Source organism: Streptomyces lancefieldiae (genome assembly GCF_031845825.1).
Lineage (GTDB): Bacteria > Actinomycetota > Actinomycetes > Streptomycetales > Streptomycetaceae > Streptomyces > Streptomyces lancefieldiae.
This window is the reverse complement of the sequence record NZ_JAVRFH010000011.1, coordinates 171,936-227,494: the sequence shown is the minus strand read 5'-3', so window position 1 is coordinate 227,494 and position 55,559 is coordinate 171,936. Positions and strand designations below refer to the sequence as shown.

At 72.8% G+C, this 55,559-nt stretch carries 55 protein-coding genes and 5 pseudogenes (2 of these 60 cut by a window edge); 36 read left to right on the top strand and 24 right to left on the bottom strand.

All coding sequences use genetic code 11. The annotated features are described in order from the left end of the window. The 6 genes and pseudogenes from RM812_RS14470 to RM812_RS14445 form a co-directional block, all read left to right on the top strand. Window positions 1-110 carry the end of a segregation and condensation protein A gene (locus RM812_RS14470; RefSeq protein WP_311572919.1) on the top strand. It extends 1,243 nt beyond the left edge of the window, so only the last 110 of its 1,353 coding nucleotides appear in the window; its start codon lies beyond the left edge, outside the window; its stop codon occupies window positions 108-110. After that, window positions 107-760: an SMC-Scp complex subunit ScpB gene (gene scpB / locus RM812_RS14465; RefSeq protein ID WP_311572918.1), complete on the top strand. Its 654-nt coding sequence runs from the start codon at window positions 107-109 to the stop codon at window positions 758-760. The genes RM812_RS14470 and scpB overlap by 4 nt, the downstream gene beginning before the upstream one ends. Further along, entirely contained in the window at window positions 760-1,875 is a 1,116-nt protein-coding gene (locus RM812_RS14460) for a pseudouridine synthase (RefSeq protein WP_311572917.1), read from the top strand. The genes scpB and RM812_RS14460 overlap by 1 nt, the downstream gene beginning before the upstream one ends. 71 nt (window positions 1,876-1,946) lie before the next feature. Continuing rightward, the gene (locus RM812_RS14455) at window positions 1,947-2,666 is read left to right on the top strand and encodes an NUDIX hydrolase (RefSeq protein WP_311572916.1); all 720 of its coding nucleotides are present in this window, start codon (window positions 1,947-1,949) and stop codon (window positions 2,664-2,666) included. Then, window positions 2,663-3,685, top strand: a complete 1,023-nt coding sequence (locus tag RM812_RS14450; protein WP_311572915.1) for an ADP-ribosylglycohydrolase family protein — start codon at window positions 2,663-2,665, stop codon at window positions 3,683-3,685. The genes RM812_RS14455 and RM812_RS14450 overlap by 4 nt, the downstream gene beginning before the upstream one ends. Before the next feature lie 147 nt (window positions 3,686-3,832). Then, window positions 3,833-4,012 (top strand): annotated as a pseudogene (locus RM812_RS14445) (nucleotidyltransferase domain-containing protein); the annotation flags it as partial. On the opposite strand, the gene RM812_RS14440 reads toward RM812_RS14445, so the two are convergent. Both RM812_RS14440 and RM812_RS14435 read right to left on the bottom strand, forming a co-directional pair. Further along, window positions 3,938-4,681: a nucleotidyltransferase domain-containing protein gene (locus tag RM812_RS14440; protein ID WP_311572914.1), complete on the bottom strand. Its 744-nt coding sequence runs from the start codon at window positions 4,679-4,681 to the stop codon at window positions 3,938-3,940. The pseudogene RM812_RS14445 and the gene RM812_RS14440 overlap by 75 nt on opposite strands. A 21-nt stretch (window positions 4,682-4,702) precedes the next feature. After that, window positions 4,703-5,131, bottom strand: coding sequence for a Rieske (2Fe-2S) protein (locus RM812_RS14435; protein WP_311572913.1), 429 nt, complete (start codon window positions 5,129-5,131; stop codon window positions 4,703-4,705). A gap of 153 nt (window positions 5,132-5,284) precedes the next feature. On the opposite strand from RM812_RS14435, the gene aroH reads away from it, so the two are divergent. The 5 genes from aroH to der all read left to right on the top strand — a co-directional run bounded on the left by aroH (window position 5,285) and on the right by der (window position 9,759). After that, window positions 5,285-5,647 carry a chorismate mutase gene (gene aroH / locus RM812_RS14430; protein ID WP_311572912.1) on the top strand — a complete coding sequence of 121 codons (363 nt, stop codon included), beginning with the start codon at window positions 5,285-5,287 and terminating at the stop codon, window positions 5,645-5,647. Then, window positions 5,644-6,729 (top strand): prephenate dehydrogenase, encoded by a 1,086-nt coding sequence (locus tag RM812_RS14425; RefSeq protein WP_311572911.1) that lies wholly within the window; start codon window positions 5,644-5,646, stop codon window positions 6,727-6,729. The genes aroH and RM812_RS14425 overlap by 4 nt, the downstream gene beginning before the upstream one ends. Window positions 6,730-6,851: 122 nt before the next feature. After that, window positions 6,852-7,547 (top strand): (d)CMP kinase, encoded by a 696-nt coding sequence (cmk, locus tag RM812_RS14420; RefSeq protein ID WP_311572910.1) that lies wholly within the window; start codon window positions 6,852-6,854, stop codon window positions 7,545-7,547. A gap of 71 nt (window positions 7,548-7,618) precedes the next feature. Then, entirely contained in the window at window positions 7,619-8,221 is a 603-nt protein-coding gene (locus RM812_RS14415) for a lysophospholipid acyltransferase family protein (RefSeq protein ID WP_311572934.1), read from the top strand. Window positions 8,222-8,280: 59 nt separating this feature from the next. Further along, window positions 8,281-9,759 carry a ribosome biogenesis GTPase Der gene (gene der / locus RM812_RS14410; RefSeq protein ID WP_311572909.1) on the top strand — a complete coding sequence of 493 codons (1,479 nt, stop codon included), beginning with the start codon at window positions 8,281-8,283 and terminating at the stop codon, window positions 9,757-9,759. Between the two features lie 83 nt (window positions 9,760-9,842). Here der and RM812_RS14405 read toward each other — a convergent pair whose 3' ends face one another. Together RM812_RS14405 and RM812_RS14400 are read right to left on the bottom strand one after the other, a co-directional pair. Next, window positions 9,843-10,124, bottom strand: a complete 282-nt coding sequence (locus tag RM812_RS14405; protein WP_311572908.1) for a hypothetical protein — start codon at window positions 10,122-10,124, stop codon at window positions 9,843-9,845. 74 nt (window positions 10,125-10,198) lie between these two features. Beyond that, window positions 10,199-10,987: a hypothetical protein gene (locus tag RM812_RS14400; RefSeq protein ID WP_311572907.1), complete on the bottom strand. Its 789-nt coding sequence runs from the start codon at window positions 10,985-10,987 to the stop codon at window positions 10,199-10,201. 76 nt (window positions 10,988-11,063) lie between these two features. Here RM812_RS14400 and RM812_RS14395 point away from each other — a divergent pair, with 76 nt between their 5' ends. The 3 genes and pseudogenes from RM812_RS14395 (at window position 11,064) to RM812_RS14385 (ending at window position 13,302) form a co-directional block, all read left to right on the top strand. Beyond that, window positions 11,064-11,264, top strand: a complete 201-nt coding sequence (locus RM812_RS14395) for a hypothetical protein (RefSeq protein WP_311572906.1) — start codon at window positions 11,064-11,066, stop codon at window positions 11,262-11,264. Between the two features lie 458 nt (window positions 11,265-11,722). Continuing rightward, window positions 11,723-12,685, top strand: a pseudogene (locus RM812_RS14390) (helix-turn-helix transcriptional regulator); the annotation flags it as partial. Between the two features lie 401 nt (window positions 12,686-13,086). Then, window positions 13,087-13,302: an I78 family peptidase inhibitor gene (locus RM812_RS14385; RefSeq protein WP_311572904.1), complete on the top strand. Its 216-nt coding sequence runs from the start codon at window positions 13,087-13,089 to the stop codon at window positions 13,300-13,302. Window positions 13,303-13,354: 52 nt separating this feature from the next. On the opposite strand, the gene RM812_RS14380 is transcribed toward RM812_RS14385, so the two are convergent. Further along, window positions 13,355-14,371, bottom strand: a complete 1,017-nt coding sequence (locus RM812_RS14380) for a phosphatase PAP2 family protein (RefSeq protein ID WP_311572903.1) — start codon at window positions 14,369-14,371, stop codon at window positions 13,355-13,357. Window positions 14,372-14,608: 237 nt separating this feature from the next. Then, window positions 14,609-15,796, bottom strand: coding sequence for a mannosyltransferase family protein (locus RM812_RS14375; RefSeq protein WP_311572902.1), 1,188 nt, complete (start codon window positions 15,794-15,796; stop codon window positions 14,609-14,611). Between the two features lie 259 nt (window positions 15,797-16,055). Here RM812_RS14375 and RM812_RS14370 point away from each other — a divergent pair, with 259 nt between their 5' ends. Together RM812_RS14370 and RM812_RS14365 are read left to right on the top strand one after the other, a co-directional pair. Further along, on the top strand, window positions 16,056-17,654 hold the full coding sequence (locus tag RM812_RS14370) for an MFS transporter (RefSeq protein ID WP_311572901.1): 1,599 nt from the start codon (window positions 16,056-16,058) through the stop codon (window positions 17,652-17,654). A gap of 187 nt (window positions 17,655-17,841) precedes the next feature. Further along, window positions 17,842-19,035, top strand: a complete 1,194-nt coding sequence (locus RM812_RS14365) for an acyl-CoA dehydrogenase family protein (protein ID WP_311572900.1) — start codon at window positions 17,842-17,844, stop codon at window positions 19,033-19,035. Between the two features lie 39 nt (window positions 19,036-19,074). On the opposite strand, the gene RM812_RS14360 is transcribed toward RM812_RS14365, so the two are convergent. Then, complete coding sequence (locus tag RM812_RS14360) at window positions 19,075-19,512, bottom strand: cell division protein SepF (RefSeq protein WP_311572899.1); 438 nt, start codon at window positions 19,510-19,512, stop codon at window positions 19,075-19,077. Window positions 19,513-19,800: 288 nt separating this feature from the next. Between RM812_RS14360 and RM812_RS14355 the strand changes: the two genes are divergently transcribed. After that, on the top strand, window positions 19,801-20,991 hold the full coding sequence (locus tag RM812_RS14355; protein ID WP_311572898.1) for a DUF5685 family protein: 1,191 nt from the start codon (window positions 19,801-19,803) through the stop codon (window positions 20,989-20,991). 7 nt (window positions 20,992-20,998) lie between these two features. Here RM812_RS14355 and RM812_RS14350 read toward each other — a convergent pair whose 3' ends face one another. Beyond that, window positions 20,999-21,946: an ABC transporter substrate-binding protein gene (locus RM812_RS14350; RefSeq protein WP_311572897.1), complete on the bottom strand. Its 948-nt coding sequence runs from the start codon at window positions 21,944-21,946 to the stop codon at window positions 20,999-21,001. Between the two features lie 410 nt (window positions 21,947-22,356). Here RM812_RS14350 and RM812_RS14345 point away from each other — a divergent pair, with 410 nt between their 5' ends. From RM812_RS14345 to RM812_RS14310, 8 genes are all read left to right on the top strand, one after another. Continuing rightward, a complete protein-coding gene (locus tag RM812_RS14345) occupies window positions 22,357-23,214 on the top strand; it encodes an amino acid ABC transporter permease (protein ID WP_311572896.1) in 858 nt (285 codons plus the stop codon). Continuing rightward, the gene (locus RM812_RS14340; protein ID WP_311572895.1) at window positions 23,211-24,998 is read left to right on the top strand and encodes an FAD/NAD(P)-binding protein; all 1,788 of its coding nucleotides are present in this window, start codon (window positions 23,211-23,213) and stop codon (window positions 24,996-24,998) included. The genes RM812_RS14345 and RM812_RS14340 overlap by 4 nt, the downstream gene beginning before the upstream one ends. After that, entirely contained in the window at window positions 24,995-25,756 is a 762-nt protein-coding gene (locus RM812_RS14335) for an amino acid ABC transporter ATP-binding protein (protein WP_311572894.1), read from the top strand. Before RM812_RS14340 ends, RM812_RS14335 begins: the two co-directional genes overlap by 4 nt. 39 nt (window positions 25,757-25,795) lie before the next feature. Further along, complete coding sequence (locus RM812_RS14330; protein ID WP_311572893.1) at window positions 25,796-26,875, top strand: LLM class flavin-dependent oxidoreductase; 1,080 nt, start codon at window positions 25,796-25,798, stop codon at window positions 26,873-26,875. Further along, a complete protein-coding gene (locus tag RM812_RS14325; RefSeq protein WP_311572892.1) occupies window positions 26,872-28,206 on the top strand; it encodes an NtaA/DmoA family FMN-dependent monooxygenase in 1,335 nt (444 codons plus the stop codon). Before RM812_RS14330 ends, RM812_RS14325 begins: the two co-directional genes overlap by 4 nt. A 4-nt stretch (window positions 28,207-28,210) precedes the next feature. Beyond that, window positions 28,211-28,996, top strand: coding sequence for a DUF1684 domain-containing protein (locus RM812_RS14320; protein WP_311572891.1), 786 nt, complete (start codon window positions 28,211-28,213; stop codon window positions 28,994-28,996). Between the two features lie 205 nt (window positions 28,997-29,201). Further along, the gene (locus RM812_RS14315) at window positions 29,202-30,107 is read left to right on the top strand and encodes a S1 family peptidase (RefSeq protein WP_311572890.1); all 906 of its coding nucleotides are present in this window, start codon (window positions 29,202-29,204) and stop codon (window positions 30,105-30,107) included. Between the two features lie 282 nt (window positions 30,108-30,389). Next, entirely contained in the window at window positions 30,390-31,472 is a 1,083-nt protein-coding gene (locus RM812_RS14310) for a S1 family peptidase (RefSeq protein WP_311572889.1), read from the top strand. 116 nt (window positions 31,473-31,588) lie between these two features. On the opposite strand, the gene RM812_RS14305 is transcribed toward RM812_RS14310, so the two are convergent. Further along, window positions 31,589-32,647 (bottom strand): ABC-2 transporter permease, encoded by a 1,059-nt coding sequence (locus RM812_RS14305; protein ID WP_311572888.1) that lies wholly within the window; start codon window positions 32,645-32,647, stop codon window positions 31,589-31,591. Window positions 32,648-32,799: 152 nt separating this feature from the next. On the opposite strand from RM812_RS14305, the gene RM812_RS14300 reads away from it, so the two are divergent. Together RM812_RS14300 and RM812_RS14295 are read left to right on the top strand one after the other, a co-directional pair. Continuing rightward, window positions 32,800-36,309, top strand: coding sequence for a DNA polymerase III subunit alpha (locus RM812_RS14300; protein ID WP_311572887.1), 3,510 nt, complete (start codon window positions 32,800-32,802; stop codon window positions 36,307-36,309). Beyond that, the gene (locus tag RM812_RS14295; RefSeq protein WP_311572886.1) at window positions 36,306-37,274 is read left to right on the top strand and encodes a DNA polymerase Y family protein; all 969 of its coding nucleotides are present in this window, start codon (window positions 36,306-36,308) and stop codon (window positions 37,272-37,274) included. Before RM812_RS14300 ends, RM812_RS14295 begins: the two co-directional genes overlap by 4 nt. 3 nt (window positions 37,275-37,277) lie before the next feature. On the opposite strand, the gene RM812_RS14290 is transcribed toward RM812_RS14295, so the two are convergent. Next, entirely contained in the window at window positions 37,278-37,652 is a 375-nt protein-coding gene (locus tag RM812_RS14290) for a cupin domain-containing protein (RefSeq protein ID WP_311572885.1), read from the bottom strand. Between the two features lie 129 nt (window positions 37,653-37,781). Between RM812_RS14290 and RM812_RS14285 the strand changes: the two genes are divergently transcribed. Further along, window positions 37,782-38,228: a MarR family winged helix-turn-helix transcriptional regulator gene (locus RM812_RS14285; protein WP_311572884.1), complete on the top strand. Its 447-nt coding sequence runs from the start codon at window positions 37,782-37,784 to the stop codon at window positions 38,226-38,228. A 122-nt stretch (window positions 38,229-38,350) separates the two neighbouring features. On the opposite strand, the gene RM812_RS14280 is transcribed toward RM812_RS14285, so the two are convergent. Further along, window positions 38,351-39,430, bottom strand: a complete 1,080-nt coding sequence (locus RM812_RS14280) for a lytic polysaccharide monooxygenase auxiliary activity family 9 protein (RefSeq protein WP_311572883.1) — start codon at window positions 39,428-39,430, stop codon at window positions 38,351-38,353. 169 nt (window positions 39,431-39,599) lie between these two features. Here RM812_RS14280 and RM812_RS14275 point away from each other — a divergent pair, with 169 nt between their 5' ends. After that, window positions 39,600-40,049, top strand: coding sequence for a GNAT family N-acetyltransferase (locus RM812_RS14275; RefSeq protein ID WP_311572882.1), 450 nt, complete (start codon window positions 39,600-39,602; stop codon window positions 40,047-40,049). Between the two features lie 23 nt (window positions 40,050-40,072). Here the strand turns inward: RM812_RS14275 and RM812_RS14270 are convergent, their stop codons facing one another. Then, window positions 40,073-40,207: a hypothetical protein gene (locus RM812_RS14270; protein ID WP_100047231.1), complete on the bottom strand. Its 135-nt coding sequence runs from the start codon at window positions 40,205-40,207 to the stop codon at window positions 40,073-40,075. Between the two features lie 151 nt (window positions 40,208-40,358). Between RM812_RS14270 and RM812_RS14265 the strand changes: the two are divergent. Continuing rightward, a pseudogene (locus RM812_RS14265) lies at window positions 40,359-40,981 on the top strand (class I SAM-dependent methyltransferase). Here RM812_RS14265 and RM812_RS14260 read toward each other — a convergent pair. Next, window positions 40,978-41,478, bottom strand: coding sequence for a DUF402 domain-containing protein (locus tag RM812_RS14260; protein ID WP_311572881.1), 501 nt, complete (start codon window positions 41,476-41,478; stop codon window positions 40,978-40,980). The pseudogene RM812_RS14265 and the gene RM812_RS14260 sit on opposite strands and share 4 nt — an antisense overlap. Continuing rightward, entirely contained in the window at window positions 41,459-42,388 is a 930-nt protein-coding gene (locus RM812_RS14255; RefSeq protein WP_311572880.1) for a GNAT family N-acetyltransferase, read from the bottom strand. Before RM812_RS14255 ends, RM812_RS14260 begins: the two co-directional genes overlap by 20 nt. A gap of 71 nt (window positions 42,389-42,459) precedes the next feature. Between RM812_RS14255 and RM812_RS14250 the strand changes: the two genes are divergently transcribed. Next, window positions 42,460-42,828, top strand: a complete 369-nt coding sequence (locus RM812_RS14250; protein WP_311572879.1) for a GntR family transcriptional regulator — start codon at window positions 42,460-42,462, stop codon at window positions 42,826-42,828. 65 nt (window positions 42,829-42,893) lie between these two features. On the opposite strand, the gene RM812_RS14245 is transcribed toward RM812_RS14250, so the two are convergent. From RM812_RS14245 to RM812_RS14225, 5 genes are all read right to left on the bottom strand, one after another. Continuing rightward, complete coding sequence (locus RM812_RS14245; protein WP_311572878.1) at window positions 42,894-43,673, bottom strand: DUF72 domain-containing protein; 780 nt, start codon at window positions 43,671-43,673, stop codon at window positions 42,894-42,896. A gap of 16 nt (window positions 43,674-43,689) precedes the next feature. Next, window positions 43,690-44,784: a DUF5925 domain-containing protein gene (locus RM812_RS14240; RefSeq protein ID WP_311572877.1), complete on the bottom strand. Its 1,095-nt coding sequence runs from the start codon at window positions 44,782-44,784 to the stop codon at window positions 43,690-43,692. Between the two features lie 91 nt (window positions 44,785-44,875). Beyond that, window positions 44,876-45,691 (bottom strand): polysaccharide deacetylase family protein, encoded by an 816-nt coding sequence (locus tag RM812_RS14235; protein WP_311572876.1) that lies wholly within the window; start codon window positions 45,689-45,691, stop codon window positions 44,876-44,878. Continuing rightward, a complete protein-coding gene (locus RM812_RS14230; protein WP_311572875.1) occupies window positions 45,684-46,682 on the bottom strand; it encodes a glycosyltransferase family 2 protein in 999 nt (332 codons plus the stop codon). Before RM812_RS14230 ends, RM812_RS14235 begins: the two co-directional genes overlap by 8 nt. Then, window positions 46,679-47,569, bottom strand: a complete 891-nt coding sequence (locus RM812_RS14225) for a glycosyltransferase family 2 protein (protein ID WP_311572874.1) — start codon at window positions 47,567-47,569, stop codon at window positions 46,679-46,681. The genes RM812_RS14230 and RM812_RS14225 overlap by 4 nt, the downstream gene beginning before the upstream one ends. A gap of 619 nt (window positions 47,570-48,188) precedes the next feature. On the opposite strand from RM812_RS14225, the gene RM812_RS14220 reads away from it, so the two are divergent. Further along, entirely contained in the window at window positions 48,189-48,995 is an 807-nt protein-coding gene (locus RM812_RS14220; protein WP_311572873.1) for an SGNH/GDSL hydrolase family protein, read from the top strand. A gap of 260 nt (window positions 48,996-49,255) precedes the next feature. Next, a complete protein-coding gene (locus tag RM812_RS14215) occupies window positions 49,256-49,525 on the top strand; it encodes a hypothetical protein (RefSeq protein ID WP_311572872.1) in 270 nt (89 codons plus the stop codon). A 222-nt stretch (window positions 49,526-49,747) separates the two neighbouring features. Here the strand turns inward: RM812_RS14215 and RM812_RS14210 are convergent, their stop codons facing one another. Both RM812_RS14210 and RM812_RS14205 read right to left on the bottom strand, forming a co-directional pair. Beyond that, window positions 49,748-49,909 (bottom strand): hypothetical protein, encoded by a 162-nt coding sequence (locus tag RM812_RS14210; RefSeq protein WP_311572936.1) that lies wholly within the window; start codon window positions 49,907-49,909, stop codon window positions 49,748-49,750. A 143-nt stretch (window positions 49,910-50,052) separates the two neighbouring features. Beyond that, a pseudogene (locus tag RM812_RS14205) lies at window positions 50,053-50,382 on the bottom strand (ABC transporter permease); the annotation flags it as partial. Between RM812_RS14205 and RM812_RS14200 the strand changes: the two are divergent. Beyond that, window positions 50,299-50,751: pseudogene (locus RM812_RS14200) on the top strand (TetR/AcrR family transcriptional regulator C-terminal domain-containing protein); the annotation flags it as partial. The pseudogenes RM812_RS14205 and RM812_RS14200 sit on opposite strands and share 84 nt — an antisense overlap. 190 nt (window positions 50,752-50,941) lie before the next feature. Here the strand turns inward: RM812_RS14200 and RM812_RS14195 are convergent. Genes RM812_RS14195 through hmgA form a run of 3 tightly spaced genes read right to left on the bottom strand, consistent with a single transcriptional unit; the run spans window position 50,942 to window position 54,229 of the window. Then, window positions 50,942-52,105 carry a type ISP restriction/modification enzyme gene (locus RM812_RS14195; RefSeq protein ID WP_311572871.1) on the bottom strand — a complete coding sequence of 388 codons (1,164 nt, stop codon included), beginning with the start codon at window positions 52,103-52,105 and terminating at the stop codon, window positions 50,942-50,944. Between the two features lie 22 nt (window positions 52,106-52,127). Next, the gene (locus tag RM812_RS14190) at window positions 52,128-52,877 is read right to left on the bottom strand and encodes a GntR family transcriptional regulator (protein WP_311572870.1); all 750 of its coding nucleotides are present in this window, start codon (window positions 52,875-52,877) and stop codon (window positions 52,128-52,130) included. Next, entirely contained in the window at window positions 52,874-54,229 is a 1,356-nt protein-coding gene (gene hmgA, locus RM812_RS14185; protein WP_311572869.1) for a homogentisate 1,2-dioxygenase, read from the bottom strand. The genes RM812_RS14190 and hmgA overlap by 4 nt, the downstream gene beginning before the upstream one ends. A gap of 249 nt (window positions 54,230-54,478) precedes the next feature. Between hmgA and RM812_RS14180 the strand changes: the two genes are divergently transcribed. Beyond that, a complete protein-coding gene (locus RM812_RS14180; protein WP_311572868.1) occupies window positions 54,479-55,171 on the top strand; it encodes a hypothetical protein in 693 nt (230 codons plus the stop codon). 82 nt (window positions 55,172-55,253) lie between these two features. After that, on the top strand, window positions 55,254-55,559 hold the 5' portion of the coding sequence (locus RM812_RS14175) for a TetR/AcrR family transcriptional regulator (protein ID WP_311572867.1). It continues 312 nt past the right edge of the window; the window shows 306 of its 618 coding nt (coding positions 1-306); its start codon is at window positions 55,254-55,256; the stop codon falls past the right edge of the window.

Sequence of the window (55,559 nt, the reverse complement as noted above, 5' to 3'; positions counted from 1 at the left end):
TCGGCGATCTGCTGGTCCGCTGGACCGGCGGGGACGCGGACGCCGAGCCCGTGGTGACCGACGAGTTCGACCGGCCGCCCGAGGAACCCGAGGAGGAGCAGAAGGCGTGAGTGACGAGACCACACAGGCACCGGGCGGGCCGGGTGCCGTCGCCGGCCTCGACCTCAAGCCCGCCCTCGAAGCCGTGCTCATGGTCGTGGACGAACCAGCGACCGAGGAGCACCTCGCCCGGATACTCCAGCGACCCCGGCGGCAGATCGCGGACGCGCTGCGTGAGCTGGCCGACGAGTACACCGTCCAGGGCCGCGGCTTCGAGCTGCGCCTGATCGCGGGCGGCTGGCGCTTCTACACCCGCCCCGAGTACGCCGCGGCCGTCGAGGGCTTCGTCCTGGACGGCCAGCACGCCCGCCTCACCCAGGCCGCGCTGGAGACCCTGGCGGTGGTCGCCTACCGCCAGCCGGTCAGCCGCAGCCGCGTCTCGGCGGTCCGGGGCGTGAACTGCGACGGCGTGATGCGCACCCTCCTGCAGCGGGGTCTGGTGGAGGAGGCGGGCACGGAACCCGAAACAGGTGCGATCCTGTACGTGACGACGAACTACTTCCTGGAGCGGATGGGCCTGCGCGGTCTGGACGAGCTCCCGGAGCTCGCGCCCTTCCTCCCGGAGGCGGCGGCGATCGAGGCCGAGACGCTGGAAGGGGTCCCGTCGTTCGATCCGGACGCCCCGGATTCCGAGGACGCAGACGACAAGACGGAACTTTGATGCGAAGCAGCAGCGGCAGGAACAGCAGCGGAAACAACGGCGGGAGCCGTGGTGGCAACAGCGGCGGCCGCGGCGGGAGCAGCGGTGGTCGCGGTAACTACCGCGGCGCCGGCAACACCCGCGACGACAAGCAGGGCGGCCGTCCCAAGAGGCCGCGCCCCGAGGAGCGGCGCTACGACGTGGGTCCCGGCGCCACCCAGGAGGGTCCCAAGTCGGGCCGCGGCCCCTCGGCCCGCGGAGGGGCCAAGGGCGGGCCGAAGAAGCCCCTGCAGCGGGGGCGTTCGGTCCCGGCCACGTCCCGCGAGTACGAGGCACGGGCAGAGGAGCGCAACCGGGAGCGGTACGCGGGCAAGAAGGACGTCAAGCTGCCCAAGACCTTCCCGGGCGCCGAGCAGGAGGGCGAGCGGCTGCAGAAGGTCCTCGCGCGCGCGGGCTACGGCTCCCGGCGCTCCTGCGAGGAGCTGATCGAGCAGGCGCGCGTCGAGGTCAACGGCGAGATCGTGCTGGAGCAGGGCAAGCGGGTCGACCCGGAGAAGGACGAGGTCAAGGTCGACGGCCTGACCGTCGCGACACAGTCGTACCAGTTCTTCTCGCTCAACAAGCCCGCCGGTGTGGTCTCCACCATGGAGGACCCCGAGGGGCGCCAGTGCCTCGGTGACTACGTCACCAACCGTGAGACGCGTCTCTTCCACGTCGGCCGGCTCGACACCGAGACCGAGGGCGTCATCCTCCTCACCAACCACGGCGAGCTGGCGCACCGCCTGACCCACCCCCGCTACGGCGTGAAGAAGACCTACCTCGCGCACATCGTGGGTCCGATCCCGCGCGACCTCGGCAAGCGCCTGAAGGACGGCATCCAGCTGGAGGACGGCTACGCGCGCGCGGACCACTTCCGGGTCGTGGAGCAGACCGGCAAGAACTACCTCGTCGAGGTCACCCTCCACGAGGGCCGCAAGCACATCGTCCGCCGGATGCTGGCGGAGGCGGGCTTCCCCGTCGACAAGCTGGTGCGCACCGCCTTCGGTCCGATCACGCTGGGCGACCAGAAGTCGGGCTGGCTGCGCCGGCTGTCCAACACGGAGGTCGGGATGCTGATGCAGGAGGTCGAGCTCTAGGACTCCGGAGGGTTGTGACCGGCGGCCACCCCCTTTTATAGTCTGAGTGACTATTAAGGGGGTGGCCGCCCGTGCTCGGCTACGACAAGCACGCCTTCGAGCCCTTCGCCGTCACCGTCGATCTCGCCGTCCTCACGCTCCGCGCGGGCGCGCTGCACGTGCTGCTCGTCGAGCGGGGGCAGGAGCCGTACGCCGGCCGCTGGGCGCTGCCCGGCGGCTTTCTGCTGCCCGAGGAGTCGGCGGAGCGGGCGGCCCGCCGGGAGCTGGCCGAGGAGACCGGCCTGGCGGATGTCACCGGGCTGCACCTGGAGCAGCTGCGGACCTACAGCGAGCCCGGCCGGGACCCCCGGATGCGGGTCGTGTCCGTCGCGTTCACGGCGCTGCTGCCCGACCCTCCCGAGCCGCACGCGGGCACCGACGCGGCCGAGGCCCGCTGGGTCCCGTACGACAAGGCCCAGGGCCTCGCCTTCGACCACGACCGGATCCTGGCCGACGCCCGGGAACGCGTCGGCGCCAAGCTCGAGTACAGCTGCCTGGCCACCGCCTTCTGCCCGGCCGAGTTCACGCTCGGTGAGCTCCAGCAGGTCTACGAGACGGTGTGGGGGACCGCGCTGGACCGGCCCAACTTCCGCCGCAAGGTCCTCGCCACCCCGGGCTTCGTCGAAGCGGTCCCCGGCGCCGCCCGTCTGACCGGGGGCCGCGGCAAACCGGCCGCGCTCTACCGCGCCGGCCCGGCCACCGCCCTGCACCCGCCCCTGCTCCGCACCCCTCGGGAAGGACGCCCCGCATGACCACGACCACCGTCACCAAACGCGCCGCCACCGGGGCGCTCACCGGACTCGCCCTCGGGGACGCGCTCGGCTTCCCCACCGAGTTCAACGACGTCCCGTCGATCCTCGCCAAGTGCGGCCCCTGGCGGGAGATGGCGCTGCCCCGGCCCGCGATCGTCACCGACGACACCCAGATGACGCTGGCGCTGGGGAAGGGGCTGCGGACGGCCATGGGGCGCGGAGTACTCGCGCCGGAGGCGATGGCCGGGCCCGTGCGGCAGGAGTTCATCGCCTGGAACCGGTCGCCGGAGAACAACCGGGCCCCGGGCAACACCTGCCTCACGGCCTGCGGCCTCCTGGAGCGACCGGACCGCCCCTGGCAGGACGCCAGTCAGGTCCACTCCAAGGGCTGTGGCGCCAACATGCGCGTCGCGCCGATAGGACTCGTCCCCGGCCTCAGCGACGAACAGCGCGCGGGCGCAGCCCAGTTGCAGTCCGCGCTCACCCACGGGCACCCGACCGCGCTCGCCGCCTCCGACCTCACCGCGCACGCCGTCCGCCTGCTCGCCCGGGGCGCCGAGCCGACCGGGCTGGTCGGACTGCTGCGGTCGTACGCCTACGACAACCGCACCCGCTACCACGAGCGCTGGCTCGGCGACCTGTGGACCCGCGCCCAGGACCCCACGCCCGAGCAGTTCATCGCGCGCGGCTGGGACGAGTGCCTGGCGGTCCTCGACCGCCTCCAGCGGGCGGTGCGCACCGTCTCGCCGGAGACCGACCCGTGCCTGGCCGTGGGCCAGGGCTGGATCGCCGAGGAGGCCATGGCGGCCGGCCTGCTCTGCTTCCTGCTCTTCGTCGACGAGCCGCTGACGGCCCTGCGCCGCGGTGCCTGCACCTCGGGCGACTCCGACTCCATCGCCTGCCTCGCGGGCGCCTTCGCGGGCGCGTACCTGGGCGCCGACGCCTGGCCGGCCGAGTGGGCCGACCGCATCGAGTACCGGGCCGACCTGCTGGCCCTGGGAGCGCTCTGGGACGCTTGATCCCGCGATCCACCATGCCCTGGACGACCCGCGCAGGTTCGTACGGCTTTCGTGCGGCCGGTGCTCCGGTGCGACGGCTGTGTCCTGGAGCAGTTGCTGTCACCCGGGGGTGGGAGCCGCTCACCGGCATCCGCCTGATGCGTGCCGTCCGCCAAGGCCGAGCGCGAGCACGGCGGCGCCGGTGTCGACCACGGGCGCGTGCGCGCCGACGTGGAGCGGCTGCACGGGGCGCTGGACGAGGCGCGGGCCGCGTCAGTCCTGCCCGACGCGCCCACCGCCCACGACGCCCTGCACGACCTCGTCGTACGGATCCGGCTGGAGGGCTGAGGCGCGGCGGGCGCGGACCAGGAAGTCCTCGACGCGGCGCCGGTCCGGCTCCGCGGGCAGCGGACTGCGCCGGGCGGCCTCCTCGCCCTCCCGGGCCAGGCGGGACATCCGGGACTCCACCTCCGGCCAGGGCACCTCGCCGCGCTTCACGGCGAGCAGCGACTCGCGCCGGTCGCCCACGTCGATGGTGAGCGTGCCCGTGCGCAGCAGGTCACGGGCGCTGGTCAGCAGCCGCAGCAGGTGCATCGCGTGCTTCCAGCGCGGGGCGCCGTGGGTGCGCACGTCGGCGTCCAGCTTGCGGCGCTGACCGAGGGCGTAGCGGGTGAACGTCTCGTGGGCGCGGCGGGAGAGGAACGCCCCGCGCAGGGCGAGCAGTTCACGGCCCGTGTCGTCGGCGTACTCCACGAGCGGGGAGTGCAGGCACTCCAGGATGTTCGGGTTGGCCCGCAGGGCCAGCTCGCAGAAGCGCTCGAGCTCCCAGCTGAACTGCTCCTCGGCCGGCCCCTCCAGGTGCGTCGGCGGCTTCTCGAAGCGCCAGAACAGGGGGGTGGGCGCGAGGAACACACCCCGGCGGTCGGTGTCGCTGCCCTCCGTGGCCAGACCGAAGGCGCGCGAGCCCATGACACAGGCGTAGATCGTGTGGTCACGTACCAGGGTCTCGGGGCGCATGCCGGGAGCGTACGTCGGCCGTCAGGCCAGGTGGACCGAGTTTCCCCGCACCGTGATCCGCTTCGCGGGCAGCGGCTCGGTCGCCGGTCCCTGCTCCACCGACCCGTCGGCGACGCTGAACCGGCTGTTGTGGCAGGCGCAGTCGATGGTGCCGTCGCGCACGTCCGACACGATGCAGCCCTGGTGGGGGCAGACCGCCGAGAAGGCCTTGAAGTCGCCCTGCTCCGGCTGGGTCACCACGATCTTCTGGTCCGTGAAGATCTTTCCGCCGCCCACCGGGATGTCGTGCGTCGACGCCAGCTCCGGCCCGGGGGCGGTCCCGGCCACGGCCCGGGAGGAGCCGCCGTCGGCACTGCCGTCGCCGTCACCGTCGCCGCTGCCACAGCCGACCGCGAGCGCGACCGCGCCCGTCGAGAGGAGGGCCGTACGGCGCGTGGGGCTGTGGTTCATGTGGTCACTCCGAGAGGGGCACGGGAGGAGATGCCGACAGCGGTCAGTGTCTCAGGAGGCGGGCGCCGCGCACCGGTCCCACGCGGGCTGACTACGCTGGACGGACCAAGCGCCGATACGCAGGTCGGTACAACGTCAGCAAGGAGCATCGCCGTGGCGGTACGAGCGGTCCGGGGCGCCGTCCAACTGGAGCGGGACGAGGCCGGACACATGGACGAGCAGGTCGCGGCGCTGCTGACCGCCGTCCTGGAGCGCAACGGCCTCACCCATGACGACCTCATCAGCATCTGGTTCACGGCCACGCCCGACCTGCACAGCGACTTCCCGGCCGCCGCGGCCCGGAGGATCGGTATCACCGACGTACCGCTGATCTGCGCCCAGGAGCTGGACATAGAGGGCGCCATGCCGCGCGTCGTCCGGGTCCTCGCCCACGTCGAGTCCGACCGGCCCCGCGCCGAGATCGCCCACGTCTACCTCGGCGCCGCCGCGGCCCTGCGCAAGGACATCGCCCAGTGAGAACCGCACTCGTCATCGGCACCGGCCTCATCGGCACCTCGGCCGCCCTCGCCCTGACCCGGCGGGGCGTCACCGTCCATCTCGCCGACCACGACCCCGAGCAGGCCCGTACGGCCGCCGCGCTGGGCGCCGGCACCGCCGAAGTGCCGGACGGGCCGGTCGACCTCGCGATCGTCGCCGCCCCGCCCGCCCTGGTGGCCGACGTGCTCGCCGAGGCCATGGGGCGCGGCGCCGCCCGCGGGTACATCGACGTCGCCAGCGTCAAGGGCGGTCCCCGGCGCGAGCTGGAGGCGCGGGGGCTCGACCTCTCGGCGTACATCGGCACGCACCCCATGTCCGGCCGGGAGAAGTCCGGCCCGCTGGCCGCCACCGGCGACCTCTTCGAGGGCCGCCCCTGGGTGCTGACCCCGACCCGGGACACCGACACCGAGGTGCTGAACCTCGCCCTGGAGCTGGTCTCGCACTGCCGCGCGGTGCCGGTGGTGATGGACGCGGACGCCCACGACCGCGCCGTGGCCCTCGTCTCCCACATGCCCCACCTGGTCTCGAGCATGGTCGCCGCGCGCCTGGAGCACGCCGAGGAGGCCGCCGTACGGCTGTGCGGGCAGGGCATCCGCGACGTGACCCGCATCGCCGCCTCCGACCCCCGGATGTGGATCGACATCCTCTCCGCGAACCCGGGACCGGTCGCCGACCTGCTCACCGACGTCGCCGCCGACCTGGAGGAGACGGTGCGGGCCCTGCGCGCGCTGCAGTCCTCCGACGAGGACAAGCGCCGCGAGGGCGGCACCGGCATCGCCGAGGTGCTGCGGCGGGGCAACGCGGGGCAGGTGCGGGTCCCGGGCAAGCACGGCAGCGCACCCCGGGTCTACGAGACCGTGGCCGTCCTCATCGACGACCAGCCCGGACAGCTGGCCCGCATCTTCGCGGACGCGGGACGGGCCGGCGTCAACGTCGAGGACGTGCGGATCGAGCACGCCACCGGGCAGCAGGCCGGTCTGGTGCAGCTGATGGTGGAGCCGAAGGCCGCCGCCGTGCTGACGGCGGCCCTGAAGGAACGGGGCTGGGCGATCCGGCAGTGAGGCGCCGGGCCGCGCGGGGTCATGCGCCTGTCGGAGGGGCCTCGCGGACCCAGTAACCTTGTGCGGGACGCGCTCGCGTCCCGCACACCACTCACCGCACCGCACCAGGAAGGTGTCCCCTCGTGGAAAACGGCGCCGCCCCGACCGCCCCGGCCGTGATTGTCGCCATCGACGGCCCCTCCGGCACGGGCAAGTCGAGCACGTCGAAGGCCGTCGCCGCGCAGCTCGGCCTGAGCTACCTGGACACCGGCGCCCAGTACCGGGCGATCACGTGGTGGATGGTGAACAACGGCATCGACATAGCCGACCCGCACGCCGTCGCCGCCGCGGCCGGCAAGCCCGAGATCGTCTCCGGCACCGACCCGGCGGGCCCGACCATCACGGTCGACGGCGTGGACGTGGCCGGCCCGATCCGCACCCAGGAGGTCACCTCCAAGGTCAGCGCGGTCAGCGCCGTCCCCGAGGTGCGGGCCCGGATCACCGAGCTGCAGCGCACCATCGCCGCCGCCGCTCCGCTCGGCATCGTCGTCGAGGGCCGCGACATCGGTACGACCGTGCTGCCGGACGCAGACCTGAAGATCTTCCTCACCGCCTCGGCGGAGGCCCGCGCCGCCCGCCGCAGCGGCGAGCTCAAGGGCGCCGACGTCAACGTCACGCGCGAGGCCCTGATCAAGCGGGACGCGGCCGACTCCAGCCGCAAGACCTCGCCGCTGGCCAAGGCGGACGACGCGGTCGAGGTGGACACCACCGACCTCACCCTTGCGCAGGTCATCGAGTGCGTCGTCACCCTCGTCGAGGAGAAGCGGGCGGGGAAGTGACCGCGGCCTCCACACCGCCCGTCGCCTCCGAGAGGGGCGCCGAGGTCGGGCGGCGCATCGGCGTCGGACTCATGTACGGGCTGTGGAAGCCGCGCGTGCTGGGTGCCTGGCGGGTGCCCGCGAGCGGCCCGGTGATCTACGCCGTCAACCACTCGCACAACATCGACGGCCCGATGGTCATGGGCGTGGCGCCCCGGCCGACCCACTTCCTGATCAAGAAGGAGGCGTTCGTCGGCCCGCTCGGACGGTTCCTGACCGGCATCGGCCAGCTGGAGGTGGACCGCCACTCCACCGACCGCACGGCCATCGCCCGGGCCCTGGGCGTCCTGGAGAACGGCGGCGTGCTGGGCATCTTCCCGGAGGGCACGCGGGGCGAGGGCGACTTCGCCTCGCTGCGCGCCGGGCTCGCCTACTTCGCGGTGCGCGCCGGCGCCCCGATCGTCCCGGTGGCGGTGCTGGGAAGTTCCGACCGGCCCGGACGGTTGATAAAGGGGCTGCCTCCGCTGCGCTCCCGCGTCGACGTCGTCTTCGGCGACCCCTTCGACGCGGGCGACGGCAGCGGACGGCGGACCCGCAGGGCGCTGGACGAGGCGACCGAACGCATCCAGAAGCAGCTCACCGCGCACCTGGAAAACGCCAGGCGGCTCACCGGCCGCCGGGCGACACCCGAGTAGTGGATCACCCGGTACAGGGGTGCACCACCGATCACCACGATGAACGAGGTACGGACTTCATGAACGACCACATCCACTCCGAGGGCGCGGGCGAGGAGCACGACCACGGGGCGCTTGGCGACGCCGAATACGCGGCGTTCATGGAGCTCGCCGCGGACGAGGGCTTCGACGTCGAGGAGGTCGAGGGCGCGATCGAGGAGGCCGGGCACGGCCCCCTGCCCGTCCTCGCCGTCGTCGGCCGCCCCAATGTCGGCAAGTCGACCCTGGTGAACCGGATCATCGGCCGCCGTGAGGCCGTCGTCGAGGACAAGCCCGGCGTCACCCGCGACCGCGTCACCTACGAGGCCGAGTGGGCGGGTCGCCGCTTCAAGGTCGTCGACACCGGCGGCTGGGAGCAGGACGTCCTCGGCATCGACGCCTCCGTGGCCGCGCAGGCCGAGTACGCGATCGAGGCCGCCGACGCGGTCGTCTTCGTCGTGGACGCCAAGGTCGGCGCCACCGACACCGACGAGGCGGTCGTACGGCTGCTGCGCAAGGCCGGCAAGCCCGTCGTGCTGTGCGCCAACAAGGTGGACGGCCCGAGCGGGGAGGCCGACGCGGCCTACCTGTGGTCCCTGGGGCTGGGCGAGCCGCACCCGGTCTCCGCGCTGCACGGCCGCGGCACCGGCGACATGCTGGACCGGGTCCTGGAGGCCCTGCCCGAGGCCCCCGCGCAGACCTTCGGCACCGCCGTCGGCGGCCCGCGCCGCATCGCCCTGATCGGCCGGCCCAACGTCGGCAAGTCCTCGCTGCTGAACAAGGTGGCGGGCGAGGAGCGCGTCGTCGTCAACGAACTGGCCGGCACCACCCGCGACCCGGTCGACGAGCTGATCGAACTGGGCGGCGTGACCTGGAAGTTCGTCGACACGGCGGGCATCCGCAAGCGCGTCCACCTCCAGCAGGGCGCCGACTACTACGCCTCGCTGCGCACCGCCGCGGCCGTCGAGAAGGCCGAGGTCGCCGTCGTCCTCATCGACGCCTCCGAGTCGATCTCGGTGCAGGACCAGCGGATCGTCACCATGGCCGTCGAGGCGGGACGCGCGATCGTCGTCGCCTACAACAAGTGGGACACCCTCGACGAGGAGCGCCGCTACTACCTGGAGCGGGAGATCGAGACCGAGCTCGGCCAGGTGGCGTGGGCTCCGCGGGTCAACGTCTCGGCGACGACCGGCCGGCACATGGAGAAGCTGGTCCCGGCCATCGAGACGGCCCTGGCCGGCTGGGAGACCCGCGTCCCGACGGGCCGGCTGAACGCCTTCCTCGGCGAGCTGGTCGCCGCCCACCCGCACCCGGTGCGGGGCGGCAAGCAGCCGCGCATCCTGTTCGGCACGCAGGCGGGCACCAAGCCCCCGCGGTTCGTGCTCTTCGCCTCCGGTTTCATCGAGGCGGGCTACCGGCGCTTCATCGAGCGCCGACTGCGCGAGGAGTTCGGCTTCGAGGGGACGCCGATCCACATCTCGGTGCGGGTGCGCGAGAAGCGCGGAGCGAAGAAGAAGTAGCGGTCACAGCGACGAGAGCGGTCACAGCGACGAGAGAGGGCGACCCCGGCCGGGGTCGCCCTCTCTCGTCGCTCGGACGGCGGTCAGGCACCCGAGCGCGGGGCCGGTGGCAGCGCCGCCGGGACGTGCTGCGTGTTGACGCGCTGCCACACCGACTGCTGGCCGTGGCGGGCGCCCGCGCTGTAGGCGCTGTACGAGCCTCTACTGCGCGGGATGCTCCGGAAGGCGGTGAACCCCAGCTCCTCCTCGCCGCTGCGATCGCCCGGCAGCGATCGGAAGGACCTGACGTACTCGGCGCAGAGCGCGTCGTAGATCGGCGTGGCCGAGGGGCCGCCGTAGCGGTGGAAGGCGTCGTATGCGTGCACGTATGTCCAAACGACCTCGCGCGGGAAGGGATGCGGCCAGGGCAGCGGCCGTTGCGGCCTCGCACCGAGGGCGCTCACGTCCCCGCCAGCGGGAGTGCCGCCGCGACCAGCTGCCCGTTCGCCGCCGCCCGGTCCAGCGCGTCCCGCAGGAGGTCCTCGCGCGGCTGCCGCCCGATCGTCCCGACGGGCGCCGCGTACAGCAGCACCTGCTGGTACTTGTTGGCCGCCGCACGCCAGCCCTCGGTGACCTGGAGGGGCTGGTGCGCCTGCCACCAGGCCACCGGCCGGCCGCCTTCCCCACCCGGCTGGAGCACCGCGTGCAGCTGCCCCATCGCGAGCAGTACCGACCAGCCGTGCAGTACGGTCGGCGCGGTGGACAGCTCGGTGACCGGCAGGAAGCCCTGTTCGATGAGCAGCGGCAGGAAGTCGTCGCCGGCGCCGGCCGCGCCCGGCCGCGCGATGGGGGCGGTCGGTTCCACCACGAGGGCCGGGCGCAGCTCCCCGGCGATCAGGACCAGGCCGCTGGTGACGCCGAGCACGGCCTGCTCGGGCGCGGCGGCCCTCTCGGGCTCCGGGGAGCGGGCGTTGTCGGCGCTGATGGACCTCACGGCGCCCTGGAGCTGTTCCTCGGTGACCTTGACCACCTGCGAGGGCAGACAGCCGGCGTGGGCGAAGGCGAGGACGGCGGTCTCTTCGCCGATGAAGAGAACGGTGCTGGTGCGCTCCTGCTCGCAGTCGCCCGGGGTGCGGCAGGACGTGCAGTCGTAGGTGCCCGGGGCGGACTCCCCGGCGAGCAGGCGGTCGGCTTCTTCGTCGCCGATCTCGGCGCGTACGTCGTCGCTGACGTCGAGCATGCGCGGCACGGGTGGCTCCCTCGGGATGCGGTGCGCGGCCGGACCGGGTGGCTCCCGGCCCGTGGTCCGGGTGGGTCCCCGGCTCATGCAGAAGACAACGGGCGATCTGAGGCGGGAGTCACGCCCCACGGCCGACCGAATCGAACCATCCGGCGCGTACGCCCCGCTGTCGGCCGTGATCGCCCGGGAGTCGTCAAATGCCGTGCGGGGCAAGGGCGTTGTCTGGGTGAAGCGGGTCATGAACCGCCACGCCGGTTGGTCGACAAATCAGGAAATCAGCGAATGAAGTGGGTGGCCGGAAATGGCCGATGCCGAGGTCGAACCGGCCCGGCCCGGCCCGGAAGGGTGGGCCGGTGCCGCCGCGCCCTGACGGCCGTGATCGCATCGCAATCGGACACGGGCAACCAGAAGGCGCAGTTCCGGGTCTGACCGGACGAGGAGATACCCAGGGAGGAACCGCACCGCATGACGCCGCCGACCACACCGGCCGCCCCGCTGCGCGCCGACTGCATCGGTGACTCCGCGGGCGGTCTGACCTTCGACGTCGCCGCGCCCGGGGACATCGCGGCGGCCCTCCCGTCCTCACCTGGCCACGCGCGCGCGTGCGGACGTCGCACGGGCCCGTGGAGGCCGGCCCGTACTACATCCGGGACAACGACCTGTCGGTGTCCGTCACCGCGCTGACCGCCTGACCCCCTGTCCCGCGGACAGTACCTGTCCGCAACCACTGGCAGACTCGGCGCCATGCTCGAGACCTCGGCACGACTGCTGCGCCTGCTCTCCCTCCTCCAGGCCCACCGCGAGTGGTCCGGCACCGATCTGGCCGACCGCCTCGGCGTCTCCCCGCGCACCGTGCGCCGGGACGTGGAGCGCCTGCGCGAGCTGGGCTACCCCGTCAACGCCAGCCCCGGCACCGGTGGCGGTTACCAGCTCGGCGCCGGCGCCGAACTGCCCCCGCTGCTGCTGGACGACGACGAGGCCGTCGCCGTCGCCGTCGGGCTGCGCACGTCCGCCGGACAGGGCATCGAGGGCATCGGTGAGACCTCCGTACGCGCCCTCGCCAAGCTGGAGCAGGTGCTGCCGAACCGGCTCCGCCGCCGCGTGGGCGCCCTCAACGCCTTCACCGTGCCGATGCTGCGCGGGCCCCAGCCGTCCGCCGTCGACCCGGGCGTCCTGACCGAGCTGGCCCACCTGTGCCGGGACGGCGAGCGGCTGCGCTTCGCGTACCGGGGCCATGACGGCTGCGAGTCGCGCCGCACCGTCGAGCCGTACCGTCTGGTGTGCTCCGAGCGCCGCTGGTACCTGGTCGCCTTCGACCTCGACCGCGCGGACTGGCGCACGTTCCGGGTGGACCGCGTCACGCCGACGCCGCCGCACGGCCCCCGCTTCGCCCCGCGCGAGCCGCCCGCCGAGGACCTGGCGGCCTACGTCTCCGAGGGTGTCTCCACCCGCGCGTACGCCGCGCACGCGCGGGTGCGGCTGCTGGTGCCCCTGGAGGAGGCCGCCGAGCAGATCACGCCCACCGCCGGGGTCCTGGAGGCGGAGGGCCCGCAGAGCTGTGTCCTGCGCACCGGCGCCGGGAGCCTGGACGTCATGGTGGTGCACGTGATGATGCTGGGCTTCGACTTCGAGGTGCTGGAGCCGGCCGCGCTGACGGAGACGATCAGGGCGGCCCGCGACCGGCTCACCCGCGCGCTGTCCCGGGCCGAGGAGCGGGTGACGGGCGCGGGGAACCTGTGAGCGAACGATGTGTTCCCTGTACCGCCCGACTGGTTTCCGCAAGTCCGTTCGGAGTCCGTTCGGAGTCCGTTTGTGGTCGTTTCGGATTCGTTTCGGAGTCGATTCCGGGGCGGCCGAGAGTGGAATGAAGCGGGTCCGCGAGCCGCACTGAAGGCCTTTCTCGTCCGTTTATTCGAGGGGGTGGCGCGACACGCGGCAATTCACCTCGAATGCCTGCGGAAGGAGTACGGAACCGTCCGTCCGGGTGACGGGATTCAATCAAAACGCGGGTGGTGATCCTGTGACAGAAATGTGACCGGAGGGGCGTCTGTCACACGCGATACCGGCCTGGGCTTCCACGGCCGTGGGGCAGGGCATAGCGTGGCGGCATGGCACCGATTCCGACACCCCCAGCCGAACCCCAGGACAGTCCGGACACGTACGTCGGCCTCGAATCCGACGCGGCCGAACGGCTCGCGCGCGCACGGGGCTGGGCCACGGTGCGGTCGCTGGCGCCGGGAACGATCATCACGATGGAGTACCGGGTGGGCCGGCTCAACTTCGAGGTGAAGGACGGCCGGGTGTCCCGGGCCTGGAAGGGCTGACGCCCGAGGGAGCCGCGAGGTGCCGTCCCGCGGCGTCGTCGGGTGAACGGAGTCAGCCGCCCGACGGATGGCGTGCGGCCGAGGCCGTGTTCCGCGGGTGGCGGTCGGCGTGCGGCGGCCGACGGCTGCCCGCCGGGGTGACCGGCGTGCGGTCCGAGCGGGTCGTGTGCGGCCCCGGGGCCAGATACGCCGGCGCCCGGGTGCGGGACGTGGCGACCGGCTCGCGGGCCGGGACGTCCTCCCGGCCGGAGGTGGTGGGCGTGAGGACCACCGGGGTGCCGGCCGGCTGCTTCGCCGGCTCCGTACGGCCGCCGCGGGCGTACAGGCGGTCGCGCAGGCTGAGGATCCAGGCCTCGGCACGAGTGATCAGCGGCTCCGTCCACGGCAGCGCCAGCAGGATCAGCAGACCCGCCGCCCAGCCGAGGAGCACGTCGCTGAGCCAGTGCGTACCGAGGTAGACGGTGGACATGCCCACCCCGAGCGAGGTGACCGCCGACAGGGCCGACAGCCAGCGCCGCGCCCTGGGCGTCGAGGCCAGATAGGCCAGGATGCCCCAGGTCACGACGGCGTTCGCGGTGTGACCGCTCGGAAATATATCGCCGCCGAGCCACATCTCGTTCGAGCCGATCGTGGTCGCGTAGTGCGGCCCCAGCCGGCCCATGCCGTACTTGGCGGCACCGACCGTGATGTTCAGCAGGAGCAGCGAGACGCCCAGCGCGAGCAGGGGGCGCAACGTGTGCTGCCGCCAGGAGCGCCAGCCCAGCCAGGCCGCGACCATCACCGCGGTGGGGCCGCGCTGGCCGAGCACCACGTAGTAGTCGACGAACGCGTGGATCTCCGGCCACTGCTGGTAGGGCCGGAAGAACATGACCTGCCAGTCGAGCCGCACCAGCCACGAGGTGATCAGCACGGCCCACACGATCGCGATGTAGAACGCGAGGGTTCCGGCGAACAGCGCGAACCTGTGCCGGCTCATCTCCGGCACGTCCAGGAGGGCCGGCCGTTCCGGCTCCCGGTCCAGTCTCGCGAACACCCGATCCAGACGGGTGAGCTTCCGTTCGGTACGCACCCGATCGACGTTACAGCGAGTGAGGAGTGATCCCGGCCGAATCAACGGCTTTGTGATGACGATGTGATGTGGGATTCCTCTCAGGCGGCAGTTTATTCACCGGGAATCCTCATCCGCTGCCAACTCTGGACTTCAATTCCTTTGATCGGCCCGGACGGCGGTCTTATCGTGCTTACCGAATTCGTTCACCGAATGCTGGTGCGGAATTCCCCGGACAGTCATCGGGAGGCCGGGCCGTCAGGGGGGCCCGGAGCCGTTCAGCCAGAACGCCCCGTAGACCGCCGACGCCACCGCGACCGCGCCCACGACCAGCGCCGACCTGGACGTTCGCAGCCGGGCGAGGGCCACGGCGAGGGGCAGCAGCAGCGGGAAGGCGGGCAGCAGCAGCCGCGGCTTCGAACCGAAGTAGCTCGACGCGCACAGGGCGAGGACGGCGACGGTCCCCGCGTACACCAGCAGCGCGAGCGGCTGGCGCTGCCGTACGCACGCGACGTACAGCCGGACGAGGAGGGCCACGCCGACGACCAGCCCGACGCCCGCCAGGGCCGACGGGAACGACGTGAACTTCTCGGCGGTGAAGCGGGCGAAGGCCAGGCCACCGTCGAAGCCGTTGCGCCAGCCCGCCTGGACGTCGAGGTAGCCGAGCGGTCCCTTGCCGGTGCGGTGGCCGACCCACAGGACGTAGCCGGCGGCGCCCAGCGGCGCGAGGAGCACCCCGAGTGCGCGCCGTGCGCCCTCGCCCGGGGCGCGTTCCGTGCCGTGGGCGCCGTCCGCGGCGACCTCGCTCCGACTTCGCACGAACGGCGCGATCGCGGCCACCCACACCGCCGCCGTCACCGCGAGCCCCACGGGGCGGGTCAGCCCGGCCAGCGCGGCCAGCGTCCCCGCCGTCACCCAGCGCCCGGTCAGCACCGCGTACAGCGACCAGGCGGCGAGCGCCGTGAACAGGGACTCGCTGTACGCCATCGACTGCACGATCCCGACCGGCAGCACGGCCCACAGCAGCACCGCGCACACCGCGGCACGGCGGCCGTACACGTGCTCCGCCACCGCGAAGATCCCCCACGCCGCGGCGAGCGAGGCGAGCAGCGAGACGACGAACCCGGCGTCGGCGTACGACAGCGGCCCCGCCGCCGCGCCGAGCCGCTCCAGCCAGGGCAGCAGCGGGAAGAAGGCCAGGTTGGAGTGCACGTCGCCGTTCGGCAGGCGCACCTCGTAGCCGTAGCCCAGCTCGGCGACCCTGGTGTACCAGAGGGAGTCCCAGCGGGCGGTCAGCAGCGTGTACGCGCTCTTGTCGCGCGCGGCGCTCCACAGGGCCAGGGCGAGCAGGCCCAGGGCGCGTACGGCCGCGTAGCCGAGGAGCGCCGGGGCGGCCCGGCGCAGGGCTCCGGCGCGGCCCGGCGCGCGCGTTTCAAGATCGGTCACGGGCTCGATTATCTGCCGGACGCCGGGGTGGCCGGCCGGCCGGGGCGGGCGGGGCCGGGGAGGCGGTGGCGCATGCCACACAGGTCACGCCGGATGTGTGAGGCCCGCCACGTGGGCGATGCACGGTCTCGCGTACTCTGCGAGTCACTCGCGTTCCGTTGCCCGGCCCGGAGCCCCCTGCTTCTCTCCGGCCGAACCGCAGGGAATCCCCACCCCGCGCAGCCCGCCGGACGCGAGGGAACATCTGGGAGGTACGTACATGTCCGGGACGACCACGGCTGCCGCCGCGCCGCGCCGTCGGGCGGCCGGGGCCGGTGCCAACCGCTGGGTCGTCCTGGTCGTCCTCTGCGTCAGCCTGCTGCTCGTCGCCGTCGACGCCACCGTGCTGCACGTGGCGGTCCCCGCCGTCACCGAGGACCTCAGGCCCGGCGCCATCGAACTGCTCTGGATCGTCGACGTCTACCCGCTCGTCTGCGCCTCGCTGCTGATCCTGTTCGGCACGCTGGGCGACCGGGTGGGCCGCAGACGGATCCTGCTGCTCGGCTACGCGCTCTTCGGCGTCGCCTCCGCGCTCGCGGCCCTCGCCGACGACGCCCAGGTGCTGATCCTGGCCCGTGCGCTGCTCGGCGTCGGCGGCGCGATGATCATGCCGGCGACGCTGTCGATCCTGCGCCAGGTCTTCCCCGACCGGCGGGAGCGGGCGCTCGCCATCGGCGTCTGGAGCGCCGTGGCCGCCGTCGGCGCGGCGGTCGGACCGCTGCTCGGAGGCTTCCTGCTCGAGCACTTCTGGTGGGGCTCGGTCTTCCTCGTCAACATTCCGCTGATGCTGGTCAGCCTGCCGGTGGGGCTGCTGCTGCTGCCCGAGTCGAAGGGCGACGGAAGCGGACCCTGGGACGTGGTCGGCGCGCTGATGGCGGCGGCCGGACTGTTCGGGGTCGTCCTGGGCGTGAAGCGGCTGGGTGGCGGGGAGCCGGTGGCGAGCGTGCTCACCCTTGTGCCGCTGGTGGTGGGTGCCGTCCTGCTGGCCGCGTTCGTACGACGGCAGCGGCGGCGTACGTATCCGCTGGTGGACCTGCGGATGTTCCGGCGGCCGGCGTTCAGTACGTCGGTCGGGTGCATCGTGCTCGCGATGCTGGCGCTGGTGGGGCTGGAGCTGATCGCGGCGCAGTATCTGCAGCTGGTGCTCGGGCTGTCCCCACTGGAGACCGGGCTGCGGCTGCTGCCGCTGACGTTCGCCGCGATGGCGGCCGGCCTGGCGGGCGCGCGGATGCTGCGGCGGTTCGGGCCGCGCCGGATGGTGTGCGCCGGGTTCTGTCTGACGGCAGTGGCGGTGGTGCTGCTGACGGCGATGGGCCGGACCGACAACTGCGCGCTGCTGCTGTCGGGGTTCGTGCTGCTCGGCTTCGGGCTGGAGACCACGCTGTTCGGGGCGTACGAGTCGATGCTGAGCGAGGCGCCCCAGACGCACTCCGGCGGGGCGGCGGCGATCGGGGAGACGTCGTACCAACTGGGCGCCGGGATCGGGATCGCGCTGCTGGGCAGCGTGATGAACGCGGCGTACACGCCCGGGCTGGCGGGGGGCGTGCCCGGGGTGCCGGCGTCGGCGTCGGTGGCCGCGGGGCATTCACTGGGTGAGGCGTACGAGGTCGCCGCGCAGCTCGGGGGGCCTGCGGGGGATGCGTTGCGGCGGGCGTCCGCGGACGCGTTCGTGCATGGGCTGCATGTGACGTTGGTGGTGAGCGCGGGGTTGTTGCTGCTGGGGGCGGTGATGGCGTTGCGGTTGCCGCGGCTGATGCAGTGCGAGCCGGTTTCGGTGCCCGCGCCCCGGGACGCGGTGGAGTCACGCGTCTCGGTGTGAGCGTACGGGTCTCCCGCTCGCGCACCACCCGTTCACCGTCCGTCGGCAGACGGACGTCGCCCGCGGGGGTGCGCCGCCGTCGGCGGCTCACGGGGGGAGAGCATGGTGGACGTGCGGCACGGTGCATCGTAACGTCGACACGAAGCCGTGACTAGCAGCGCTAGTTTTGACGTCCCGGAGGGTATCCATGGCCGCGTCCCCCAAGTTGCCCGCGTTCGACCCCGCCGACCCCCTCGGCCTCGACGACCTCCTGGAACCGGAGGACCTGGCGATCCGGGACACCGTGCGGGACTGGGCCGCGGACCGCGTCCTGCCGTACGTCGCCGAGTGGTACGAGAAGGGCGAGCTGCCCGGCATCCGCGAGCTGGCCCGTGAGCTCGGCGGCATCGGCGCGCTCGGCATGTCGCTCGAGGGCCACGGCTGCGCCGGCGCGAGTGCCGTGCAGTACGGGCTCGCCTGTCTGGAACTGGAGGCCGCCGACTCCGGCATCCGCTCCCTGGTCTCCGTGCAGGGCTCCCTCGCCATGTACGCCATCCACCGCTTCGGCAGCGAGGAGCAGAAGCAGGCGTGGCTGCCGCGCATGGCCGCCGGCGAGGTCATCGGCTGCTTCGGGCTGACCGAGCCCGACCACGGCTCCGACCCCGCCAACATGCGCACCCGCGCCAAGCGCGACGGCGGGGGGGACTGGGTGCTCGACGGACGCAAGATGTGGATCACCAACGGGTCCGTGGCCGGTGTCGCCGTCGTCTGGGCGCAGACCGAGGACGGCGTCCGCGGCTTCGTCGTGCCCACCGACAGCCCCGGCTTCTCCGCGCCCGAGATCAAGCACAAGTGGTCCCTGCGGGCCAGCGTCACCAGCGAGCTCGTGCTCGACGGGGTACGGCTGCCCGCCGACGCCGTGCTGCCGGAGGTCACCGGGCTGCGCGGACCGCTCAGCTGTCTGTCCCACGCCCGTTACGGCATCGTCTGGGGCGCGATGGGCGCGGCCCGCAGTTCCTTCGAGGCGGCCCTGGAGTACGCGAAGTCGCGGGAGCAGTTCGGGCGGCCCATCGGCGGTTTCCAGCTGACCCAGGCCAAGCTCGCCGACATGGCGGTCGAACTGCACAAGGGGATTCTGCTCGCCCACCACCTCGGGCGGCGCATGGACGCCGGCCGCCTGCGCCCCGAGCAGGTCAGCTTCGGCAAGCTCAACAACGTACGCGAGGCCATCGACATCTGCCGTACGGCCCGCACGATCCTCGGTGCCAACGGGATCTCCCTCGAATACCCCGTGATGCGGCACGCGACGAACCTGGAATCGGTGCTCACCTACGAGGGCACCGTCGAGATGCACCAGCTCGTACTGGGCAAGGCGCTCACCGGACTCGACGCCTTCCGGTGAGACTTGGGCGGGGGCGGGGCCGTGGTGCGCGGCCCCGCCTCAGCTCTGGTTGAAGAAACCGTCGGAACGGTGCGCGGCGGACTCGCCACTGATGACCTGGGTGTCGGCCGGGCTCAGCAGGAACACCCGGGTGGACACCCGCTCGATCGAACCGCGCAGACCGAAGATCAGCCCGGCCGCGAAGTCGACCACGCGCTTGGCGTCGGTGGCCTCCATGGCCGTCAGGTTCATGATGACCGGGACGCCCTCCCGGAACAGCTCGCCGATGGCGCGCGCGTCCCGGAAGCTGTCCGGCGTGACCGTACCGATACGGCGGCCCTTCTCCTCGGCCACGTCCGTGGCCACCTTCACCCGAGGGTCCGTGACCCAGGCGTCGCCGGACTCGGTCCCCTCGGAGTAGTCGTCGTCGTAGTAACGCTCGTCATCGTTGTCGTCGACGAGGCCGAGCCACGCACTCGCCTTGCGTACCGATCCCATGGACGCCTCCTCTCACAGCGGTCTTTCGTGCTTCCGCATCCCTATGGTCATCCATGATGCGGACGTCGCGCCAAGTGGATAGACGCCGCGCGGGGGGTTTGTGACGGTACTGGTGCACAGCGAATCCGTCGAGAGTCCTTGTGTCCCAAGGGTCGTTTCCCAAACGGATGCTGACTGTGAGTGAAATATGATTCTTCCCGGCGGACGGGTGAGCGAGGGGGCGTCCGGGTGAACGGGGCAGCGGTACGATGCCGCAGCTCAGCGTCGTACGAACCACGGGGGAGCGTTGTGTTCGGAATCGTCAGGCCGTGCAGGCACCGGCTCGGGGAGAGCCTCACGAGCCAGTGGATGGCGCATTTGTGCGGATTGTGTCTCGCACTGCGCAAGGACCACGGACAGTTCGCGCGGATCGTGACGAACTATGACGGGCTGCTCATATCGGTTTTGACGGAGGCTCAGGCCGGTGACCGCAGCGGCAGGGCTGCCGGGCGGCGTACGGCGGGGCCGTGCGCGCTGCGCGGGATGCGCACCGCGTCCGTCGCGCACGGCGAGGGAGCGCGGCTCGCGGCCGCCGTCTCCCTGGTGCTGGCCTCGGCGAAGGTGCGCGACCACGTCGCCGACGGGGACGGACTGCTGGCCCGCCGGCCGGTGGCGTTCGCCGCCCGCCGGGTCGCCGCGGGCTGGGACGCGGCCGGCGCCCGCAGTGGCGGTGCCGTCGGCTTCGACACCGCCGTACTGGTCGACGCCGTGGACCGGCAGGGCGGCATCGAGGCCCTCGCCGGGCCCGGCACGCCCCTCCTCACGGTCACCGAGCCGACCGAGACCGCGACCGCCGCCGCGTTCGCGCACACCGCCCACCTCGCCGGACGGCCGCGCAACGCCGAGCCGCTCGCCGAGGCGGGGCGCCTGTTCGGGCGGCTCGCCCATCTCCTGGACGCGGTGGAGGACCGGGAGGCCGACGCCGCGTCGGGCGCCTGGAACCCGCTCACCGCCACCGGGACCCCGCTCACCGAGGCCCGGCGGCTGGCCGACGACGCCGTGCGCGGGGTGCGGCTCGCGCTGCGGGAGGCGGAGTTCGGCGACGGCCGGCTGGTGCACCGGCTGCTCGTCCACGAGCTGGGCGCCTCCGTCGACCGCGCCTTCGGCACCGTCTCGTGCGCCCACGGCAGCCACCCGTACGCCCCGCCCGGCGCCCCGGGCACCCCGGGCGCCCCCGGTGGGCCGGGTGGGCCGATGCCTCCGGAGCCGCCCCGCCGCGACCGGCGCGGGCTGCTCGCGGGGTGCGCGGTGTGGCTGGGGCTGGCCTGTACGTGCCAGTTGTGCTGCGGCACATACCACGACCCGTGGAGCGGGGAGCGCAAGCAGGGGCCGTGCGCCAACTGCGACTGCAGCGGGTGTGGTGACTGCTGCCAGTGCTGCGAGTGCTGCAGCAACTGCGGCGACGGGTGCTGCTGCGACGGCTGCGGGTGCGACTGCTGAGGGGCCGTCAGTCCTTGCGTTCGGGGGGCGAGATCTCGGACCTGGTGATCGCCGACTTCGTCGTCCCCCACTTCTTCAGGACCCGGTCGTACGTCCCGTCGGCGATGAGCCCGTTCACCGCGGCCTGGAGGGCGGGCGCCAGCTTCGACCCCTTCTTGAGGGCGAAGCCGACGTCCAGGCGGTGGAACTCGTTCAGGAACTTCAGGCCCCGCTGGTGGGCGACGGCGTAGCGCAGGCCGTTGATGGTGGACATCACGACGTCGCTGCGGCCCTGCTGGAGCGAGGACCACAGCGCGCCGGGCTCGCTGTAGGTCTGCACCGCGTACGCCTTCTCGCCGGCGTCCGTGCACAGGTGCCTGTTCTCCTCCAGGGTGGCTTCGAAGGTGGTGCCGGCGCCGGTCGCCACCTTCAGCCCGCACAGCTGCCCGAGGTCGGTGACCTCGGACAGGCCGCTGTCCTCGCGGGCGGCGAAGCCCTGGCCGTCGTTGATGTAGGTGACGAAGTCGATGGTCTTCCGCCGCTCCTCGGTCACCCCGAAGTTGGCGGCGCCGACGTCGTACTTGCCGCTGTCCAGGGCGGGCAGGATCGCCTCGAAGGACGCCTGTTCCGTCGTGAGGCGGATGCCGAGCGCGCCCGCGACGGCGTGCGCGAAGTCGACGTCCTGGCCGGTCAGCGTCCTGCCGTCGGTCAGATAGGTGGTGCCGGGCGGCGTGCCGCCGACGCTGACGGCGAGGGTGAGTTCCCTGGTGCCGGGCGGCAGCAGCTGCGCGGCGACCGTGTTCTTCTCGACGTCGGAGACGACGTCCGTGGTGGGGATGGCGTCGGAGCCGGCCGCCGCGCCCGCGACGTTGCCGGCGGGGTCGCCGGAGCCGCACGCGGTGAGCAGCAGGACCGCCGAGGCGATCAGGGCGAAAGGTGCGAAGAGTCTGTTTCGGGCACGCGTGGGCGTACGCATGGTGGGAGATCTCCTGAGAGCGAAGGCGTGAGGCAGCGCGAGGGAGCGCGAGGGGACGCGAGGGGAGGGGCGCGTGTGTGAAGGCGGGAAGAGCGTGGCGAAAGCGAAAAGGCCCCGACGGCGTCAGGTGATCAGGGCAGGCAGAGGGGTCGGCTCAACAGGAACAGGACCACACTCGACCGAAGTCGATGTGGGAGCGCGTGACCAGCCACTGCTGTGGATGCATGGGCCAAGTGGAACAGGCAACCGGTTCCGCGTCAACGACCTGAGACGCACGGCTCACAGTGTGGACAGCCTTGACAGCGGACCGAATCACCCCCGTACTCTCGGCGGACGGCCCTGCTGAGGGGCTCGGCCGTGTGAAGGCACACCCACCGTGTCCGACTGACTCGATGTCACGGAGCCTTCACATGTCCTCCGACACCCTCACCCCATCCGCCGCCGCCCCGGAGTCCCCGGACAAGGCGGACCTCCCGCGGATCGTCCCGGAGCGCCGCCTCGGCCAGTGGACGGCCGCCGTCGCCGTCCTCGTCCTCCTCGGACTGGCCGTCAACTCCGTCCTGCGCAACGACGCCTTCCAGTGGGGCGTCGTCGCCGACCACTTCACCTCCGACGCCGTACTGCGCGGCCTGTGGCTCACCCTCTGGCTGACCGCCGTCGTCATGGTCCTCGGCTTCGCGCTCGGCACGCTGCTCGCCGCGTTCCGGCTTTCCGCCAACCCCGTGCTGCGTGCGGTGAGCTGGGGTTACGTGTGGCTGTTCCGGTCGATCCCGATCCTGGTGCAGCTCTTGCTGTGGTTCAACATCGGCGCCCTGTACCCGCAGGTCCTCGGCGTGAAGACGGTCGACCTGCTCGGCCCGGTCACCGTCGCGATCATCGGCCTCACCCTGCACGAGGCCGCGTACGCCGCCGAGGTGGTGCGCGGCGGCATCCTCTCCGTCGACCGCGGCCAGATCGAGGCGGCACAGGCGCTGGGGCTGAGCCGGTGGCGCCGATGGCGGCGGATCGTCCTCCCGCAGGCCATGCGCTCCATCGTGCCGCCGGCCGGGAACATGCTGATCGGCACCCTCAAGGGCACCTCCATCGTCAGCGTCATCGCCGTCCAGGACCTGCTGTACTCGGTGCAGCTCGTGTATCACCGCACCTACCAGGTCATCCCGCTGCTGATGGTGGCCACCGTCTGGTACACCGTCGTCACCTCGCTGCTGGGCATCGGCCAGTACTACGTCGAGAAGCACTACGCGCGCGGCACGGAGCGCACCCGATGACCCGGCCCGCGCTGGTGATCGTCGGCGCCGGACCGCGCGGCACCGGACTGCTGGAGCGCATCGCCGCCAACGCGCCCGAGCTGTACGACGGTTCAGGCCTCGACATCCACCTCGTCGACCCGCACCCGCCGGGCGCCGGGCGCATATGGCGGGCGGAGCAGTCGCCGCTGCTGTGGATGAACTCGCACGCCGAGGACGTCACCATGTTCACCGACGACACGGTGGAGATGGCCGGGCCCGTGCGACCGGGGCCCACTCTGCACCAGTGGGCGGGCCTGGACGGCCGCACCTTCGCCGGCCGCCGTGCCCAGGGCGCGTACCTGCGCTGGGTGTACCAGCGCGCCGTGGCCGGCCTGCCCTCGAACGTCGTCGTGTACCACCACGCGCGCCGCGCGGTGCGGATCGACGGCTCGCGCGAGGAACGCCAGCGGGTGTGGCTGGAGGGCCGGACCCTGCCCCTCCGCGCCGACCTGGTCATCCTCTCCCTCGGCCACCTCGACGCCGAACCCGACGACGAACAACGGGAGTTGTCGGCGTACGCCCGTGCGCACGGCCTGGTCCACCTCCCGCCCGACTTCACCGCCGACAGCGACCTGTCCGCGCTGCGCCCCGGGGAGCCGGTCCTCGTCCGCGGATTCGGGCTGGCCTTCGTCGACCTCATGGTGCTGCTGACCGAGGGCAGGGGCGGACGGTACGACGGGGACACGTACGTACCCTCCGGGCGGGAGCCGGTGCTGTACGTCGGCTCGCGGCGCGGAGTGCCGTACCACGCGAAGATCGGCTACGCCTGGACCGGGGAGCGGCCCCCGCTGCCGAGGTTCTTCGGTCCGGCCGAGGCCGACGCGCTGCTCGCCCGGCCGGAGGGGGTCGACTTCCGGCGGGACATGTGGCCGCTGGTCGAGAAGGAGCTGGGGTTCGCCCACTACCACCGGCTGTTCACGGCCCATCCGGAGAGGGTGACCGTCGCCTGGTCCGCCTTCGAGGCGCGGTACGCCGCCGCCGACCCGGTCGAGCGGGCCGGCCTCGTCGCCGCCGCCGTGCCCGACCCTGCCGACCGGCTCGACCTCGCCGCCCTCGACCGCCCCCTGGACGGGGTGCGGTACGGCTCGCACGAGGAGCTCCAGGAGGGGCTGCGCCGCTACGTCGAGGCCGACCTGCGGCGTCGTCACGACCCGGCGCACAGCCCCGACCAGGCCGTCTTCCTCGCCCTGCTCTCCGTCTACGGACAGCTCGTCCGGCTCGGCGACACCGGCGGCTGGTGGCACGGCTTCTTCAGCCACCTCGCCTCCGGCCCGCCCGGACCCCGGCTGCGGCAGCTGCTCGCGCTGTCCCGGGCCGGTGTGGTGCGTTTCCTGGGCGCCGACATGACGGTCACCGCCGAGGGCGGGGTCTTCCGGGCGAGGGGTGCCACCCTGCCGGGCGCCGCCTTCGACGCGCGGGCGCTGGTCGAGGCGCGGCTGCCGCATCCCACCGTCGAGCGGACCAGTGATCCGCTGCTGCGCGCGCTGTACGCCGACGGGGCCGCCGCGACCCCCGACGGGCTGCTGGCCGTGGACCGGGCCGACGGACGGGTGCTGGACCGGGCCGGCCGGCCGCACCCGCGGCGGTTCGCGCTCGGGCCGCACACCGACGCCCGCGGTGCGGGCGCGTTCACCCGGCCCCGCACCGGCTCGGTGGCGTTCCGGCAGAACGACGCCACCGCGCGGGCCGCGCTGGCCTTCCTGCGGGTGCCGCCCGGTCCCGGCGCGGCACACCGCCCCCTACTCGAGGAGTCCTCCCGATGAGCGTCATGGTCGACATCAGGTCCGTGCACAAGAGCTTCGGACCGCTGGAGGTGCTCAAGGGCATCGACCTCACCGTGCGCACCGGCGAGGTGACCGTGGTCCTCGGTCCCTCCGGCTCCGGCAAGTCGACGCTGCTGCGCACCGTCAACCACCTGGAGAAGGTGGACCGGGGCGTGATCAGCGTGGACGGCGTCCTCATCGGCTACCGGCGCACCGGCGACCGGCTGCGCGAGCTGCCCGAGCGCGAGGTGCTCAGGCAACGCACGCGGATCGGCTTCGTCTTCCAGAACTTCCGTCTCTTCCCGCACCTGACCGTGCTGGAGAACATCACCGAGGCACCGCTCTCCGCGCTGAAGAGGTCGCGCCGCGAGGCCGTCGACGCGGCGCGCCGGCTGCTGGAGCGGGTCGGGCTCGCGGACAAGGCCGACGCCTACCCCCGGCAGCTCTCCGGAGGCCAGCAGCAGCGGGTGGCCATCGCGCGGGCGCTCGCCCTGGAGCCGAAGCTGCTCCTCTTCGACGAACCGACCTCCGCGCTCGACCCCGAACTGGTCGGCGAGGTCCTCGACGTCATCAAGGACCTGGCCCATCGGGGCACCACCATGATCGTCGTCACGCACGAGATCGGTTTCGCCCGCGAGGTCGCCGACACCGTGGTGTTCATGGACGACGGGCGCATCGTCGAACAGGGCCCGCCCGGCGACGTACTGGAGCGTCCGCGGCACGAGCGCACCCGGGCGTTCCTCTCCAAGGTCCTCTGAACCCGCGGCCCCGTACCGCACCAGAAAGGGATGATCCGCATGACCTCCTCCCACGGCAGGGGGCGGCTGCACCTGGCCGCCGCCCTGGACCGGCCGTCGGCGTACGACGCCGGCTCCTACGTGGACGCGGCCCGGCTCGCCGAACGCGCCGCGCTCGACTTCGTGACCCTCGGCGACGGGTTCGCCCGGCCCGGGCCCGACGCGCTCGCCGTCCTGGCCCGGGTGGCCCCTGCCACCTACCGCGTCGGCCTGGTCCCCACCGTCACCGTCACCCACACCGAGCCCTTCCACGTCCAGGCCGCCGTGGCGACCCTCGACTGGGTCGGCCGCGGCCGGGCCGGCTGGCGGATCGAGGTGTCCACCACCGAGGGCGAGGCCCGTCTCTTCGGCCGTCGTCACGCCGCGCCCGCCGACGCGCTCTGGCAGGAGGCCGGCGAGGTCGCCGACGTCGCGGCGCGCCTGTGGGACAGCTGGGAGGACGACGCCGAGATCCGGGACGTGGCCACCGGCCGTTTCGTCGACCGGGACAAGCTGCACTACGTCGACTTCACCGGCCCCCACTTCTCGGTCAAGGGCCCCTCCATCGTGCCCCGCCCCCCGCAGGGCCACCCCGTGCGCGTCGTCGACGCCACCGAGGGGCCCGCCCGCGCGGTCGCCGCCCGGTACGCCGACGTCGCCCTCGTCCGCACCGCACACCCCGCCGAGGCCGCCGCCGCGCGGGCCGAACTGCGGGCGGCAGCGGCGGCGCACGGCCGTGACCCGGACGACCTGCGGGTCCTCGCCGCCCTGGAGGTCGACCTCGCGGACGGCGAGTACGCGGCCGACCCCGGCCACGGCGGAGGCGGCCCCCGGCCCACCCCACGGGGCCCCCTGTACCGCGGCGGCCCCGTCGACCTGGCGGAACTCATCGCCGCCTGGCACCGGGAGGGCGCCGTCGACGGCTTCCACCTCACGCCGGCCGAGCCGCGCCGCGACCTGGAACGCCTCGTCAACGGCACCGTGCCCCTGCTCCAGCACCGGGGCCTGTTCCGCACCTTCTACCCGGGCAGCACGCTCCGGGACCATCTGGGCCTGACCCGGCCCGCCAACCAGTACGCCGTCGCAGGGGGGACCTCATGACCGTCCACGGGAACAGGACCGCACGCGCGAACACGACCGCACGTAGGGGCATGCACCTCGCCGCGCACTTCCCCGGCGTGAACAACACCACCGTCTGGGCCGATCCGCGCTCGGGTTCGCAGATCGAGTTCGCCTCCTTCGAGCACCTCGCCCGCACCGCCGAGCGCGGCCTGTTCGACTTCTTCTTCCTCGCCGAAGGGCTGCGGCTGCGCGAGCACAAGGGGCGCATCCACGACCTGGACGTGGTCGGCCGCCCGGAGTCCCTGACCGTGCTGAACGCGCTCGCCGCCGTCACCGAGCACCTCGGGCTGGCCGCCACGGTCAACGCCACCTTCAACGAGCCCTACGAACTCGCCCGGAGGTTCGCCACCCTGGACCACCTCAGCGGCGGCCGGGCGGCCTGGAACGTGGTCACCTCCTCCGACGCCTTCACCGGCGAGAACTTCCGGCGCGGCGGCTTCCTGGACCGTTCCGAGCGGTACACCCGCGCCGCCGAGTTCGTGGCCACCGCCCGGGAGCTGTGGGACTCCTGGACCCCGGACGGCACACCCCGCCCCTTCGCCCACCACGGGAGGCACTTCGACATCGCGGGTGAGTTCACCGTGCCGCGCTCCCCGCAGGGGCACCCGGTGGTGATCCAGGCGGGCGACTCCGACGAGGGCCGGGAGTTCGCCGCGTCCTCCGCCGACGTGATCTTCACGCGGCACGGCACCCTGGAGGCGGGTCGCGCCTTCTACGCCGACGTCAAACGGCGCCTGGCGAAGCACGGCCGGAGCCCGGACGACCTCAAGATCATGCCCGGTGTCACCGTCGTCCTCGGGGACACCCCCGCCGAGGCACGGGAGCGGGCCGAGGAGATCCGGTGGCAGCAGGTCTCCCCGCAGACCGCGCTGCTGACGCTGGAGCAGGTCTGGGGCGTCGACCTGTCCGCGTACGACCCCGACGGGCCGCTGCCCGACATCGACCCGGTGGCCGACCCGCAGCTCAGCCAGGGGCGGACCCGGCACGGCGACAGCGTCGCGGTGGCCGAGAAGTGGCGGGCCCTCGCGCAGGAGAGGGGGCTGTCCATCCGGCAGACCGTGATCGAGGCGAGCGCCCGGCAGTCCTTCGTCGGCACTGCCGAGGAGGTCGCCGCCGAGCTGGAGGCGTTCGTGGCCGAGGACGCCGCCGACGGCTTCATCCTCGTACCCCATCTGACCCCGGGCGGGCTGGACGAGTTCGTGGACCGGGTGGTCCCGTTGCTGCAGGAGCGGGGCGCGTTCCGCACCGCGTACGAGGGCGCCACCCTGCGGTCCCACCTCGGTCTGGCCGACCCGGTGTGGAAGGGTTGACCGCATGACGACGGACGCACCCGAGGAGTGGAAGCGGTGGCACGAGCACCGCGTCACGACGGTGTCGGCGCCCTACGGGCCGCTCGCGCTGACCGGCACCTACTGGCTGGAGGACTATCCGGACGGACAACTTCCGGACATCCCCGGCAACTGGAGGACGGACGGTGACGCGGTACTGCTGTCGGCCGCCGGGGCGGACGGACTCACCGTGGACGGGCGGCCCCTCGACGGCGAGGTGCGGCTCACGGCCGACCCGGGCCCGGCGGGCGCGGCCCGGGTGGCCCACGGCGAGCGGCGCCTGGTCGTCCTGGTCCGCGAGGGCCTGTGGGGTGTGCGCGACTACGACCCGGCCGCCGAGGCGCGGCGCGCGTTCCGGGGCATCGCGGCCACGCCGTACGATCCACGCTGGTCGGTGCCGGGGATCTTCACGCCGTACGACACCGGGCAGCGGAGTGTGCGGGTGCCGAACGCGGACGGCCGGGAGCGCGGGCTCGGCCTCGGCGGTGAGCTGGCCTTCGAACTGGGCGGGCGGGAACTCACGCTCCAGGTGAGCGTCGAGGGGGACGGCTCGCTGTGGGCCGTCTTCGCCGACGCCACCAGCGGGAGCACCAGTTACCGCTTCCGGTTCCTGCGCCCGGCCGCGCCGGACGCCGAGGGCCGTACGACGGTCGACTTCAACCGCGCGCTGCTGCCGCCGTGCGCGTTCGCCGACCACTTCGTCTGCCCCTTCCCGCCGCCGGGGAACACGCTGGAGGCCCGTATCGAGGCGGGGGAGCGCGAACTGCGCTGAGTTCCGCCGGGGGTTGGCAAAAGTCGTTCAAAGGTTGACGGCCGAAAGGCACTCTTGCGCCGACCGGCCGTTCGGCCGAATACTCCAACCTCAGCGCTTGTCAGGGGCACGACCTATCCGGAACCCGGAGGTCCGCCCCTGGCTGCGCCTCACGGGCCCGCACCCCACAAGAGGGCCCCCGACTTCCCCCGTGGAGGAACGAAAAGTGAGGATCAAGCGCACCACCCCCCGCAGCGGTATCACGAGACGGACCAGGCTGATCGCCGTATCCGCCGGCCTCGTGGCCGCAGCCGCGATCGCGATCCCCAGCGCGAACGCGTCCGAGACCCCCGCCACCTTCAGTGCCGCCGAACTCAGCAGCGCCAGCGGCGCGGTGCTCGAGGCCGACGTCCCGGGCACCGCCTGGGCCGTCGACAGCAAGTCCGGCCGGGTGCTTCTCACGGTCGACAGCACGGTCTCCCAGGCCGAGATCGCGAAGATCAAGGAGCAGGCCGGCGACAAGGCCGACGCGCTCACGATCAAGCGCACCCCCGGCACGTTCAACAAGCTCATCCAGGGCGGCGACGCCATCTACGCGAGCAGCTGGCGCTGCTCCCTCGGCTTCAACGTCCAGAACAGCAGCGGCCAGCAGTTCTTCCTGACCGCGGGCCACTGCACGGACGGCGCGGGTACCTGGTACTCCAACTCCGGCCGCACCTCGGTCATCGGCTCGACGACCGGCTCCAGCTTCCCGGGCAACGACTACGGCATCGTCCGGTACTCGGGCTCCGTCAGCCGGCCCGGCACCGCGAACGGCGTGGACATCACCCGCGCGGCCACCCCGAGCGTGGGCACCACCGTCATCCGCGACGGTTCCACGACCGGTACCCACAGCGGCCGGGTCACCGCCCTGAACGCCACCGTCAACTACGGCGGCGGCGACATAGTCTCCGGGCTGATACAGACCACGGTCTGCGCCGAGCCCGGTGACTCCGGCGGCCCGCTCTACGGGAGCAACGGCACCGCGTACGGTCTGACCTCCGGCGGCAGCGGCAACTGCTCCTCCGGCGGTACGACGTTCTTCCAGCCGGTCACGGAGGCCCTGAGCGCCTACGGCGTCAGCGTCTACTAGTCCGTCGGTCCGTCCGCCGGAGCACAGCAGGCAGCACGACGAGCCCCCGCACGCCGACAGGTGTGCGGGGGCTCTCCCTTGCTGGTCCGCCGCGCGAATCCTGCTGAAAGGAACATGAAGGGTGAAGACCGTGTGACCGCGCTGGAGTTGTCGTGCGCACGTCCTCAAGTCGACCTTGTGTGCCCCCTGTGGAATCGGAAGAGTTGGCGCTCGTCAACCAGCCTTCCGGTCCGTGGGGTCCCCACAACCCTCCCGGGCCGACCCCCCACAGGAGGACATGAGTTGAAGCACCGACGCATACCCGGGCGGCGGACCGCCGTGGCAGGTGCGGGAATCACCGCACTCGTCGCCGCGGGAGTCACCTTCCAGAGTGCGAACGCCAGCGAGGCCCCGAAGCCCACCGCGCCCGAGACCCTGTCGGTCACGGCGGCCGGAAAGCTCGCCTCCACGCTGCTCGGCGACCTCGGCGCCGACGCGGCGGGCACGTACTACGACGCGCAGGCCAAGAGCCTCGTGGTCAACGTGCTCGACGAGGCCGCCGCGCAGACCGTCGAGGAGGCCGGCGCCAGGGCGAGACTCGTCGAGAACTCGCTCGCCGAGCTGAAGAGCGCCCGCACCACCCTCACCGAGGACGCGACCATCCCGGGCACCTCCTGGGCGACCGACCCGACCACCAACAAGGTCGTCGTCACCGCCGACCGCACGGTCTCCGAGGCCGGGTGGGCCAAGCTGACCAAGGTGGTCGACGGGCTCGGCGCCAAGGCCGAACTCAAGCGGACCAAGGGTGAGTACAAGCCCTTCGTCGCGGGCGGCGACGCCATCACCGGAGGCGGCGGGCGCTGCTCGCTCGGCTTCAACGTGACCAAGGGCGGCGAGCCGTACTTCCTCACCGCCGGCCACTGCACCGAGTCCATCTCGTCCTGGTCGGACCCCTCCGGGAACGTCATCGGCGAGAACGAGGCGTCCAGCTTCCCGGACAACGACTACGGCCTGGTCAAGTACACCGCCGACGTGGACCACCCGAGCGAGGTGAACCTCTACGACGGCTCCGCGCAGGCGATCTCGGGCGCGGCCGAGGCCACCGTCGGCATGGAGGTGACCCGCAGTGGATCCACCACCCAGGTGCACTCCGGCACGGTCACCGGCCTGGACGCCACCGTGAACTACGGCAACGGCGACATCGTCAACGGCCTGATCCAGACCGATGTCTGCGCCGAGCCCGGTGACAGCGGCGGCTCGCTCTTCTCGGGCGACCAGGCCGTCGGCCTCACCTCCGGTGGCAGCGGCGACTGCACCTCGGGCGGCGAGACCTTCTTCCAGCCGGTGACGGAGGCCCTGTCGGCCACCGGCACGCAGATCGGCTGAGCACCCGCACCTGTGAGGCACCGCTGAAGTCCCGTCCCGCGCGCGAGGGGCGGGGCTTTCGCGTGTGCGGGGCCGGACAGCCCGGGGGCGGCGGGACCTGTGCGTGCGTACGGCGGTCAGCCCGCCTGTGTGGGCAGCTTCGCCTCGTGTCGCCTGTGGCGCAGCACGGCCGCCAGAACCGTGATCAGCGTCCCCGCGACCGCCCACGCCCACAGCACCACCAGCGAGGCGGTCGTGTCGTTGCCCTTGAAGTAGGCGATCGAGCGGGCCGCCCACGTCCCCGCGCCCGGTGGCAGCGCCGGGCCGATCGCCTTCCAGAACGGTGGCAGCAGCGGCAGCGGGAAGGCGCCGCCCGCGCTCGGGTTGCCCGCGATCACCACGAGCAGGATCGCCAGCCCGATGCCGACGATCCCGAAAAGGCCCTGGAGGGCGAGCGTGGCGGCGCCCACCGCGAAGGTGATCAGTGCGCCGAGCCCCCACAGGTCCACCACGCTGCCGGGCAGCGCGCCCAGGACCGGCCCGATGATCACCGCGCCGCCCAGTCCGCCGACGATCGACACCAGGGCCATCACGATCAGCCGGATCGCCGCGCGACGCGGGTTGGCCGGCCGGGCGCCGGTGCTGATCGCCAGGATCGAGGCGCACAGATAGCCGCCGACGCACCAGCCCACGACCAGGTAGAAGGACGACAGCCCGTCGAAGTCCCGGGCCGAGGCCGGGGCCACGTCGACGGTCCGCACCGTGCGGCCCTCGGCCCGCTCCACCTTGGAGACGAGGCTCTCCAGGGTGGTGGCGAGGACGGTGCCGCCGCCGGACGCGACCAGCAGAGTGTCGGTGCGGCCGGAGGACTCGGCGACCAGGGCGCCGTCGATCTCCCGGTCCATGATCTGCCGCCGGGCGCTCGCCGCGTCGGCCACCGTGCGCGGGTCCAGCGGCGACCCGGGCAGCCGCTCCAGCCTGCTCACCGTCTGCTCGGCGGCCGCCGGGGGCGCGACCACCCCGAAGGGCACGTCCTTCGGCTTCGGGTCGTGCAGCGCCCCGACGTAGGAGGCGATGAACAGGAGCTGGAGGGCGATCACGCCGAGGACGAGCAGGGTGGCCCGTGGGGTGACGGCGTCCTTGACCTCGTCGAGGAAGGAGCCGGTTCGCGCGCCGGTGCCCGGGGTGTGCGACATGTCCCCACGGTCCGGGGTGGCGGGCGTTTGCGCAGGTGGGGCAGGGCCGAACGGATGTCGCACACGCATTCGAAAATTGGTCTATGGTGGGGGTGAGATGGCTGGGAACAGACGTTCGATAAGGCGTCGGTTCATGAGATCGGGAGGTGCGTGTGCCGGGTTTCACGCATCTGCACACCGTCTCCGGGTTCTCCGCCCGATACGGCGCCTCCCACCCGGAGCGGCTGGCCGAGCGCGCCGTCGAGCGGGGCATGGACGCCCTCGCCCTCACCGACCGCGACACCCTCGCGGGCGCGGTCCGCTTCGCCAAGGCCTGCGCGAGGGCGGGCGTGCGCCCGCTGTTCGGCGCGGAGCTGGCGGTGGCGGCACCCGAGCCCGGAAGCGACCGGCGTACGGAGACCTCCGCACGCCGGGACCGGCGCCGCAGCCCCGTGCGCGGAGGTGCCTTCGTCGACGAGTCGGCCCCGCGGGTGACCTTCCTCGCCCGGGACGGCGCCCGCGGCTGGGCCGACCTGTGCCGACTGGTGTCCGCCGCCCACACCGCGCCCGACACCCCGCTGCTGTCCTGGGCCGACAACCACGCCGACGGCCTGACCGTCCTGCTCGGCCCCGATTCCGACGTCGGCCGCGCCCTCGCCGCCGGCCGCCCCGACCGCGCGGCGAAGCTCCTCACCCCCTGGCGGGAGAGGTACGGCGACGCCCTGCGCCTGGAGGCCGTCTGGCACGGCCGCGAGGGCACCGGCCCCGGCTCCCTGCGCCTGGCGGCCCGCACCGTCGGCTTCGCCGCCGAACAGGGCCTCCGGCCCGTGCTCACCAACGCCGTCCGCTACGCCGACCCCGGCCAGGGACCGGTCGCCGACGTCCTGGACGCGGCCCGCCGCCTGGTCCCGATCGGCGCCGGCAAGGAACTGGACTCCGGCGAGGCCTGGCTCAAGGACGCCGGTGCCATGCGGCACGCCGCCGAGCGGATCGTCGAGTCCGCGGGCTTCCGGCGCGACACCGCCCACCGCCTGCTGGAGCAGACCCGGGCCACGGCCGCCGAGTGCCTGGTCGACCCCGAGGACGACCTCGGCATGGGCACCGTCCACTTCCCCGAGCCGCACCTCGTGGGCGCCGGCCGCCGCACCGCCCAGCGCGCGCTCGCCTCCCGGGCGGCGGCGGGCATGGTGCTGCGCGGGTACGCCGGCCGCCGGGAGTACTGGGAGCGGATGCACCACGAGCTGGACATCATCGCCCACCACGGCTTCGCCTCCTACTTCCTCACCGTCGCCCAGGTCGTGGACGACGTACGGGACATGGGCATCCGGGTCGCCGCCCGCGGTTCCGGCGCGGGCTCGCTCGTCAACCACCTCCTCGGCATCGCGCACGCCGACCCGGTCGCGCACGGGCTGCTGATGGAGCGCTTCCTGTCCAAGGAACGGGTCGTGCTGCCCGACATCGACATCGACGTGGAGTCCGCGCGCCGCCTGGAGGTCTACCGCGCGATCATCGGCCGCTTCGGCACCGAGCGGGTCGCCACGGTCGCGATGCCGGAGACGTACCGCGTGCGCCACGCCATCCGCGACGTCGGCGCCGCCCTGTCCATGGACCCGGCCGAGATCGACCGCGTCGCCAAGTCCTTCCCGCACATCCGCGCCCGCGACGCCCGCGCCGCGCTGGAGGAGCTGCCCGAACTCAAGGCGCTGGCGGGAGAGAAGGAGAGGTACGGGAAGCTCTGGGAGCTGGTCGAGGCCCTCGACGCCCTCCCGCGCGGCGTCGCCATGCATCCCTGCGGCGTCCTCTTGTCCGACGCCTCCCTGCTCTCCCGTACACCGGTCGTGCCGACCAGCGGCGAGGGCCTGCCCATGGCGCAGTTCGACAAGGACGACGTCGAGGACCTCGGGCTGCTCAAGCTGGACGTGCTCGGCGTGCGGATGCAGTCGGCGATGGCGCACGCGGTCGCCGAGGTGAAGCGGGCGACGGGCACCGAGGTGGACCTGGACGCGGTGCCGGAGGGCGACCCGGCGACGTACCGGCTCATCCGCTCCACCGAGACGCTGGGCTGCTTCCAGATCGAGTCGCCGGGTCAGCGGGACCTGGTCGGGCGGCTCCAGCCGGCCACCTTCCACGACCTCGTCGTCGACATCTCGCTCTTCCGGCCCGGCCCGGTCGCCGCCGACATGGTGCGGCCGTTCATCGAGGCCCGGCACGGACGGGCGCCGGTGCGCTATCCGCACGAGGACCTGTCGGAGCCGCTGGAGGGCACGTACGGGGTCGTGGTCTTCCACGAGCAGATCATCGACATCGTGGACATCATGACCGGCTGCGGGCGCGGCGAGGCGGACCGGGTGCGGCGCGGGCTGTCCGACCCGGAGTCGCAGGGGCGGATCAAGGTGTGGTTCGCACAGCACGCGACGGCGAACGGCTACGACGCGGAAACGATTCAGCGGACCTGGGAGATCGTCGAGGCCTTCGGCAGTTACGGCTTCTGCAAGGCGCACGCGGTCGCCTTCGCGGTTCCGACGTACCAGTCGGCATGGCTGAAGGCCCATCACCCGGCGGCCTTCTACGCCGGGTTGCTCACCCACGACCCCGGCATGTACCCGAAGCGGCTGCTGCTGGCGGACGCGCGGCGGCGCGGGGTGCCGATCCTGCCGCTGGACGTGAACAAGTCGGGGGTCGCACACCGTATCGAACTGGTGTCTGAGAAGCGGAGGGCGTCCGTGTGGGGCCTGCGCCTCGCCCTCTCGGACGTGCACGGCATCAGTGAGGCCGAGGCGGAGCGGATCGCCGAGGGGCAGCCGTACGCCTCCCTGCTCGACTTCTGGGAACGGGCCCGCCCGAGCAGGCCGCTGGCCGGACGGCTCGCCCAGGTCGGCGCGCTGGACGCGTTCGGCGCCAACCGCCGCGACCTGCAACTGCACCTGACCGAGCTGCACCGCGGCGCCCGGGGCGGACGCGGCGACCAGCTCCCGCTGTCCGGCGGACGGAAGACCGCGTCCGCCGGTCTGCCCGACCTCACCTCGGCGGAGAAGCTCAGCGCCGAACTGGGCGTGCTGTCCATGGACGCCTCCCGCAACCTGATGGACGACCACCGCACCTTCCTGCGCGAGCTGGGCGTGGTGTCGGCCAAGCGGCTGCGCGAGGCCCGGCACGGGGAGACGGTGCTGGTCGCGGGCGCCAAGGCGGCCACGCAGACGCCGCCGATCCGCTCCGGCCGCCGGGTCATCTTCTCCACCCTGGACGACGGCACCGGCCTGGTCGACCTCGCCTTCTTCGACGACTCCCACGACACCTGCGCCCACACCGTCTTCCACTCCTGGCTGCTGCTGGTGCGCGGGGTGGTGCAGCGGCGCGGCCCGCGCAGCCTCAGCGTGGTGGGCTCCGCCGCCTGGAACCTCGCCGACCTGCTGGAGGTGCGCCGGGAGGAGGGGCTGGAGGGCGTCGCGGCCCGGCTGGCCCGGGGCCCGGTGGAGGACCGGGCGGCGACGGGGGAGCGGAGCGGGGCGAAGGACGAGGGAGAAAAGGACGGGCGAGAAAAGGACGGGAGAGAAGCGGAGGGCCGGAGGATCCGCATGTCCACGGGGTACGAGATGCACCCCTGGGCCGATCTGCGCCCCGCGGGTGAAGGGCCCGCGGTGGGAAGGAAGTTGTGGCACCAGAGTCCGGGGAGTGCGGGATGACCATTCTCTGCGTACGTTTCCAGCTGCCGCCGATGTACGAGGCGGCCCTGCCCGAGCTGCTCGGGCTGCTGGAGGAGTTCACACCGGTCGTCGAGGCGCTGCCGCCGGACGGCGCGCTGGCCGACCTGCGCGGCGCCGAGCGGTACTTCGGGCGTGACGCCGTGGAACTGGCCTCGGTGATCCGCGTCCGGGCCCTCGCGCTGTACGGCGTCGACTGTGTGATCGGCGCCGGGCCGGGCCCGATGCTGGCCCGCATGGCCCTGCGGGACGCCCGGCCGGGGCTGACCCGCGCGGTCCCCGAGGACCAGGTGCGGGACTTCCTCGCCGACAAGCCCGTCGTCGCGCTGCCCGGCGTCGGCACCGCGACCGCCCGCACCCTGTGCGAGTACGGCCTCGACACCCTCGGCCGGGTCGCCGCCGCGCCCCTGTCCACGCTCCAGCGGCTGATCGGCGCGAAGGCCGGCCGTGAGCTGCGGGAGAAGGCGGGCGGCGTCGACCGCGGCCGGGTCGTACCGAACGGGATCTCCCGCTCCCTCGCCGCCGAACGCCCCTTCACCCGCGACGAGCTGGATCCCGACCGGCACCGCCGCGCCCTGCTCTCGGCCGCCGAGGAACTGGGCGCCCGGCTGCGCGCCGTGGACAAGGTGTGCCGGACGCTGACCCTCACCGTGCGCTACGCCGACAGGTCGGCCACCCACCGCAGCCGCACCCTGACCGAATCGACCGCGCACTCGGCGGCGCTGACACGGGCCGCGTACGGCATGTACGAGGCGCTCGGCCTCCAGCGCGCCCGGGTCCGCTCGCTCGTCCTGCGCGCCGAGGGCCTCGCCCCCGCCGATCAGGCCTCCCACCAGCTCACCTTCGACCCGGTGGACGAGAAGGTCCGCCGGATCGAGGAGGTCGCGGACCGCGCGCGGGCGAAGTTCGGGCCGCGGGCGGTGATGCCGGGGAGCCTTGCGGCATAGGCCCTAGTTGGCCCACGGGGGAGTGATCCGGGTGCCGTCGGCGAGCTCCGCCTCCAGGCCGACGGAGGTGGTGACCCAGGACGTGGCGGTCCGGTCGGTGGGGTTCTCGACGGCGAGGGTCGCCCCCGGGCTGATGATCACGGTGTCGCCGGCGGTGACGCGTTCGGTGCGGCCGTCGAGGGTGATCAGCAGCTCGCCGGTGAGCAGGTGGAAGATCTCCTCCCGGTTGACGGTGTGGGCGGGGGCCTTCGTCCCCGCGGGAATCTCGCCCCGCCAGGCGCACAGCTCCTTGCTGCCGGTGCGGGGAGTGGCGTACGAGACGAAACGGGCGCCGTGGATCTCGTGGGTGACGGCTTCGGACGAGCGGACGACGGGCATGGCGGTCTCCTGGCCGGTACAGGCCGATACAGGCCGATACAGAGGTAGATGGTCAAGTAGCTTGACCATCCTGTCGGCCTCTATGGTCAAGCCGCTTGACCATTACGTCAAGGGTGTTTCAATGCCCCCGTGCAGAACTCCGACGCCATGGCCCTGTCCGCCGCCCTGCTCGCCGCCGCCGGTGGGCTCACGCAGCGCATCCACGAGGGTGTCGTCGCCCGCGGCTTCGAGGGGCTGCGACCCGCGCACGGATTCGCGTTCGCCCGGCTCGCCCCGGACGGCGCGACGGTCACCGACCTCGCCGCGCACCTCGGGATGACCAAACAGGCCGCCAGCCAGCTCGTCGACGAGCTGGTGCGCAAGGGGTACGCCGAACGCCGGCCGCATCCCGCCGACGCGCGCGCCCGGCTGGTCATGCTGACCGAGTCGGGGTGGGCCTGCACGCGGGCCGCGGAGGCGGCGGCGGCGGACGCGGTGCGCGCGTGGGTGGACGTACTCGGCGAGAGCGAGGTCCGCGCACTGGGCGACCGCCTGCTGCGCATCGCGCCGGGCGGACCCGTCCGGCCCGCCTGGTGACCCGTTGACACCAGCGGCTCGCACCCCGCCACCCGCGCCTCGGTCCTCGACCGGCCGAGGCGCCCGGCACACCACGCGGCGCCCGTCCGGCCTGAGCCGCCGGACGGGCCCCGCGTCCCGGGTCAGCGACCGTGCCGGCCACCGCTCAGCGCCCGCCGGCGGGCCGAGGCGAACAGTGCCGCCGCACCCAGTGCCAGCGCGGCGGCGCCGCCGACGGCGATGTAGGTCGTGCTGCTGTCGCCGCCGGTCTCGGCGAGGTTCTCGGTGCCCGCGCCGGCGGCCTTGACCTGGTTGGGCCCACCGGCGGCGGCCTCGGTTGCCTCAGCGACCTGGGTGGCCTCAGCGGCCTGGGTGGCCTCGCCCGGCGCCCCGGCCGCCGGGCCGGTCGGGTCCGTGGTCGTCTCGGCGTCCTGGTCGCCGTGGCCGTGGTGCTCGATCGTCGACTTGTCGGCCGCGGCCGCGATCTGCTCCTCGGACGGGGCGGAGGCCGAGGGGGCCGGAGCGGCGCCGCCCGCCGCCGTACCCTCCGTGCCGCTGCTGCCGCTGCTGCCGCTGCTGCCGCCGAAGGACACGTCCGAGCAGGAGTAGAAGGCCTCCGGGCTGTCCGAGCGCTGCCAGACCGCGTACAGCACGTGCTTGCCCGAGCGCTCGGGCAGCGTGCCGGAGAAGGTGTAGAAACCGCCCGAGGCGGCCGGGTCGGTGACCGTCGCCACCGGGGCGGACAGGTCCAGGTCACCCCAGCCCAGCGGCCCCGCCGGGTCGTAACCGGGCTTGGTGATGTACACCTTGAAGGTGCCCTTGTGCGGGGCCGTCACGCGGTACTTGAAGGTGTACGAACCGCTGCTCACGCCGGTCGCGGGCCAGTCGGCACGCGCCAGGTCCAGGCCCTTGAACTGCGGGTCGTTCGCGCTGCACAGCTTGCCGTCCGGGATCAGCTCCTGGTGCTTCCCTGCGGCGTTGCCGATGCGGATGCCGTTCCAGTCGTAGAGCGCCTGGGTGCCGCCGGCCGCGACGGCCGCCTTGCACGCCTCGGACTTCGGGCTCTCCGGGCCCTCGGCGTAACACTGCGACACCCGGCTGACCGGGTCGCCCATCGAACCGTGCGCGGCGGCGGGCGGGGCGGCCAGCGTGGTCAGGGCGAGCGGGGCGAGGCCTGCGACGGCGACGGCGGCGACCTTGCGGGGCGCGGACAGTGCGGGCATGGGGAACTCCTCGAAACGGTCACTGGGAACGTGGGCCAAAACCCGTGGGGTGATCAGCAAGCTAGCCCCAAGAAACCGTGGAATCGCCTGCTGGAGGCGGGTGAGGGAGATCCTTATGGTCGCGTTAAGGGAGTGCTCAGGCTGCCCTGAGGTAACTACTGTGCGGGGCATGGTGAACGAGGAGATCAGGCCGGCCACCGCCGCCGACGTACCCGCGGTCGGGGCCGTCACGGACGCCGCGTACCGCCCCTACATCGAGCGCATCGGGGTGGTGCCGCAGCCCATGGAGGCGGACCATGCGGCGAACGTGGCCGCGGGCCGGGTGTTCGTCCTGGGCGAGCCCGTCGTGGGCCTCGTCGTCCTGGAGGCGCTCGCGGACCATCTCTTCCTCGACAGCATCGCCGTCCACCCCGACGCGCACGGAACGGGCGTGGGGCGGCGGCTGCTGCGCTTCGTGGCCGCACACGCGCGTGCGCTGGGTCTGCCCGAGGTCAGGCTCTACACGAACGCGAAGATGTGGGAGAACCAGAAGATCTATCCGAAGTACGGGTACGAAGTCGTGGAGCGTCGAGTGGACGGGCCCTACGACCGCGTCCACTACCGCAAGCGGCTGCTCTGAGGCGTCTCATGGCGATCGCCCGGTCAGCTGTCCGGCCACCACGTGCGCGCGATGTCCTTGCGGACCTCCGGACGGCCCGAAGGGCGCTCGTCCGCTTCCTCGCGGACTCGGCGGGCGTCGGTCTTCTTCAGGGGCTTGTGCACGGTCAGACGGCGCATGGCTGCCTCCTTACGGATCCACCGGGTTCCGCGTTCTCACGGAGGTAGACCCCTTCCCCGAGAGTTACTCATCGATGCGTGCCTGTCAGTGGCGGTTGTCACGTTCCCGCGCCTCGACTCCGTTGTCAGCGGTGGGTGCCACCCTGGGCACATGGGCAACGACAGTGACGAGACGACCGCGTTGCGTACCGACTGGGACGCGATGGCCGCCACCTTCGACGACGAGCCCGATCACGGCCTGCGCGACCCCGGTGTCCGCCGGGCCTGGGCCGCCCGGTTGCGCTCCTGGCTGCCCGAACGGGCCGGTGACGTCCTCGACCTCGGCTGCGGCACGGGCAGCCTGTCGCTCCTCGCGACCGAGCAGGGGCACCGCGTCACCGGCGTCGACCGGTCCCCGGCCATGGTCGAGCGGGCCAGGCCAAACTCGCCGGTCGTGACGCGGTGTTCCTCACCGGTGACGCCGCGGCACCACCGGTGGGCGAGCGGCGCTTCGACGCCGTGCTCGTCCGCCACGTGTTGTGGACGCTGCCCGACCCCGGACGGGCCCTGCGGCACTGGCGGGAGTTGCTGCGTCCGGGCGGGCGGCTGGTCCTGATCGAGGGCGTGTGGGGGACCGTCACCCCGGTCGGCGTACCCGCCGACCGGCTCCGCGCCCTCCTCGCGCCGCTCGCCGGGCAGGTGCGCGTGGAGCGGCTGTCGGGTGATCCGTCGTTGTGGGGCAAGGAGGTGGACGACGAGCGGTACGCGCTGGTCGCGGTGGAGTCCTGGCCCTAGGCCAGCAGGTCCCCGAAGTCGTCCCCCCGGGCCAGCCGTTCCAGCTCGTCCAGCGCGGCCACGGCGGCGGCCGCGGCCCGCGGGTCGCGCTCGGTCAGCCCGCTCTCGGCGAACTCGTCCTCGTCCAGGCGCCGCACGTCCGTGCCGTCGGCGGAGCGCCACAGGTCCAGGTCGAGGTCCTCGACGACCAGTTCGGAGCCGGTGAGCACGGCGGGGCGGGTGATGTCGCAGTACCAGCCCTTCAGCGCGCCCGAGGCGGACCGGACCTCCTTCACGGAGTACCAGCGGTCGCGCCAGTAGTACTCGGTGAAGACGTCGCCGGCCTCGAAGCGTACGAAGCCGAAGTCGCGGACCCCGGCCCCGGCCCAGGGGGCGCGGACCGCGACACGCGTGCCGTCGTCGTGCAGCAGCACGCTCGCGTACCGGATCTTCGTACGGCCCGCCTTGACCAGGACGACGTCCACTTCGGTCGGTGCCTCAGCCGAGTTCGCGGACATGGCGCACCTCCGTCGCGCAGATCTCGTACCCGAGCCACTTGTTGATGGTGAGCATCGGGCCGTTTCCGGTGTCGTTGCCCGTCAGCGCCTCGGTGTATCCGGCGGCGCGGGCGCGGTGCAGGGAGTCGGTCTTGGCGAGCTTGGCCAGGCCCCGGCCGCGGTGGGCGCGGACGGTGCCGGTCATGGCCGTGGAGTAGCGGGTGCCACCGTCGGTGTAGGCGACGCTGAAGGCGGCGGGGCGGCCGTCGACGACCGCGACCGTGGTCAGTTCACGGTTCAGCAGCGGGTGCCGCCAGGTCTGTGCGAGCCACGCCTCGTAGTCCGTGAACTCGATGTCGACGTCGCTCGGTTCGTCCGCCAGCGTCTCCGCGTCCAGTTCGAACATCGGGCGCGGATCGTCGGCGAAGTCGGCGGCGGTGCGCAGCTCGACGCCCGGGGGAGGCGACCCGAGGGGCGGGAGCGTGCCGTTCGCCAGGTCCAGCCGGAGGAAGTGGGCGGAGCGCCGGCGCTCGTAGCCGTGCCGCTCGGCGAAGGCCAGGTTGGCGGGCTCGTCCAGCACCCAGGCGAACAGCTTCGTCGCCCCCTCGGCGGCGAGGTACTCCTCGGCCGTACGCACCAGCAGCCCACCCGCACCGTGCCGGACCTTGTCCGGACGGACATAGACGTTGAGGTACGCCTGCCCGGGCTCCGGGCTGTCGTGGACCAGCCCGATCTGGGCCGTGCCGATCATCTCCCCGTCCTCCTCCGCGACGAGGGACCGGTTCCGGGCGTCCGGGTGGGCATGGACGAGGTTGTGGACGACGGCCTCGGGCGTCCACAGGATGAACGGCAGGGCGAGATGGCGGACACGGGCGAACGCCGCGACGTCGGCCGGGACGTCAGGACGAAGATCGCGCACAAGAACGGTCATGTGGGCGCACGCTACGGCGGACGGACCATCGGGCGCCTCTCATTTTCCCGGGGATACGGGACAATCGCTGCGTGACCTTGAAGATCCACATCGACGACGGCGCCCCGCCCTACGAGCAGGTGCGCACCCAGATCTCCGAACAGGCGCGGTCGGGTGCGCTGCCGGTCGGACACCGGCTGCCGACGGTGCGCGGGCTGGCCGAGTCCCTGGGGCTCGCCGCGAACACGGTCGCCAAGGCGTACCGGGCGCTGGAGGCGGACGGGGTGATCGAGACGCGCGGGCGCAACGGCACGTTCGTCGCCGCCGCGGGCACCGCGGCGGAACGGGAACTGGCATCCGCCGCGCAGGCCTACGCCGCGCGGGCCCGCAGGCTCGGGCTGACGGAGCCGGACGCGCTGGCGGCCGTACGGGAGGCCCTGCGGGCGGCTTACGCCGGCTGAGCGGCTCTTCTACCCGCGGGGGCGTGGTGGCCGGCCGCGCTCACGCGGCGGAGCCGTACGACGACTCAGCCCCGCGCCTCTTCGGTGGTGCTCCCCGGTGTGCGGGTGACCGTCAGGTTCGACGTGCGCGCCAGCCGGGCGAAGACCTGTGCGTCGCGGACCGCCGCCGCGTTCGGGTCGTTGTTGAAGTACACGAACACGTCGTTCCCCTCCGCCCAGGTGGTCCTGATGCGGTCGACCCAGGTCGCCAGCGACCGGCGTCCGTAGTGCGGCCAGGCGGCGGCGCGGCCCTGGTGGAAGCGGACGTACCCCCAGTCGGTGGTGCGCCACAGCGGCGTGACCGGTTGGGCCCGGACATCGGCCCAGCACAGCGCCGCGCCCCGGGACTCGAGGACCCCGCGCACCTCGGGCGTCCACCAGGACTCGTGCCGGGGTTCCACCGCGACCCGCGTCCCGGGCGGGAAGCAGGCGAGGCAGGCGTCCAGCAGGCCCGCGTCGCCCCGAAGCGTCGGCGGCAGCTGCAGCAGCACCGGGCCGAGGCGGTCGCCCAGTCCGGCCGCGTGGGTCATCAGGCGGTCGACCGGCTCCCGCGGCTCCCGCAGCCGCTTGATGTGGGTGAGGTAGCGGCTCGCCTTGACCGCGATCACGAAGTCCGGCGGCACCCGCTCGCGCCACGCCGCGAACGTCTCCCGCGTCGGCAGCCGGTAGAAGGCGTTGTTGATCTCGACCGTGGCGAAACCGGCCGCGTACCGCTCCAGCCACAGCCGGACGGGCAGACCGGCCGGATAGAGGGCCTCCCGCCAGTCCCGGTACTGCCAGCCCGACGTGCCGACGAAAAGGGGCATACCTCCATCAAAGCAGCTACAGGTACAGCCCGGCGTCCGCCCCGTCCCGCGGCTCCGGCAACGCCGTCGGCGAGATGCCCCGGCGCAGCGCGTACAGCTCCGCCAGCGTGGCGCCCTCACGGCCCACACCCTCCTCGGTGCCGAGCCAGTCCGCCGCCTCCCGGCGGGTCAGCGGGCCGACCTCGATGCGGGCCAGACAGCGGCCCGGGCGGACGACGGCCGGATGCAGCCGTTCCAGGTCCTCGTTGGTCGTCACACCGACCAGGACGTTGCGGCCCTGCCCGAGCAGGCCGTCCGTCAGGTTCAGCAGCCGTGAGAGCGCCTGGCCGGCGGTGTGCTTGGCCTCGCCGCGGATCAGCTCGTCGCAGTCCTCCAGCAACAGCAGCCGCCAGCGGCCCTTGCCCGCCGTGTCCTCCTCGCCGATGGCGATGTCCATCAGATAACCGACGTCGGAGAAGAGCCGCTCCGGGTCCAGTACGCAGTCCACCTGGCACCAGTCCCGCCAGGACCGGGCCAGCGTGCGCAGCGCCGAGGTCTTGCCGGTGCCCGGCGGCCCGTGCAGCAGGAGCAGCCGGCCCGCGATGTCCTCGGGGGTGGTCTTCATCAGGCGGTCCATCGCGTCCGCCACCGGCGCGGTGTAGTTGGACCGCACCTCGTCCCAGGTGCCCGCCGCGATCTGCCGGGTGGTGCGGTGCGGGCCGCGCCGCGGGGAGACGTACCAGAACCCCATCGTCACGTTCTCCGGCTGCGGCTCGGGCTCGTCCGCCGCGCCGTCCGTCGCCTCGCCGAGCACCTTCTCGGCCAGGTCGGCGCTGGTCGCCGTGACCGTGACGTCGGCGCCCCGGTTCCAGCGCGAGATCAGCAGCGTCCAGCCCTCGCCCTCCGCCAGCGTCGCGCTGCGGTCGTCGTCGCGGGCCATGCGCAGCACGCGTGCGCCGGGCGGCAGCAGCGTCGCCCCGGACCGCACGCGGTCGATGTTCGCCGCGTGCGCGAACGGCTGCTCGCCCGTCGCGAAACGGCCGAGGAACAGCGCGTCGACGACGTCGGAGGGCGAGTCGCTGTCGTCCACGTTGAGCCGGATCGGCAGGGCGTCGTGCGGGTTCACGGACATGCCGCCATGATCCGGCACACGGACGCCGGGTGCACCCGCTTTCCCGGGCGCGCCCGGCGCGCCCGGCCCGGGGTGACCGGCGGCAGGAGGTTCAGGCACCGGCCCCCAGCACCCGCCCGCGTGCCTGCCGCGCCCTGCGGAGTACGGCGTACCCCTTGGTGAGGGCCCGGTCCCGGACGAAGGTACGGGCGATCGCGCGGCCCTCGACCAGCCGGGCGAACTCGTCGGGCCCGGTGCGGCGGCGCACGGTGACCCGCCGCAGCGCGTACGGCCCCTGGGGGCGGCGCGCCAGGCCGTTGCCGACGGCGAGCGCCTGCGCGTACCCCGTCTCGCGCACCGCCTGCCGCACCCGGCGGTCGGAGTAGCCGTAGGGATAGGCGAACGAGGCCGGTACGGTGCCCAGCTGGTCCGCGATGATCTCCTTGCAGTGGATCAGCTCGAACCGCAGCCGTTCCCCGCCGAGTTGGTCGAGCTGCGGATGCGTGTGGCTGTGCCCGCCGATCTCCACACCGGCGGCGGCCAGTTCGCGGACCTGGTCCCAGTCGAGCATGGTGTCCAGGGCGCCCCCGGTGTCGTACGGGCCGCGCAGCCAGCCGGTCGTGACGAACAGGGTGGCCGGGAAGCCGTGTTCGGCGAGGGCGGGCAGGGCGTGCCGGTGCACGCCCTCGTAGCCGTCGTCGAAGGTGATGAGGACGGGCCGCTTCGGCAGCGGACGGCCCGAACGCCACGCGGCGGCCAGCTCCGCCGTGCCGACGGGGGTCAGGCCCCGGTCGGCGATCGCCGTCATCTGCTCGGCGAACGCGGCCGGTGTCACCGACAGGGCGCGGGTGGCGTCGTTCGGGTCGGCCGCGACCGAGTGGTACATGAGGATGGGCACCCGCGCGTCGGCCTCGTGCGCCTCAGCCATGCGCGTCCCCCTCGAACGGCGCGAGCGGCGTCACCGAGAACGTGGCTCCGCCCCGCCGCGCCCGTACGCTCCCCACCACGTAGCCGCCCGCCGCCGTGAGCACCCCGGCGACGATCGCGCCCGCCCGGCCCGCACCGCCCGGCCGGGCCAGTGCCGCGTCGCGCAGCCCGCGCGCCACACCGGCCGGCAGGACGCGGGTGGCGTACCGGCGTTCGGACTCGAGGCCCTTGTCCGCGCCGACGCTGCGGGCCACCAGGGCCTTGGACAGGCCCTCGGCGTAGGCGCGGGTGCGGAAGTAGCCGAAGTGCTCGCGCGCCTCGGGCACCCGGTGATGGATCACCGCCCGGTCGTCGATGAGCAGCACCGCGTCGGGCCTGGCGCGGGAGAGCCGGATGCACAGCTCGGTCTCCTCGCAGCCCAGCGGACGCTTGTCGCCGTCGCGTCCGATGCCGGTGGCGAAGCCGCCCGCCGCGTCGAACGCCTCGCGCCGGAAGGAGGCGTTGCCGCCCAGCACGTTGCGCACCCGGACCCGGCCGGGCGGCAGGCCGCGGTACGTGCAGCCCACCACCCAGTCGAACTCCTCCGGGAACCAGTCCGGCCGACGCCCCGACGCCCAGATGGGCATGGTGCGCCCGCCGACGGCCATGACCCGCGGGTCGGTGTACCCCTCGGCGAAGTGCCTGAGCCAGTCGCGCTCGGCCACGGCGTCGTCGTCGAGGAAGGCGATGACCTCGCCGCGCGACGCCGCGATGCCGGTGTTGCGGCCGGCGGACAGACCGCGGGGGCCCGCGTTGGCGAGCACCCGCACGTCCTGCCGCTCCTTGTACTCCTTCAGCAGCCGGTCCCGGAGCGCCTCGTTGTGGTCGACGACCAGGAGCGTCTCCCGGGCCGGGTGGGACTGCGCCCGCACCGAGGAGACCGCCGCGAGGATGTCCTCCCAGCGGTCCTCGGTGTAGACGCAGATCACGACGGAGATGTCGGGACCGCTCAAGACGCCTTCCCCCGCACCGAACCGACCGGAGCGACCCGGGCGGCCGAACCGACCGGAGTGACCGGGCCGACCGAACCGACCGAACCGACCGAACCGAGCGTCGGCGAGTGCGTACGGCTGCGCAGCTCACGCCGGTTGGAGCGCTCCTCGAGGATGACTCTGAGCACCCGCAGCCCGTCCCGCACGGCGCGCAGGTTGCTGACCCCGTGGATGCGCAGGTACTCGTGGCTGGGTATCTCCTGTACCTTCAGGCCGGCCTTGACGACCCGGATGTTCATCAGGGTCTCGACCTCGAAGCCGGTGCAGTCGAGGTCGATCTTGTCCAGGCAGTGCCGCCAGAAGGCGTTGTAGCCGTAGCACAGGTCGGTGTAGCGGGCGCCGAACTTCCGGTTGACCACCGCGCACAGGGCGCGGTTGCCGAGCTTGCGGATGAAGGTCATGTCGTCGGTGCCGCCGCCGTTGGCGAAGCGGGAGCCCTTGGCGAAGTCGGCGCCCGAGACGAGGGCCGAGACGTACGACACGATCTCCTGGCCGTCGGCCGAGCCGTCGGCGTCGACCATCACGATGATGTCCCCGGTGCACGCCTCGAAGCCGGTGATCAGCGCATCGCCCTTGCCCTTGCCGCGCTGCTCGACGACCTTGACGTCCGGCCACAGCTCCCGGGCGACCGCGACGGTGTCGTCGGTGGAGTTGCCGTCCACGAGGACGACCTCGTGGATCCAGTCGGGCAGCGTCTTGAAGACGTAGGGAAGGTTCTCCGCCTCGTTCATGGCGGGTATCACCACGCTCACCGGCGGCGCTATCGCCAGGTGCGAGGAGACGGGCCGGTACTTGCCGCCGGGTGTCGGATCGTTGCCCGTCGACGCCGGCTGCAGAACTGAGCTCATGAGTCTGGTCCCTCTCGTCCGGCGGACCGCCCGCCCCAGGGGCGGTCCGGCTCTGTATCCGGTTCGAAAGGGGGGTTCTCACCCATGGCGCGCCGGGACGGATCTCCGTGCGTGCCAGGTGAGCAGGCAAAGCCTGTCGGTGCCGGAAGGAAAACGGCAGCCGACCGCGCGGCGCGGCCCGGTCACCGGTGCGGTCACCGAGCACGGCACCCCCCTACCGCGCGTCCCGCCCCGGTCCGCCGCGGCCTCGAGCCCTCCCCTGAGCCGCTTGCCGACGCACCGATGCGAGAGATGTATGACGGTATTGACGATTGACGCCTTATGGCAAGACCTGGAGCCAGGCCTCACGTTTTTGTTGGTTTGTCGTCATCCGTTCTTCTTGAAAGGCGTTCTCGCGCGACGACCGGTCCCCCGGACCGTTCCGCTTTGCCCCCCGAAGCCCAAGATGCCGGGCCTCAATGTGGCGCAGCTCACCGGAGACCGTCAAGACGGCACTGGTGTTCCCACCGGCCTTCGTCCGATTTTGAACGACCGTCAGCCAAATTTGGCATGGACACTTCCTGTCAACACGCGTAGCTGATACCACGGTTGAGGCAGAGATCCTGCTAAGGGAGGTTCCATGAGACGTTCCCGACTTGTCGGATTCCTGAGTTCACTCATCCTCGCCGCCGGCGCCGCCCTCACCGGGGCCGCGACCGCCGAGGCCGCCCAACCCGCCGTGTCCGGTGGCTATGTGGCGCTCGGCGACTCCTACTCCTCCGGGGTCGGAGCGGGCAGCTACATCAGCTCCAGCGGTGACTGCAAGCGCAGCACGAAGGCCCACCCGTACCTGTGGGCGGCCGCCCACTCACCCACGACGTTCGACTTCACCGCCTGTTCCGGCGCCCGTACGGGTGATGTTCTCGCCGGACAGCTCGGCCCGCTCAGCTCCGCCACCGGCCTGGTCTCGATCAGCATCGGCGGCAACGACGCCGGGTTCGCCGACGTCATGACGACCTGTGTGCTCCAGTCCGACAGCTCCTGTCTGTCGCGGATCGCCACCGCCGAGGCGTACGTCGACTCGACGCTGCCCGGCAAGCTCGACAGCGTCTACTCGGCCATCCGCGACAAGGCCCCGGGCGCCCACGTCGTCGTCATCGGCTACCCGCGCTTCTACAAGCTCGGTGCCACGTGCCTCGGCCTGTCCGAGGCCAAGCGGAAGGCGATCAACGAGGCCTCCGACCACCTCAACACCGCGATCGCCAAGCGAGCCGCCGACCACGGCTTCACCTTCGGTGACGTGCGTCCCCCCTTCACCGGTCACGAGATCTGCTCCGGCAGCTCCTGGCTGCACAGCGTGAACTGGCTCAACATCGGCGAGTCGTACCACCCGACCGCGGCCGGCCAGTCCGGCGGCTACCTGCCGGCCCTGAACAACGCCGTCTGACCCGAAGCGGAAGGAGAAGGGGAAGGAGTGCGAGAGGGGGAGGCCCCGCCCGTCGGGGCCTCCGTCCCCCGACCTCGCCCCGGGGGTGTGAGATCGCGGGTCGGCTGTCCAACTCGCCCTGGAATCTGTCGGATTCGGAGAATGATCGTCAACCTCCTTACGGGGAAGGTGAATCCTGCGACCGCGATACACGCATGCCGTACCGGGGCGATAGGGTTACCCTGCCCGGGCCGGGTGGACTCGTACGGGTGGGGAGTGACATGGAACAGATAACAGTGCGCAGCAGGGCAAGGGTCCCTGCGATCACCTGCGGGAGCAGCGCGACCAGCTCTCGCCTCGACCGTCATCTCGCGGTGCTCGGAGGGCCTGCCCTCCCGCAGCGGGAGACGATGGAGGCGACGTCGCTGATGCGTGAGCTGACCGCACGTGAGCCCGCGCACAAGCGCAGCAGCAGAGGCGTCAGGGTGCGCCGGGTCTCGCTGTTCGCGCCACTGCGTCGACTGCGCCGCTCGCTGTTCGGCGGCAACTGAGGCCCGCGCCCCGGCGGTCACACCGTCCCGGCGCGGCGCCGCGCATTCGTCCGTCATCCCCACGGCATGCGGCGGCGCCTCGGTGTGACCCCGAGCGCGCTCAATCCCCGTACGCCCGTACGCCTGTCTCCGTACGGTTGTCTCGGTTACTTCGGTCTCAGGGCGTCGTCCGCGCCCCCGTCCCGCCGTCTCCCCGCCCGGCGGCGACGTGTCCGGGCCCGCTCAGCGCTCCCCGCGCGCGTACCGGCGCACGGCGAGCGGGGCGAACACCGCCAGCAGCACCGCGCACCAGGCGAGCGACCCGGCGACCGGATGCGCCACCGGCCAGGCGGACCCCTCCGGCACGGGAGCGTTGCCGAAGAGGTCCCGCAGTGCCGTGGCCACGGCGCTGATCGGGTTCCACTCGGCGACCGTGCGACGCCAGCCCGCCAGTCCCTCGGTCGGGATGTACGCGTTGACAGCAACGGCAGGAGGAAGGTCGCGCCGCCCAGTTGACCGGCGGCCTCCTCATTCCGGGTGAGCAGCCCCAGGAAGATGCCGATCCACGTCGTCGTGAACCGGAACAGCAGCAACAGCCCGACGGCGCCCGACGGGCCGAGCGCACCGCCCTCCACCCGCCGGCTCACCGCGAGCCCGACCAGCAGGAACGGCACCGTCCCGGCTGCCGTGACGAGCACGTCCGCGACCGACTGTCCGAGCGGCACCGCCGCCCGGCTCACGGGCAGGGTGCGCAGGCGGTCCGTCACGCCCCGGTGCGTGTCCTGGGCGGCCTGGAACATGCCCGTCACGAGCCCGTTGGCAGCCGTCGCCACCAGCAGTCCGGGCACGAGGAAGGACCGGTACTCCGCGCCCGGCATCGCCACCTGCCGCGCCTGATGTCCCCGGTCCACGGCTTCAGCCCGAACGCCCTGCGCTACCTGGAGCACTGCCTGGCCCGCCTCGATTCCTTCAAGGCGCCCTACGGCACGAAGATGGAGCTGGTGGCGATGGTGAACGGCGTCGTGACGACCTACGTGGCGAACGAACTCGCCACCAGCGAACGCACCCGCTCGCTGCCCTGGACCCAGGAGCAGGAGAACGCGGTGCGCATCGCCTACCTGGGCCGTCAGCTCGCGAGCGGCGCCTGTCCGCGGCTGGCGGCGGCCTTCGCGGAAGACACCGGTCCGATCGACCTGGAGGCGGTCTTCGAACGGGCGCTGACGCGGGTGCTGGACGGATTCGCCTGACCCGGTGGGTTCGGGAGGGCTCGCCCGAGCCGGTGGACCGGGCCGGTCCGGGGCATGGGACCGTCCGGCAGGCCATGAACCGTCCGGCAGGGCCAGTGGGCCGCCCGGCAGGGCGACAGCACGGTCGGCCGGCAGGTCAGGGACCGGCAGGCCACGGGCCGGCGGGCAGGCCCGCGGGCCGTTCGGCGGGCTACAGCAGCGCCAACTGCCCCTCGGGCCCCTCCTCCCGCCCGTCCAGGACAGAGGCCGGCCTGCGGGCCGCCGGGGGTACGGGCAGTACGCCCGCCTCGCGCAGCTCGGTCGCCGTGATCTCCGCCGTCACCTCCAGCCGGCGGCACCGCGGCCGGAGTTCGGCGAGCAGCGCGAGGACCGTGATCAGTTCCAGCAGCTCGGACGTCCAGGTCTGCGGCCAGGTGGCCGGACGGATCGACGCCAGCGTGCCCGGCTCGCCCTCGGCGGTGCGGGCCGCGAACCACTGCTCCAGCACCCGGACCCCGCCCGCCTCGAAGTCCCAGGCGCCCGGCGGTACGGGGGAGACGCGCCCCTCGTCCAGGAAGAGGGCCTCCTCGTCCCGGTCGTAGCGCAGGGTCAGCGGGCGCGGGGGCAGCGGGGCGCGGACGTACGGGCGACGGCCGCCGGGCAGCTTGGGGCGCTCGCCGTCGCGGCGCATCAGCCACAGCGCGCGTCGGCCCAGCGCGACGCCGTGCTCCCACAGCGCGGGGTCCGCGGTGAACGGGACCACGCGGCCGGGCCGCACGGCCGCCAGCGTCCAGGCCAGTACGTCCACCGGGCCGGTTCGGCGCCCGAGCCGGGCAGTCAGATGGTCCAGGAGGCCGGGGGCCAGGTTGGGCTCCGCGCCGCCGGGACGGCGGTGGAGGGGGCGGACCCGGGCGCCACCGAGCAGCGGCAGCCGTGAGGTCGCGAGGAGCAGGGGAGGGCCGGCGGCGTCGGACGGCGCCTCGACGACGAAGACCTGCCGCTCGTCCACCACCCGCCACAGCTCCGGACGGGCCGCGTCGATCAGCCGGTGGTCGGGAATCAGCCACTGCTCGTCGAAGGGCGCGCGCAGCACACGGACGGGCTCCGGGCACGGCCCCGAGGCCCGCAGCAGCTTTTCCGTACCACCCGATCCCCCCGGCAACTGCCCGACCGCCGTGTGGAGCGTGCGCGAGCGGGTCGGTTCGAACAGGGCCGCGCGATCGGGGCCCTCGGCCTTCACCAGGGCGTCCCAGCGGGCCTTCAGGGCCGCCGGGTCGGGGGCCGCCGGCCACCCCCGGCCGAGCCGCGGCGGTGCGACGGACCACGGCATGAGGTCCGCCAGCGGCGGAGCGTCGTCGTGCGTCACGCCGGGCATCGTACGACGCGTCGGCACCGCCTCACGTGGCATCCAGGGTGACCGTGAAGGAGAACCGGTCACCCCGGTAGTGGATGACCGCCACGTCCAGCACCCGCCCCGCCGGGTCGTACGTGATGCCCGTGTAGTGCAGGATCGGGCTGAGCAGCGGTACTTCGAGCAGCCGCGCCGTCTCCGGGTCCGCGAGCCGGGCCTCCACGGTGTCCGTGATCCGGCTGATGTCCACGCCCACCACGTCCCGCAGCACCTTGGTCATCGGCCAACGGGCCAGGTCGTCCACGTCGATGCGGGCGGCGACCTCGGGACGGACGTAGTTGCGGGCGTGGTTGGTGGGCTCGCCCGTCTGCTCGTCGCAGCGCAGCCGGTGGTACGTCGCGACGTCCGGCAACTCCGGGAAGTACTCGGCGAGTCCGGGCGGCACCGGGCCGGTGCCGTGGGCCAGCAGCTCGGCCTTCATGCCGGACTGCTGGGCCACGATCGCGTCCACCGAGCCCAGCAGCCGCACCGGGGCGCCCCGCCTGGCGTCCGGCTCGATGAACGTGCCGCGCCGGCGATGGCGGGTGATCAGCCCCTCCTCCTCCAGCTCCTTCAGCGCCTGCCGCATGGTCAGCACGCTCACCCCGTAGTGGCCGGCCAACTGCTCCTCCGTGGGCAGGCGGAGCGGGTCCCTGGGCGAGCGGCCGAGTATCGAGGCGCGCAGCGACTGCGACACCTGGTACCAGAGGGGCAGCTTGCGGTTCAGGACGATGGAGTCCGGGGCGAAGGAGGTCACGGGCCATCCGTACCGGTCGGGAACCCTCGGTGCAAGGGGCGGAAGTGACGCTCCAGGCCCTGCCAGACGTCGTCGTAGCGCGGTTGCAGGTGTTCGGCGCGGGCTGCCTGGGGGGTGAGGGTCACCGGCCACCGCGTCTCGAACATGAACGCCAGTCCGTCGTCGATCCGCTGCGGCTTCAGCTCGGCGGCGCTCGCCCGCTCGAAGGTCTCCCGGTCCGGTCCGTGCGCCGACATCATGTTGTGCAGCGAGCCGCCGCCCGGCACGAAGCCCCCCGGACCGGCGGTCTTGGCGTCGTAGGCGCCCTCGATCAGGCCCATGTACTCGCTCATCACGTTCCGGTGGAAGTACGGCGGACGGAAGGTGTCCTCGCCCACCAGCCAGCGCGGCGCGAAGACCACGAAGTCGACGCCGGCGAGGCCGGGGGTGTCCGACGGGGACGTGAGCACCGTGAAGATCGACGGGTCCGGGTGGTCGTAGGAGATGGTGCCGATCACGTTGAAGCGGCGCAGGTCGTAGACGTACGGCACGTGGTTGCCGTGCCAGGCGACCACGTCGAGCGGGGAGTGGTCGTAGACGGCCGTCCAGAGGTTTCCGCAGAACTTGTTGACCACCTCCACCGGGCCCTCGACGTCCTCGTAGGCCGCGACCGGTGCCAGGAAGTCCCGGGGGTTGGCGAGCCCGTTGGCGCCGATCGGGCCGAGGTCGGGGAGGCGGAAGGGTATGCCGTAGTTCTCGCAGACGTAGCCGCGGGCGTCCTCGTCCAGCAGTTCGACGCGGAAGCGGACGCCACGCGGGATCAGCGCCACGTGGCCCGGCTCGGCGTGCAGCAGCCCGAACTCGGTGCGCAGCAGCAGACCGCCGCGCTCGGGGACGATCAGCAGCTCGCCGTCGGCGTCGCTGAAGACGCGCTCCATGGAGGCCGTGGCGTGGTACAGGTGCACGGCCATGCCGGTGCGCTGGGTTGCGTCGCCGTTGCCGCCGAGCGTCCACAGGCCCGCGACGAAGTCCGTCCCGGCCTCGGGCTCGGGCAGCGGGTCCCACCGGAGCCGGTTCGGGTCCGGCACGGCCTGGGTGAAGGGTGCGGTGCGGATCGCGCCGTTGCCGGCACGGGTGAACGCCGGGTGCGCGGCCGACGGGCGGATCCGGTACAGCCAGGAGCGGCGGTTGTGCGCCCTCGGCTCCGTGAACGCCGTGCCGCTGAGCTGCTCCGCGTACAGCCCCTCAGGCGCCCGCTGCGGCGAGTTCCGGCCCTCGGGCAGCGCGGCCGGAACGGCCTGCGAGCTGTGCTCGTTGCCGAAACCGGACAGGTAGGCCAGCCCCTCCGCGGTCTTCCGCGCGTCCCCGCTCATTGATCGCTCCCTCGCAACCCGATTCCTATGGGACACCGTAGGATTGGGGTCTCCCGCGCGCAAGAGGTCGTGCGGAGCTTCCCGGCCGGTCCCGCTCCGCCCGGCGCGTCCGAGGGTGTTCCGCGCCCTCCGTTTCCCTTCGCTTCCGGCTGGTTCTGTCCGGTTCCGTCATGGTCCTTCCCGGGGTGGATGACCGGAAGCGCACCCCGGGGGACCCGGATTGTCGGACCGGTGTTCTAGTCTCCCGTCATGTCGTGGACGCGGGGAGTGCTCGCCGTGCTCGCGGTCTGTGTCCTGCTGACCGGATCCGCGGGCTGCGGCTCCAGTGATACCGGTGAACCGGAGGCCCGGGATTCGGCCACGCCGGTGGGCAGGCTGCTCGACGACACCGACGAGGAGGGCCGGCGCTACCGGGAGGTGGACGGCGAGCATGCGCCCGAGGTCGGCATCGAGGTGCAGCCCGAGAGCGACGACAGCTGGGACGTGCGCCTGACGGTCCGCAACTTCAGGTTCTCGCCGGCCGGCGCGGCGGCGAAGGCGGTGGCCGGCCGAGGCGTCGCCCACCTCTTCCTCGACGGCGACCTCCTCACCCGCCTGCGCGGCCCGGAGTACCGCCTCGCCGCCGACCTCGTCCCGCGCGGCACGCACCAGGTCACGGTCCGCCTGTACGCGGACGACGGCACCGTCTGGGCCGTCGACGGCAAGCCCGTCGAGAGCACGGCGGACCTCACGGCGTCGGAACCGGAGCCGACGGCCGCCACGGAGCCGGGGCAGAGCCCGGAACCGGGCAGGGCTTCAGCATCGGGAGGGGCTGCGGAACCGAGCAGGGCCTCGGGGCCGGGAGGGCCCTCGGAGCCGGCGGTGATCACGGTGCCGGGGGAGATCGCCGAGACGGTGGTGATCGGGTCCCGGGTGGTGCCCGGCAACGCGGGGGACCGATGAACCGGACGAGCCCGGTGAGTGGATCCGCCGTCCGTTCCCGTACCGGAGGTCACAGTTCACCGGACCGCCCCGGGAGGGCATCATGAGGACCGTGTCCCACGCGACCTCGCTCCGACGGGCCCCCGTGCAGCGGCGCAGCGCCGAACGGCTGACCAGGATCCTCGACGCCTGCGCCGGCCTCCTCGACGAGGTCGGCTACGACGCCCTGAGCACCAGGGCCGTGGCCCTGCGGGCGGACGTCCCCATCGGGTCGGTGTACCGCTTCTTCGGCAACAAGCGGCAGATGGTCGACGCGCTGGCCCAGCGCAACCTGGAGCGCTACGCGGAGCGCGTGACCGAACGGCTGACGGAGGCGGGCGACGGCGGCTGGCGCTGGGCGCTGGACGCG

Coding starts and splice junctions, on each gene's coding strand:
- RM812_RS14460 (WP_311572917.1), top strand. CDS start 760: ATGCGAAGCAGCAGCGGCAGGAACAGCAGCGGAAACAACGGCGGGAGC.
- RM812_RS14450 (WP_311572915.1), top strand. CDS start 2,663: ATGACCACGACCACCGTCACCAAACGCGCCGCCACCGGGGCGCTCACC.
- RM812_RS14440 (WP_311572914.1), bottom strand. CDS start 4,681: ATGCGCCCCGAGACCCTGGTACGTGACCACACGATCTACGCCTGTGTC.
- RM812_RS14435 (WP_311572913.1), bottom strand. CDS start 5,131: ATGAACCACAGCCCCACGCGCCGTACGGCCCTCCTCTCGACGGGCGCG.
- RM812_RS14415 (WP_311572934.1), top strand. CDS start 7,619: ATGTACGGGCTGTGGAAGCCGCGCGTGCTGGGTGCCTGGCGGGTGCCC.
- der (WP_311572909.1), top strand. CDS start 8,281: ATGAACGACCACATCCACTCCGAGGGCGCGGGCGAGGAGCACGACCAC.
- RM812_RS14395 (WP_311572906.1), top strand. CDS start 11,064: ATGCAGAAGACAACGGGCGATCTGAGGCGGGAGTCACGCCCCACGGCC.
- RM812_RS14385 (WP_311572904.1), top strand. CDS start 13,087: ATGGCACCGATTCCGACACCCCCAGCCGAACCCCAGGACAGTCCGGAC.
- RM812_RS14370 (WP_311572901.1), top strand. CDS start 16,056: ATGTCCGGGACGACCACGGCTGCCGCCGCGCCGCGCCGTCGGGCGGCC.
- RM812_RS14365 (WP_311572900.1), top strand. CDS start 17,842: ATGGCCGCGTCCCCCAAGTTGCCCGCGTTCGACCCCGCCGACCCCCTC.
- RM812_RS14360 (WP_311572899.1), bottom strand. CDS start 19,512: ATGGGATCGGTACGCAAGGCGAGTGCGTGGCTCGGCCTCGTCGACGAC.
- RM812_RS14350 (WP_311572897.1), bottom strand. CDS start 21,946: ATGCGTACGCCCACGCGTGCCCGAAACAGACTCTTCGCACCTTTCGCC.
- RM812_RS14345 (WP_311572896.1), top strand. CDS start 22,357: ATGTCCTCCGACACCCTCACCCCATCCGCCGCCGCCCCGGAGTCCCCG.
- RM812_RS14340 (WP_311572895.1), top strand. CDS start 23,211: ATGACCCGGCCCGCGCTGGTGATCGTCGGCGCCGGACCGCGCGGCACC.
- RM812_RS14335 (WP_311572894.1), top strand. CDS start 24,995: ATGAGCGTCATGGTCGACATCAGGTCCGTGCACAAGAGCTTCGGACCG.
- RM812_RS14330 (WP_311572893.1), top strand. CDS start 25,796: ATGACCTCCTCCCACGGCAGGGGGCGGCTGCACCTGGCCGCCGCCCTG.
- RM812_RS14325 (WP_311572892.1), top strand. CDS start 26,872: ATGACCGTCCACGGGAACAGGACCGCACGCGCGAACACGACCGCACGT.
- RM812_RS14320 (WP_311572891.1), top strand. CDS start 28,211: ATGACGACGGACGCACCCGAGGAGTGGAAGCGGTGGCACGAGCACCGC.
- RM812_RS14305 (WP_311572888.1), bottom strand. CDS start 32,647: ATGTCGCACACCCCGGGCACCGGCGCGCGAACCGGCTCCTTCCTCGAC.
- RM812_RS14295 (WP_311572886.1), top strand. CDS start 36,306: ATGACCATTCTCTGCGTACGTTTCCAGCTGCCGCCGATGTACGAGGCG.
- RM812_RS14290 (WP_311572885.1), bottom strand. CDS start 37,652: ATGCCCGTCGTCCGCTCGTCCGAAGCCGTCACCCACGAGATCCACGGC.
- RM812_RS14280 (WP_311572883.1), bottom strand. CDS start 39,430: ATGCCCGCACTGTCCGCGCCCCGCAAGGTCGCCGCCGTCGCCGTCGCA.
- RM812_RS14275 (WP_311572882.1), top strand. CDS start 39,600: ATGGTGAACGAGGAGATCAGGCCGGCCACCGCCGCCGACGTACCCGCG.
- RM812_RS14270 (WP_100047231.1), bottom strand. CDS start 40,207: ATGCGCCGTCTGACCGTGCACAAGCCCCTGAAGAAGACCGACGCCCGC.
- RM812_RS14260 (WP_311572881.1), bottom strand. CDS start 41,478: ATGTCCGCGAACTCGGCTGAGGCACCGACCGAAGTGGACGTCGTCCTG.
- RM812_RS14255 (WP_311572880.1), bottom strand. CDS start 42,388: ATGACCGTTCTTGTGCGCGATCTTCGTCCTGACGTCCCGGCCGACGTC.
- RM812_RS14245 (WP_311572878.1), bottom strand. CDS start 43,673: ATGCCCCTTTTCGTCGGCACGTCGGGCTGGCAGTACCGGGACTGGCGG.
- RM812_RS14240 (WP_311572877.1), bottom strand. CDS start 44,784: ATGTCCGTGAACCCGCACGACGCCCTGCCGATCCGGCTCAACGTGGAC.
- RM812_RS14235 (WP_311572876.1), bottom strand. CDS start 45,691: ATGGCTGAGGCGCACGAGGCCGACGCGCGGGTGCCCATCCTCATGTAC.
- RM812_RS14225 (WP_311572874.1), bottom strand. CDS start 47,569: ATGAGCTCAGTTCTGCAGCCGGCGTCGACGGGCAACGATCCGACACCC.
- RM812_RS14220 (WP_311572873.1), top strand. CDS start 48,189: ATGAGACGTTCCCGACTTGTCGGATTCCTGAGTTCACTCATCCTCGCC.
- RM812_RS14215 (WP_311572872.1), top strand. CDS start 49,256: ATGGAACAGATAACAGTGCGCAGCAGGGCAAGGGTCCCTGCGATCACC.
- RM812_RS14195 (WP_311572871.1), bottom strand. CDS start 52,105: ATGCCCGGCGTGACGCACGACGACGCTCCGCCGCTGGCGGACCTCATG.
- hmgA (WP_311572869.1), bottom strand. CDS start 54,229: ATGAGCGGGGACGCGCGGAAGACCGCGGAGGGGCTGGCCTACCTGTCC.
- RM812_RS14180 (WP_311572868.1), top strand. CDS start 54,479: ATGTCGTGGACGCGGGGAGTGCTCGCCGTGCTCGCGGTCTGTGTCCTG.